At 69.9% G+C, this 56,196-nt stretch carries 53 protein-coding genes (2 of these 53 only partly in view); 35 read left to right on the forward strand and 18 right to left on the reverse strand.

Annotated elements, in window-relative coordinates; genetic code table 11:
* Positions 1-613, reverse strand: partial view of a bifunctional 2-C-methyl-D-erythritol 4-phosphate cytidylyltransferase/2-C-methyl-D-erythritol 2,4-cyclodiphosphate synthase gene (locus RC1_RS00555; protein ID WP_012565366.1) — the 5' portion only. Its footprint begins 566 nt before the window's first position; only the first 613 of its 1,179 coding nucleotides appear in the window; it begins with the start codon at positions 611-613; the stop codon falls past the left edge of the window.
* Positions 614-846: 233 nt separating this feature from the next.
* On the opposite strand from RC1_RS00555, the gene dusB reads away from it, so the two are divergent.
* The 10 genes from dusB (at position 847) to hflX (ending at position 13,175) form a co-directional block, all read left to right on the forward strand.
* Positions 847-1,863 (forward strand): tRNA dihydrouridine synthase DusB, encoded by a 1,017-nt coding sequence (dusB, locus tag RC1_RS00560; RefSeq protein ID WP_012565367.1) that lies wholly within the window; start codon positions 847-849, stop codon positions 1,861-1,863.
* Positions 1,863-2,990, forward strand: coding sequence for a two-component system sensor histidine kinase NtrB (locus RC1_RS00565; RefSeq protein WP_012565368.1), 1,128 nt, complete (start codon positions 1,863-1,865; stop codon positions 2,988-2,990). The genes dusB and RC1_RS00565 overlap by 1 nt, the downstream gene beginning before the upstream one ends.
* A 1-nt stretch (position 2,991) precedes the next feature.
* A complete protein-coding gene (gene ntrC / locus RC1_RS00570) occupies positions 2,992-4,440 on the forward strand; it encodes a nitrogen regulation protein NR(I) (protein WP_012565369.1) in 1,449 nt (482 codons plus the stop codon).
* Between the two features lie 230 nt (positions 4,441-4,670).
* Positions 4,671-6,965, forward strand: a complete 2,295-nt coding sequence (locus RC1_RS00575; RefSeq protein WP_012565370.1) for a sensor histidine kinase NtrY-like — start codon at positions 4,671-4,673, stop codon at positions 6,963-6,965.
* Between the two features lie 4 nt (positions 6,966-6,969).
* Positions 6,970-8,376 (forward strand): nitrogen assimilation response regulator NtrX, encoded by a 1,407-nt coding sequence (ntrX, locus tag RC1_RS00580; RefSeq protein WP_012565371.1) that lies wholly within the window; start codon positions 6,970-6,972, stop codon positions 8,374-8,376.
* A 69-nt stretch (positions 8,377-8,445) separates the two neighbouring features.
* Positions 8,446-9,822 (forward strand): Trk system potassium transporter TrkA, encoded by a 1,377-nt coding sequence (gene trkA, locus RC1_RS00585; RefSeq protein ID WP_012565372.1) that lies wholly within the window; start codon positions 8,446-8,448, stop codon positions 9,820-9,822.
* Between the two features lie 51 nt (positions 9,823-9,873).
* Positions 9,874-10,743 carry a D-amino-acid transaminase gene (locus tag RC1_RS00590; protein ID WP_012565373.1) on the forward strand — a complete coding sequence of 290 codons (870 nt, stop codon included), beginning with the start codon at positions 9,874-9,876 and terminating at the stop codon, positions 10,741-10,743.
* A gap of 4 nt (positions 10,744-10,747) precedes the next feature.
* Positions 10,748-11,482, forward strand: coding sequence for an HAD family hydrolase (locus RC1_RS00595; protein WP_012565374.1), 735 nt, complete (start codon positions 10,748-10,750; stop codon positions 11,480-11,482).
* Positions 11,483-11,560: 78 nt separating this feature from the next.
* Positions 11,561-11,809, forward strand: coding sequence for an RNA chaperone Hfq (gene hfq, locus RC1_RS00600; RefSeq protein ID WP_012565375.1), 249 nt, complete (start codon positions 11,561-11,563; stop codon positions 11,807-11,809).
* A 73-nt stretch (positions 11,810-11,882) separates the two neighbouring features.
* The gene (gene hflX, locus RC1_RS00605; RefSeq protein WP_012565376.1) at positions 11,883-13,175 is read left to right on the forward strand and encodes a GTPase HflX; all 1,293 of its coding nucleotides are present in this window, start codon (positions 11,883-11,885) and stop codon (positions 13,173-13,175) included.
* Between the two features lie 23 nt (positions 13,176-13,198).
* On the opposite strand, the gene purU is transcribed toward hflX, so the two are convergent.
* Complete coding sequence (purU, locus tag RC1_RS00610; protein ID WP_012565377.1) at positions 13,199-14,044, reverse strand: formyltetrahydrofolate deformylase; 846 nt, start codon at positions 14,042-14,044, stop codon at positions 13,199-13,201.
* A gap of 233 nt (positions 14,045-14,277) precedes the next feature.
* On the opposite strand from purU, the gene RC1_RS00615 reads away from it, so the two are divergent.
* Entirely contained in the window at positions 14,278-15,078 is an 801-nt protein-coding gene (locus RC1_RS00615; RefSeq protein WP_012565378.1) for an inositol monophosphatase family protein, read from the forward strand.
* A 27-nt stretch (positions 15,079-15,105) separates the two neighbouring features.
* Here the strand turns inward: RC1_RS00615 and RC1_RS00620 are convergent, their stop codons facing one another.
* The 3 genes from RC1_RS00620 to RC1_RS00630 form a co-directional block, all read right to left on the reverse strand.
* On the reverse strand, positions 15,106-15,879 hold the full coding sequence (locus RC1_RS00620; protein WP_012565379.1) for an SDR family NAD(P)-dependent oxidoreductase: 774 nt from the start codon (positions 15,877-15,879) through the stop codon (positions 15,106-15,108).
* 70 nt (positions 15,880-15,949) lie between these two features.
* Entirely contained in the window at positions 15,950-16,759 is an 810-nt protein-coding gene (gene mazG, locus RC1_RS00625; RefSeq protein ID WP_012565380.1) for a nucleoside triphosphate pyrophosphohydrolase, read from the reverse strand.
* A gap of 179 nt (positions 16,760-16,938) precedes the next feature.
* Positions 16,939-17,373, reverse strand: coding sequence for a MerR family transcriptional regulator (locus tag RC1_RS00630; RefSeq protein WP_012565381.1), 435 nt, complete (start codon positions 17,371-17,373; stop codon positions 16,939-16,941).
* An 85-nt stretch (positions 17,374-17,458) separates the two neighbouring features.
* On the opposite strand from RC1_RS00630, the gene RC1_RS00635 reads away from it, so the two are divergent.
* The 6 genes from RC1_RS00635 to RC1_RS00660 all read left to right on the forward strand — a co-directional run bounded on the left by RC1_RS00635 (position 17,459) and on the right by RC1_RS00660 (position 22,695).
* On the forward strand, positions 17,459-18,109 hold the full coding sequence (locus RC1_RS00635) for a cation efflux transmembrane domain-containing protein (protein ID WP_012565382.1): 651 nt from the start codon (positions 17,459-17,461) through the stop codon (positions 18,107-18,109).
* A gap of 132 nt (positions 18,110-18,241) precedes the next feature.
* The gene (locus RC1_RS00640) at positions 18,242-19,456 is read left to right on the forward strand and encodes an acyl-CoA dehydrogenase (RefSeq protein ID WP_012565383.1); all 1,215 of its coding nucleotides are present in this window, start codon (positions 18,242-18,244) and stop codon (positions 19,454-19,456) included.
* Between the two features lie 206 nt (positions 19,457-19,662).
* Positions 19,663-20,877, forward strand: a complete 1,215-nt coding sequence (locus tag RC1_RS00645) for a Coenzyme F420 hydrogenase/dehydrogenase, beta subunit C-terminal domain (protein ID WP_234703813.1) — start codon at positions 19,663-19,665, stop codon at positions 20,875-20,877.
* A gap of 226 nt (positions 20,878-21,103) precedes the next feature.
* Positions 21,104-21,571, forward strand: a complete 468-nt coding sequence (locus RC1_RS00650; RefSeq protein WP_041785039.1) for a MarR family winged helix-turn-helix transcriptional regulator — start codon at positions 21,104-21,106, stop codon at positions 21,569-21,571.
* A gap of 62 nt (positions 21,572-21,633) precedes the next feature.
* Positions 21,634-21,957, forward strand: a complete 324-nt coding sequence (locus tag RC1_RS00655; RefSeq protein WP_012565386.1) for a YbjQ family protein — start codon at positions 21,634-21,636, stop codon at positions 21,955-21,957.
* Between the two features lie 24 nt (positions 21,958-21,981).
* Positions 21,982-22,695 carry a fumarylacetoacetate hydrolase family protein gene (locus tag RC1_RS00660; protein ID WP_012565387.1) on the forward strand — a complete coding sequence of 238 codons (714 nt, stop codon included), beginning with the start codon at positions 21,982-21,984 and terminating at the stop codon, positions 22,693-22,695.
* A gap of 217 nt (positions 22,696-22,912) precedes the next feature.
* Here the strand turns inward: RC1_RS00660 and RC1_RS20590 are convergent, their stop codons facing one another.
* The 3 genes from RC1_RS20590 to RC1_RS00670 all read right to left on the reverse strand — a co-directional run bounded on the left by RC1_RS20590 (position 22,913) and on the right by RC1_RS00670 (position 25,807).
* Complete coding sequence (locus RC1_RS20590; protein ID WP_012565388.1) at positions 22,913-23,080, reverse strand: YdcH family protein; 168 nt, start codon at positions 23,078-23,080, stop codon at positions 22,913-22,915.
* 116 nt (positions 23,081-23,196) lie between these two features.
* Positions 23,197-24,480, reverse strand: coding sequence for a class I adenylate-forming enzyme family protein (locus RC1_RS00665; protein WP_012565389.1), 1,284 nt, complete (start codon positions 24,478-24,480; stop codon positions 23,197-23,199).
* A 385-nt stretch (positions 24,481-24,865) separates the two neighbouring features.
* On the reverse strand, positions 24,866-25,807 hold the full coding sequence (locus tag RC1_RS00670) for a ChbG/HpnK family deacetylase (protein ID WP_083759206.1): 942 nt from the start codon (positions 25,805-25,807) through the stop codon (positions 24,866-24,868).
* Between RC1_RS00670 and RC1_RS00675 the strand changes: the two genes are divergently transcribed.
* On the forward strand, positions 25,806-26,903 hold the full coding sequence (locus tag RC1_RS00675; RefSeq protein WP_148213344.1) for a glycosyltransferase family 2 protein: 1,098 nt from the start codon (positions 25,806-25,808) through the stop codon (positions 26,901-26,903). The genes RC1_RS00670 and RC1_RS00675 overlap by 2 nt on opposite strands.
* Here the strand turns inward: RC1_RS00675 and RC1_RS00680 are convergent.
* Complete coding sequence (locus tag RC1_RS00680; RefSeq protein ID WP_148213345.1) at positions 26,859-28,277, reverse strand: hypothetical protein; 1,419 nt, start codon at positions 28,275-28,277, stop codon at positions 26,859-26,861. The genes RC1_RS00675 and RC1_RS00680 overlap by 45 nt on opposite strands.
* A gap of 372 nt (positions 28,278-28,649) precedes the next feature.
* Here RC1_RS00680 and RC1_RS00685 point away from each other — a divergent pair, with 372 nt between their 5' ends.
* The 8 genes from RC1_RS00685 to RC1_RS00720 all read left to right on the forward strand — a co-directional run bounded on the left by RC1_RS00685 (position 28,650) and on the right by RC1_RS00720 (position 39,303).
* Complete coding sequence (locus tag RC1_RS00685) at positions 28,650-29,774, forward strand: Ppx/GppA phosphatase family protein (RefSeq protein WP_012565393.1); 1,125 nt, start codon at positions 28,650-28,652, stop codon at positions 29,772-29,774.
* 93 nt (positions 29,775-29,867) lie between these two features.
* Positions 29,868-30,620 carry an RlmE family RNA methyltransferase gene (locus tag RC1_RS00690; protein ID WP_041785040.1) on the forward strand — a complete coding sequence of 251 codons (753 nt, stop codon included), beginning with the start codon at positions 29,868-29,870 and terminating at the stop codon, positions 30,618-30,620.
* A 215-nt stretch (positions 30,621-30,835) separates the two neighbouring features.
* Positions 30,836-32,326: an IMP dehydrogenase gene (gene guaB / locus RC1_RS00695; protein ID WP_012565395.1), complete on the forward strand. Its 1,491-nt coding sequence runs from the start codon at positions 30,836-30,838 to the stop codon at positions 32,324-32,326.
* Between the two features lie 148 nt (positions 32,327-32,474).
* The gene (locus tag RC1_RS00700; RefSeq protein ID WP_012565396.1) at positions 32,475-33,845 is read left to right on the forward strand and encodes an RsmB/NOP family class I SAM-dependent RNA methyltransferase; all 1,371 of its coding nucleotides are present in this window, start codon (positions 32,475-32,477) and stop codon (positions 33,843-33,845) included.
* A 139-nt stretch (positions 33,846-33,984) separates the two neighbouring features.
* Positions 33,985-34,728 (forward strand): fimbrial biogenesis chaperone, encoded by a 744-nt coding sequence (locus RC1_RS00705; RefSeq protein WP_012565397.1) that lies wholly within the window; start codon positions 33,985-33,987, stop codon positions 34,726-34,728.
* On the forward strand, positions 34,728-37,253 hold the full coding sequence (locus RC1_RS00710; RefSeq protein WP_012565398.1) for a fimbria/pilus outer membrane usher protein: 2,526 nt from the start codon (positions 34,728-34,730) through the stop codon (positions 37,251-37,253). The genes RC1_RS00705 and RC1_RS00710 overlap by 1 nt, the downstream gene beginning before the upstream one ends.
* Before the next feature lie 93 nt (positions 37,254-37,346).
* Complete coding sequence (locus tag RC1_RS00715; RefSeq protein WP_012565399.1) at positions 37,347-38,435, forward strand: hypothetical protein; 1,089 nt, start codon at positions 37,347-37,349, stop codon at positions 38,433-38,435.
* Between the two features lie 10 nt (positions 38,436-38,445).
* A complete protein-coding gene (locus RC1_RS00720; protein WP_012565400.1) occupies positions 38,446-39,303 on the forward strand; it encodes a hypothetical protein in 858 nt (285 codons plus the stop codon).
* 385 nt (positions 39,304-39,688) lie between these two features.
* On the opposite strand, the gene RC1_RS00725 is transcribed toward RC1_RS00720, so the two are convergent.
* Positions 39,689-41,041, reverse strand: a complete 1,353-nt coding sequence (locus RC1_RS00725) for an amidase (protein ID WP_049766612.1) — start codon at positions 41,039-41,041, stop codon at positions 39,689-39,691.
* A 149-nt stretch (positions 41,042-41,190) separates the two neighbouring features.
* On the opposite strand from RC1_RS00725, the gene RC1_RS00730 reads away from it, so the two are divergent.
* Positions 41,191-42,120 (forward strand): spore coat protein U domain-containing protein, encoded by a 930-nt coding sequence (locus RC1_RS00730; protein ID WP_012565402.1) that lies wholly within the window; start codon positions 41,191-41,193, stop codon positions 42,118-42,120.
* A 217-nt stretch (positions 42,121-42,337) separates the two neighbouring features.
* Complete coding sequence (locus RC1_RS00735) at positions 42,338-42,739, forward strand: hypothetical protein (protein WP_012565403.1); 402 nt, start codon at positions 42,338-42,340, stop codon at positions 42,737-42,739.
* A 228-nt stretch (positions 42,740-42,967) separates the two neighbouring features.
* On the opposite strand, the gene RC1_RS00740 is transcribed toward RC1_RS00735, so the two are convergent.
* Positions 42,968-43,435, reverse strand: a complete 468-nt coding sequence (locus RC1_RS00740) for a hypothetical protein (protein ID WP_041785705.1) — start codon at positions 43,433-43,435, stop codon at positions 42,968-42,970.
* Positions 43,436-43,690: 255 nt separating this feature from the next.
* Here RC1_RS00740 and RC1_RS00745 point away from each other — a divergent pair, with 255 nt between their 5' ends.
* Both RC1_RS00745 and RC1_RS00750 read left to right on the forward strand, forming a co-directional pair.
* Entirely contained in the window at positions 43,691-45,331 is a 1,641-nt protein-coding gene (locus tag RC1_RS00745) for a sigma-54-dependent transcriptional regulator (RefSeq protein ID WP_012565405.1), read from the forward strand.
* Between the two features lie 20 nt (positions 45,332-45,351).
* Positions 45,352-45,672, forward strand: coding sequence for a hypothetical protein (locus RC1_RS00750; RefSeq protein ID WP_012565406.1), 321 nt, complete (start codon positions 45,352-45,354; stop codon positions 45,670-45,672).
* A gap of 1 nt (position 45,673) precedes the next feature.
* On the opposite strand, the gene RC1_RS00755 is transcribed toward RC1_RS00750, so the two are convergent.
* Positions 45,674-45,988: a ribbon-helix-helix domain-containing protein gene (locus tag RC1_RS00755; protein WP_012565407.1), complete on the reverse strand. Its 315-nt coding sequence runs from the start codon at positions 45,986-45,988 to the stop codon at positions 45,674-45,676.
* Between the two features lie 129 nt (positions 45,989-46,117).
* The gene (locus tag RC1_RS00760) at positions 46,118-46,747 is read right to left on the reverse strand and encodes an AAA family ATPase (protein WP_012565408.1); all 630 of its coding nucleotides are present in this window, start codon (positions 46,745-46,747) and stop codon (positions 46,118-46,120) included.
* A 249-nt stretch (positions 46,748-46,996) separates the two neighbouring features.
* On the opposite strand from RC1_RS00760, the gene RC1_RS00765 reads away from it, so the two are divergent.
* Positions 46,997-48,064 carry a glycosyltransferase family protein gene (locus RC1_RS00765; RefSeq protein ID WP_012565409.1) on the forward strand — a complete coding sequence of 356 codons (1,068 nt, stop codon included), beginning with the start codon at positions 46,997-46,999 and terminating at the stop codon, positions 48,062-48,064.
* Positions 48,065-48,067: 3 nt separating this feature from the next.
* Here the strand turns inward: RC1_RS00765 and RC1_RS00770 are convergent, their stop codons facing one another.
* The 3 genes from RC1_RS00770 to RC1_RS00780 form a co-directional block, all read right to left on the reverse strand.
* Positions 48,068-48,475, reverse strand: coding sequence for a hypothetical protein (locus tag RC1_RS00770; RefSeq protein ID WP_012565410.1), 408 nt, complete (start codon positions 48,473-48,475; stop codon positions 48,068-48,070).
* Between the two features lie 87 nt (positions 48,476-48,562).
* A complete protein-coding gene (locus tag RC1_RS00775) occupies positions 48,563-49,807 on the reverse strand; it encodes a glycosyltransferase family 4 protein (RefSeq protein WP_012565411.1) in 1,245 nt (414 codons plus the stop codon).
* A gap of 63 nt (positions 49,808-49,870) precedes the next feature.
* Positions 49,871-51,352, reverse strand: a complete 1,482-nt coding sequence (locus RC1_RS00780) for a mannose-1-phosphate guanylyltransferase/mannose-6-phosphate isomerase (RefSeq protein ID WP_012565412.1) — start codon at positions 51,350-51,352, stop codon at positions 49,871-49,873.
* A 602-nt stretch (positions 51,353-51,954) separates the two neighbouring features.
* Between RC1_RS00780 and RC1_RS00785 the strand changes: the two genes are divergently transcribed.
* The 4 genes from RC1_RS00785 to RC1_RS00800 all read left to right on the forward strand — a co-directional run bounded on the left by RC1_RS00785 (position 51,955) and on the right by RC1_RS00800 (position 54,921).
* The gene (locus RC1_RS00785) at positions 51,955-52,479 is read left to right on the forward strand and encodes a MarR family transcriptional regulator (protein ID WP_012565413.1); all 525 of its coding nucleotides are present in this window, start codon (positions 51,955-51,957) and stop codon (positions 52,477-52,479) included.
* 36 nt (positions 52,480-52,515) lie between these two features.
* Positions 52,516-53,667, forward strand: a complete 1,152-nt coding sequence (locus RC1_RS00790) for a DUF2336 domain-containing protein (RefSeq protein WP_083759209.1) — start codon at positions 52,516-52,518, stop codon at positions 53,665-53,667.
* 111 nt (positions 53,668-53,778) lie between these two features.
* Positions 53,779-54,213, forward strand: a complete 435-nt coding sequence (locus RC1_RS00795) for a hypothetical protein (RefSeq protein ID WP_012565415.1) — start codon at positions 53,779-53,781, stop codon at positions 54,211-54,213.
* A 105-nt stretch (positions 54,214-54,318) separates the two neighbouring features.
* Complete coding sequence (locus tag RC1_RS00800) at positions 54,319-54,921, forward strand: J domain-containing protein (protein WP_012565416.1); 603 nt, start codon at positions 54,319-54,321, stop codon at positions 54,919-54,921.
* Positions 54,922-54,958: 37 nt separating this feature from the next.
* On the opposite strand, the gene RC1_RS00805 is transcribed toward RC1_RS00800, so the two are convergent.
* Together RC1_RS00805 and RC1_RS21060 are read right to left on the reverse strand one after the other, a co-directional pair.
* Entirely contained in the window at positions 54,959-55,201 is a 243-nt protein-coding gene (locus RC1_RS00805; RefSeq protein ID WP_012565417.1) for a hypothetical protein, read from the reverse strand.
* A gap of 130 nt (positions 55,202-55,331) precedes the next feature.
* Positions 55,332-56,196: the 3' portion of a hypothetical protein gene (locus RC1_RS21060; protein ID WP_012565418.1), read on the reverse strand. It continues 656 nt past the right edge of the window; 865 of the gene's 1,521 nt are visible here — the last part of the coding sequence; its start codon lies off the right edge, out of view; it ends in the stop codon at positions 55,332-55,334.

Raw genomic sequence — 56,196 nt, forward strand, 5'->3', positions numbered from 1 at the left:
GATTGTCCGGATTGCTGGGGACGAGGGCAACGGCGAGGCCGGCCCGTTCGGCGACGGCCGCGTCGTCGGTGAGGTCGAGGCCGACCGCCTCGCGGTGGGCGCCGAGGATGTCGTGGTAGCGGAAGCCCTGTGGAGTCCGCGCCCGCCACAGGCCGGTGCGGTCCACCGTCGTGCAGACGCGCCCGTCGCGCTCCCGCTTCAGCGTATCGGCCAGCCGCGTCGCGGCGACGGCGGCCGGCTGCTCCGCCAGCGCGGCGATCACCCGGTCGATCGTACCGGCATCCACCAGCGGGCGGGCGCCGTCATGGACCAGGACCAGGTCCGGCTTCTCCTCCGCCAGCGCCTCCAGCCCGTTCAGCACGCTCTGCTGCCGGCTGGCGCCGCCGCGGATCGGTTCCGGCAGGCCGAGTCCGGCCACGGCCGCGTCATAGAGGTCGCGGTGCTCGGGATTGATGACGACCCGCACGCCGGTCACGCCGGGATGGCGCAGGAACGCCTCCACCGAATGGCGCAGAACGGTCTTGCCGGCCAGCGGCAGGTACTGTTTCGGAATATCGGAGCCGAACCGCTCACCGCGGCCGGCGGCGACGATCAGGGCGATGCAGGCGGGCATTGACGGAAACGCTCCCCAGGCTGTGGTGCGCGGAGCCTAGCGGGAACAGGGCCGCACGCCAATCCCGCCCGCGTCGATCCGCTGCCCCGGTCCGGTCATGTCGCACCCCGGGAGGGTTGCTTTTCCGCAGGTCATTCATTCGCCGGCCGAACCCTTGCCATGCTTGCAAATTCTCTCCGGCGTGCTAGCGTCCGACGCCTAATTTTCATGCAATCGCCATGGATGCCTAACAGATGGGCAAGCGCCTTGCGCCGCTCCGGATCGGCCCGGTCACGATCGACGACCCGGTGATCCTCGCCCCCATGTCCGGCGTGTCCGACATGCCCTTCCGCCGTCTGGTGAAACGGACCGGCGCCGGCCTCGTCGTGTCGGAGATGATCGCCAGCCAGGCGATGATCCGGGCGTCCCGCGAGAGCATGCTGAAGACGGAATGGTCGCCGGAGGAGGCGCCGATCTCCATGCAGCTCGCCGGCTGCGATCCCGAGGCGATGGCGGAGGCGGCGAGGCTGAACGAGGACCGCGGCGCCCACATCATCGACATCAATTTCGGCTGTCCGGTGAAGAAGGTGGTCAACGGCTACGCCGGCTCCGCCCTGATGAAGGACGAGCCGCTCGCCGGCCGCATCATGGAGCAGACGGTCAAGGCCGTGTCCGTGCCCGTCACCATGAAGATGCGCAAGGGCTGGGACGCCGGGAACCTGAACGCGCCGCGGCTCGCCCGCATCGCGGAGGAGTGCGGCATCCGGATGGTGACCGTGCATGGCCGCACCCGCTGCCAGATGTACAACGGCACGGCTGACTGGAAATTCATCCGCACGGTGAAGGAGGCGGTCTCCATCCCCGTCATCGCCAACGGCGACATCAACACGCTGGCGGATGTCGTCCGCTGCCTGGAGGAGAGCGGGGCGGACGGGGTGATGATCGGCCGCGGCACCTATGGCCGGCCCTGGTTCCTGGCGCAGGTCATGCACTATCTGCGAACGGGCGAGGCGCGGCCCGACCCGTCGCTGGCCGAACAGCTCACCATCGTGCTGGAGCACTACGAGGCGATCCTGGAGCACTACGGTGCCGAGGCCGGGCTCAGGATCGCCCGCAAGCATGTCGCCTGGTACTCCAAGGGACTGCCGGGGTCGGCCGATTACCGCAACGCCATCATGACCATGGACCAGCCGGCGCGGGTCAAGCAGGCCATCGTGGACTTCTACCGCGCCCTGATGGACCGCGGCATCACCGAGCGGGTCGCCGCCTGATGCCGAAGCCCGCCACCCTGGCGCGCCGGCGCCCGCAGGAAGAGATCGACCCCGCCGTCGTCCTCAACGCCCTGCCGGACCCGGTGCTGGTGGTGGACAGGGCGGGGGCGGTCCAGTTCGTGAATCTGGAGGCGGAAGAGTTCTTCGATGTCTCCTCCGCCCGGGTCGTGGGCACGCCCCTGACCGACCTGATCCCGGCCGACAGCCCGATCCTGGGCCTGATCGAACAGGCGCGGGAGACGCACGGCAGCGTTTCGGAATATGGTGTCACGCTGGAGACGCCGCGGATCGGCGCCCACTTCATGACAGTGCAGGCGGCTCCCGCCAGCGATCCGCCCGATCTGGTGGTGCTGACGCTGCACCAGCGCTCCATCGCCCGGAAGATCGACAACCAGTTGAGCCATCGGGGTGCCGCCCGGTCCGTCATCGCCATGGCGGCGATGCTGGCGCACGAGGTGAAGAACCCGCTCTCCGGCATCCGCGGGGCTGCGCAGTTGCTGGAAGAGAGCGTCGTGGAGGAGGACCGGCTGCTGACCCGGCTGATCTGCGACGAGACCGACCGCATCGTCGCCCTGGTGGACCGGATGGAGGTCTTCGCTGACCGCCGCCCCGTGCAGAAGGCCGCCATCAACATCCATTCGGTGCTGGAGCATGTCCGGCGCATCGCCCAGAACGGCTTCGCCCGGCACATCCGCTTCGTCGAGCGCTACGACCCCTCGCTGCCGCCGGTCCTGGGCAACCGCGACCAGCTCATCCAGGTGCTGCTGAACCTGGTGAAGAACGCGGCAGAGGCCTGCCCCGAGCAGGGCGGTGAGATCGTGCTGAGCACGGCCTATCAGCATGGCGTCCGGCTGGCCGTCGCCGGGTCGGACAGCCGGGTCCACCTGCCGCTGCTGGTCAGCGTGCAGGACAACGGCGACGGCATCCCCGAGGACATCCAGGCGAACCTGTTCGATCCCTTCGTCACGACCAAGCTCAACGGAACCGGCCTGGGTCTTGCATTAGTAGCGAAAATCGTCGGGGACCACGGCGGGGTCATCGAGTTCGAGAGCGTGCCGCGGCGCACGGTCTTCAAGGTGTCCCTGCCGATGGCGGCGGATTCTGGAGCCTTGGTGGAGGGTGCCTAAAATGGGTGCAACGATCCTCGTTGCAGATGATGATCGCGCCATTCGGACCGTTCTGACCCAGGCCCTGGCGCGGCTCGGCCATGAGGTGCGCTCCGCCGGCAACGCCGCGACGCTGTGGCGGTGGGTGTCCGAAGGGCAGGGCGATCTGGTCATCACCGACGTGGTGATGCCGGATGAGAACGGCCTGGACCTGATCCCCCGCATCAAGCGGACGCGGCCCGATCTGCGCATCATCGTCATGAGCGCGCAGAACACCCTGCTGACCGCCGTGAAGGCGGCCGAGCGGGGCGCCTTCGACTACCTGCCCAAGCCCTTCGACCTGAAGGAGCTGGTGGCGATGGTGCAGAAGGCGCTGTCCTCGCCGCGCCCGCCGGTCGAGCCGGTGCCCCTGCCGCCGGTCGAGGCGGAGGAGGAGACGCTGCCGCTGATCGGCCGCTCCCCCGCCATGCAGGAAATCTACCGCGTGCTGGCGCGGCTGATGGGCACCGACCTCACGGTGATGGTCACCGGCGAGTCCGGCACCGGCAAGGAGCTGGTGGCCCGCGCCCTGCACGACTACGGCAAGCGCCGCGAGGGTCCCTTCGTCGCCATCAACATGGCGGCGATTCCGCGCGAACTGATCGAGTCCGAACTGTTCGGGCACGAGAAGGGGGCCTTCACCGGCGCCACCATGCGCTCCACCGGCCGTTTCGAGCAGGCGCAGGGCGGCACCCTGTTCCTGGACGAGATCGGGGACATGCCGCTGGAGGCGCAGACGCGCCTGCTGCGCGTGCTCCAGGAGGGCGAGTACACGACCGTCGGCGGACGCACGCCGATCAAGACCGATGTCCGCATCGTGGCCGCCACGCACCGCGATCTGCGCACCCTGATCCGGCAGGGTCTGTTCCGCGAGGACCTGTTCTATCGCCTGAACGTGGTCCCCATCCGCATTCCGCCCCTGCGCGAACGGACGGAGGATATTCAGGCCCTGGTCCGCCACTTCTTCCATCTCGCCACGCACCAGGGGCTGCCGCTGAAGAGCATGGACAACGCCGCGATGGAGCGCATGAAGCGCCACCGCTGGCCGGGTAACGTGCGCGAACTGGAGAACATGGTGCGCCGGCTGGCGGCGCTCTATGCCCAGGAGGTCATCGGCCTCGATGTCATCGAGCAGGAGCTGGCCGAGGCGGCCCCCGCCAGCCAGCCGGCAGAGGAGCCGGTGAACGAGGGGCTGGGGGCAGCCGTCGAGCGCCACCTCAAGGAGTATTTCGCCGCCCACAAGGACGGCGTCCCTGCTGCCGGTCTCTACGACCGCGTTCTGCGCGAGGTCGAACGACCGCTTCTCTCCCTCTCGTTGCTGGCAACGAAGGGCAACCAGATCAAGGCCGCCCATCTGCTCGGGCTGAACCGCAACACCCTGCGCAAGAAGATCCGGGAACTGGACATCCAGGTCGTCCGTGGCCTGAAATAGCGTGGCTTTCCGGCTGCCGCCCGGCCGAGTGGGACGCTGGCGCGGAGTGTAGCTTTCTGGTAACACGGTGCCCGGAACATGCCGTCCCGGCCGGGATCTCCGGCTCCCTTACGCCTCAGCCAGGGTTACAGCTTGCTCCTCGACTGCTCCGTTGGTCGCTGCCCGCCCGGTGCGTGGCGGCTGGATACCGTGCCCGAAGGCATCAGGCCGGAAAGCGCAGGGTCAAGGCCATGACCGCGGTTGCCGATGCGGCCGCGCGGCCGCCCTGGTGGCGCCGTCTCGTCCGTTGGGCATCGGGGCGGGGGCTGGGCAACAAGCTCGCCATCGCACTCGCCATCGCCGCGGTGCTCGCCGGCTCGGCCACCTATGCCGCGCTGACCGAGACGCCGCCCTTCGGCAAGGACCCGAACACGGTCAGCCTGCTGCTGACCCTCGATCTGGCGCTGCTGCTGCTGCTGTCATCGATCATGGCCCGGCGCATCGTGACGCTGTGGCTGGAGCGTCGGCGGGGTCTGGCAGGCGCGCGCCTGCATGCGCGGCTGGTGGCGGTGTTCTCGCTCCTGGCCGTGCTGCCGGCCATCATCATGGCCGCCTTCTCCGCCCTGTTCTTCTATGTCGGCGTCCAGTCCTGGTTCAGCGACCGGGTACGCACGGCGGTGAATGAATCCCTGGCCGTGGCAGAGGCCTATCTGGCCGAACACCAGCAGGCGATCCGCGCCGATGCGCTGACCACCTCCTACGAGCTTCAGCGCGCCGGCGGAGCCTTCTTCCTCTGGCAGCCGGCCATGATGCAGCAGATCCTGCGCAATCAGGCCTATGCCCGCTCGATCACCCAGGCGGTGATCTTCGACTCCCAGGGCCGGATCTACGCCCGCGCCGGTCTGGCCTTCGATTTCGACGTTTCCGACGTGCCCCGTTCAGCCATGGACGAGGCCCGGCGCGGCGATGTCGTCGTCGTCGGCGGGCGTGTGGACAGGGTCAGCGCGCTGGTTCACATCGACCCCGATTTCGATGTCTTCCTGTTCGTCGGCCGCCCGGTGGAAGCCCGGGTTCTGGCCCATGTCGAAGCGACCCAGAGCGCGGTCCAGGAATATACCCGCCTGGAGGTCGAACGATTCGGCCTGCAGACGCGGCTTGCCCTGATCTTCGTCGTCGTCGCCATGCTGCTGCTGCTGGCGGCGATCTGGGCCGGTCTGAACTTCGCCACCTATCTGGTGCAGCCCATGAGCGCCCTGATCGCGGCGGCCGAACGGGTGCGCGCCGGCGATCTGACAGCCCGGGTCCCCGAAATGGAGACCGAGGCGGAGGACGAGCTTACCTCGCTCTCCCGCGCCTTCAACCGGATGACCAGCCAGATCGAGGGCCAGCGCGGTGCTCTGGTGGAAGCGAACAGGCTGCTCGACCTGCGCCGGCGCTTCACGGAAGCTGTGCTGGCCGGTGTGTCGGCGGGGGTGCTGGGGCTGGATCAGGAGGAGCGGATCAACCTCCCGAACCTCTCCGCCGCCGAGCTTCTGGGCGTGGAGGACCCGCAGTCCCTGGTCGGGGAGCGGCTGGACGACGTGGTGCCGGAGATGGCCGAACTGCTGGCCACGATCCGGCGGCGACCCGGCAAGCTGGTCGAAGGGCAGGTGCAGATCCGGCGCGGCACCCAGATCCGGACTCTGCTGGTCCGCATCGGTGCCGAGGTGGTGGCAGGCACCATCCGCGGCTACGTCGTTACCTTCGACGACGTTTCGGAACTGCTGTCGGCGCAGCGCAAGGCGGCCTGGGCCGATGTCGCCCGCCGGATCGCCCACGAGATCAAGAACCCGCTGACGCCGATCCAGCTTTCGGCCGAACGGCTGCGGCGCAAGTATCTCAAGGAGATCCAGAGCGATCCCGAGACCTTCCGGACCATGACGGACACCATTGTCCGTCATGTGGACGACATCGGGCGCATGGTGGACGAGTTCTCCGCCTTCGCCCGCATGCCGTCTCCGGTGATGAAGCCGACCAATCTGCAGGAGCTGTGCCGTCAGGCGATGCTGCTGCACGCCACGGCGCATCCCGCCATCCACTTCGAGGCGGACCTGCCGTCCGAGCCGCTGGTTGTCATCTGCGACGGCCGGCAGATCGGGCAGGCCCTGACCAACCTGCTGAAGAACGCGGGCGAGGCGGTGGAAGGGCGCGAGGAGACGGCGGGCGGAAAGACGCTGCCCGCCGGGCGCGTCATGGTGCAGCTCCGGGCCGACGAGGAGCGTGTCACGCTTCTGGTCGAGGATAACGGGAAGGGCCTGCCGACCGACCAGCGCGACAGGCTGACCGAACCCTATGTCACCACGCGGGCCAAGGGCACCGGCCTGGGGCTCGCCATCGTCAAGAAGATCATGGAGGACCACGGCGGCGCGCTGACGCTTGAGGACCGGCCGGGCGGTGGCGCCCGGGTCGGTCTCGTGCTTCCGCGCGTCCAGCCGGCCGCCGTCGCCGATCCCGGCGCCGCCGACCGGGCGGAGGGAACCGCGGTGGCAGCCGGGGCGAAGGGCTGAAACGATGGCGCACGACATTCTGATCGTCGATGACGAATCCGACATCCGGATGCTGATTGCCGGCATCCTGAACGACGAGGGGATGAAGACGCGGGAAGCGGCGGACGCCGACCAGGCGCTGGCCGCCGTGGCCGCCCGCCGTCCCAGTCTGGTGATCCTGGACATCTGGCTGCAGGGCAGCCGTCTGGACGGTCTCCAGATCCTGGACGAACTGAAGCGCGACCACCCGGACGTGCCCATCGTCATGATCAGCGGGCACGGCACCATCGAGACGGCCGTGGCCGCCATCAAGAAGGGCGCCTACGACTTCATCGAGAAGCCGTTCAAGGCCGATCGCCTGCTTCTCCTGGTCGAACGCGCCATCGAGGCCGCCCGGCTCCGCCGCGAGAACCGGGAGCTGAAGCTGCGGGCAGGGGCTGAAACCGACCTGGTCGGCAAGAGCCTGCCCGTCAACCAGCTCCGCCACGGGGTCGAGAAGGTGGCGCCGACGGGGTCGCGCGTGCTGATCTCCGGTCCGCCGGGCAGCGGCAAGGAGGTGGTCGCGCGCATGATCCATGCCCGCTCCCGCCGCGCCGACGGCCCCTTCGTGGCGCTGAACTGCGCCACCATGCGGCCCGACCGGCTGGAGATCGAGCTGTTCGGGACCGAGCATGCGCTGGACGGCGGCGGCCGCAAGGTCGGCACCTTCGAACAGGCGCACGGTGGCACCCTGTTCCTGGACGAGGTGGCGGACATGCCGCTGGAGACCCAGGGCAAGATCGTGCGTGTCCTCCAGGAGCAGACCTTCGAGCGGGTCGGCGGCTCGGCCCGGGTGGAGGTGGATGTCCGCGTCATCGCCAGCACCAACCGCGACCTGACGCTGGAGATCGAACTGGGCCGCTTCCGGCAGGATCTCTATTACCGGCTGGCCGTGGTGCCGCTGAAGGTGCCGCCCCTGCGTGAGCGGCGGGAGGATATTCCGCTGCTGGCCCGACACTTCATGCAGCGGACCGCCGAATCCGCCGGCCTGCCGCAGCGGAGCTTCGGCGAGGATGCCATGGCGGCGCTCCAGGCCTATGACTGGCCGGGCAATGTCCGCCAGCTCCGCAACGTGGTGGAATGGCTGCTGATCATGGTGGCGGGCGATCCGCACGAGCCGGTCCGGGCCGACATGCTGCCCCCGGAGATCGGTGCCATCACCCCGACCGTGCTGAAGTGGGAGAAGGGGGGGGAGATCATGGGCCTGCCCCTGCGCGAGGCGCGCGAGGTGTTCGAGCGCGAATATCTGCTGGCCCAGGTCACCCGCTTCGGCGGGAACATCTCCCGGACGGCGGCCTTCGTCGGCATGGAGCGGTCGGCCCTGCACCGGAAGCTGAAGTCCCTGGGTGTACATGGAACGGAAAAGAACGGGACGCGCCTGACCGTCGAATGACGGTACGCCCCCAGGACGCCACGGAGGCCGGCCCGCGCCGGTCAGCATCACCAGGACAGCGGTAGCGCCATGAAAGTCATCGTCTGCGGGGCCGGACAGGTCGGGTCCAACATCGCCCGCTATCTCGCCTCCGAAGGCAACAACGTGACGGTGATCGACCAGTCGTCGGAGCTGATCCAGAAGATCAGCGACACGCTGGAGGTCCAGGCGATGGTCGGCTTCGCCTCGCATCCCCATGTGCTGGAGGCCGCGGGCGCCGCCGATGCCGACATGATCGTCGCCGTCACCCTGGCGGACGAGGTCAACATGGTGGCCTGCCAGGTGGCGCACTCGCTCTTCAACGTGCCCACCAAGATCGCCCGCGTCCGCCACCAGAGCTATCTGGCGCCCATCTGGGCCGACCTGTTCTCCCGCGACCACCTGCCGATCGACGTCATCATCTCGCCGGAGATCGAAGTGGCGCGGGCCGTCGCCCGCCGGCTCCAGGTGCCGGGTGCGTTCGACATGATCCCGATGGCCGACGGCAAGGTGAAGGTCATCGGCGTGATCTGCGGCGACAACTGCCCGATCATCCATACGCCGCTGCGCCAGCTCACCGGCCTGTTCCCGGACCTGAACATCGAGATCGTCGCCATCGTCCGCAACGACAGGCCGATCATCCCGTCGGGCGACGACCAGATGCTGCCCGGCGACGAGGTCTACTTCGTCGCCGATACCAAACATGTCAGCCGGGCCATGGCCGCCTTCGGCCACGAGGAGCCGGAGGCCCGCCGGGTCATCATCATCGGTGGCGGCAACATCGGCCTGTGCCTGGCCGAGGAGATCGAGGCGAAGCACCAGGGCGTCTCCGCCCGCATCGTCGAGATCGACCGCAAGCGCGCCCAGATGGTGGCCCAGCGCCTGTCGCGCACCATGGTGCTGCATGGCGACGGGCTGGACCCCGACATCCTGGAGGAGGCGAATGTCCGCGCCAGCGAGACGGTGGTCGCCGTCACCAACAACGACGAGGGCAACATCCTCGCCTCGCTGCTGGCCAAGCGCTACGGCTGCGAACGCGCCATCACGCTGATCAACAAATCGACCTACCAGCCTCTGGTGCAGCCGCTGGGCATCGACGCGGTGGTCAGCCCGCGCTCGATCACCGTATCCTCGATCCTCCAGCATGTCCGCCGCGGCCGCATCAAGGCCGTCCACAGCCTGCGCGAGGGCTTCGCCGAGGTGATCGAGGCGGAGGCACTGGAAACCTCATCGCTGATCAACACGCCCCTGCGGGAGATCAGGCTGCCGGACGGGGTGATCGTCGGTGCCATCGTCCGCGGCGGCGACGTCATCATCCCGCGCCCCTCCACCGTCATCAAGCCGAACGACCGGGTCATCATCCTGGCCGAGGTCGGACAGGTGAAGAAGGTCGAGAAGATGTTCGCCGTGAGGCTTGAGTTCTTCTGACGATTCGTCCCGCTTCAGAAACCGGTTCAAGAACGATCGGACATCCGGATCATGCCCCGCTTCGCCTATGTCAACGGACGCTACCTCCCGCATGACGACGCCGCCGTCCATATCGAGGACCGCGGCTTCCAGTTTGCGGACGGCGTCTATGAGGTCGTCACGATCGTCGGCGGGCGGTTCGCCGACCTGGAGGGCCACCTCGCTCGCCTGGACCGTTCGCTGCGCGAACTGCGGATGCCCTGGCCGGTGAAGCCGACCTCGCTGCGCCTGATCATGCGGGAACTGGCGGCGCGCAACGGTGTCCGCGACGGGATGGTCTATGTGCAGGTGACCCGGGGTGTCGCACCGCGCGACTTCCGCTTCCCGGCGGACACCGCCCCGACCCTGGTTCTGACCTGCCGCCGGTCGCGTTTCCAGACGGCGCGGCAGCTCGCGGAAGGGGTGTCGGTCATCACGATCCCGGACATCCGCTGGCTGCGCCGCGACATCAAGACGGTCGGCCTGCTGGCGCAGTCGCTGGGCAAGCAGAAGGCGGCGGAGGCGGGCGCCTACGAGGCCTGGCAGGTCGATCCCGACGGCACGGTGACGGAGGGCTGCTCCTCCAACGCCTGGATCGTCACGGCCGAGGGCACCCTGGTGACCCGTCCGGCCTCGAACCTCATCCTCAACGGCATCACCCGGCTGTCGCTGCTCCGGATCGCGCGGGATCTGGGCATTCCGGTGGAGGAACGCCCCTTTACCGTGGCGGAGGCTCATGCCGCCCGCGAGGCGCTGATGTCCAGCGCTGGCAGCTTTGCCCTGCCGGTCACCCGGATCGACGGCAAGCCGGTCGGGGAGGGCAGGCCGGGGCCGCTGACCCTGCGGCTGCGCGCGGCCTATCTGGCCGATGTCGGCGCTCCCGATCCCGTCGGCCGGGTCTGACGCCATGAATGACGCCATCGCCGACGCCACCGTGTCCGCGCCCCTGCCGCCGCAGCGGCTGCCGCGCGCCGTGCTGTTCGACTGGGACAACACGCTGGTCACCAACTGGCGCTGCGTCCATGCCGCGATCAATGCGGCGCTGGAGCGTTTCGGCCACCGGCCCTGGACCCTGGAGGAGAGCTACGGCCGTGTCCGCCACAGTCTGCGCGACAGTTTCCCCGCGATCTTCGGGGATGACTGGATGGCGGCGCGCGACGTGTTCTATGCCCATTTCCAGGAGCACCACCTGGACTATCTGGAACCGCTGCCCGGCGCGGCGGAGTTGCTGGAGCAGCTCTCCGGGACGGGCATCTATCTGGGGGTGGTGAGCAACAAGACCGGCAGCTTCCTGCGCGCCGAGGCCGACAGCCTGGGCTGGACGCGCCATTTCGGCAAACTGGTGGGCGCCACCGACGCCGCCGCGGACAAGCCGTCCGTGGCGCCGGTGGAGATGGCGCTGGAACCGGGCGGAATCGTCGCGGGTCCCGATGTCTGGTTCGTCGGCGATGCCGATATCGATATGGAGTGCGCGCACAGGTCCGGTTGCCTGCCGATCCTCGTCGGATGTACCCCGGACGTTGCGGCCGGCCTGGGGCGCTTCCCCCCGGCTGTGAGGCTTGATGGCTGCTCAGCGATTTCCGCCTTGGTGCAACAGATGCGTGATACCATATCGCTAGACGGTGCCCCACGGATGTCCTGATCCGGCCGGCTGCCGCAGAACCAGAAACCCGGGCGCTCTACAAGAGGCCCCAAGAACGAGCAAAGCGAGGCTGCTCCAATGTCGGAAAAATCGCAGAACGTGCAGGACGTTTTCCTGAATCACGTCCGCAAGAACAAGACTCCGGTGACGGTATTTCTCGTCAATGGCGTCAAACTTCAGGGCATCATTACCTGGTTCGACAATTTCTCCGTCCTGCTGCGCCGTGATGCGCACTCGCAGCTTGTCTACAAGCATGCGATTTCGACGGTGATGCCGGCACACCCGATCCAGCTGTTCGAGCCCGCCAAGGAGACGGAACACGACTGAGATCCAGCCTGCCGAAGGGCGCGGGCCTGCCACCCGCGCCTTCGTCATCCATCCGGTCCTGCCCGAGGACCGGATGGCAAGCCGTAGCCCGGAGGCGCAGCTGGAGGAGGCCGTCGGCCTTGCCCGCGCCATCGAGCTTGAGGTGGTCGGGGCCCGCTCCATCCGTGTGATGAGGCCGCGGCCCGCCGCCCTTCTCGGCCAGGGGGCCGTGGAGGAACTGGCCGCCGCCATCGAGGCGGAGACCGCCACGCTCGTCGTCGTCGATCACGCCCTCACGCCCGTACAGCAGCGCAACCTGGAGAAAGCCTGGAAGGCAAAGGTCATCGACCGCACCGGCCTGATCCTGGAGATCTTCGGCGCGCGCGCCCGCACCCGCGAGGGCCAGTTGCAGGTCGAACTGGCGGCGCTGACCTACCAGCGCTCCCGCCTCGTGCGGTCCTGGACGCACCTGGAGCGCCAGCGCGGCGGCTTCGGCTTCCTGGGCGGCCCCGGCGAGAGCCAGCTTGAGATCGACCGCCGCCTGATCGGGGAGCGCATCGCCCGGCTGAAGGCGGAACTGGAGGAGGTCCGGCGCACCCGCGGCCTGCACCGCCGCGCGCGGGAGAAGGTGCCCTATCCGGTCGTCGCCCTGGTCGGTTACACGAACGCGGGCAAGTCCACCCTGTTCAACCGCATGGCCGGCGCGGATGTGTTCGCCAAGGACCTGCTGTTCGCCACGCTGGACCCGACCATGCGGGCGATCACGCTGCCGTCCAACCGGAAGATCATCCTGTCCGATACGGTGGGGTTCATCTCCGACCTGCCGCACGGGCTGGTCGAGGCCTTCCGCGCCACGCTGGAGGAGGTGCAGGCCGCCGACATCGTCCTGCATGTCCGCGATGTCTCGCACCCCGACACCGAGGCGCAGAAGGCCGACGTGGAGACGGTGCTCCGCGAACTGGGTATCGAGGTCGACTCGGACGCCCGTGTCGTCGAGGTCCTGAACAAGATCGATCTGGTTCCTGAGGGGGAGCGTGATGCGCTGCTCCGGCAGGCACGCCGGACCGGCGACACGGTGGCCATCTCCGCCCTGACGGGCGAGGGGCTGGGCGGGCTGTTCGACCTGATCGACCGGCGGATGGTGGCGGACCGCGATGTCGTCTCCGTGGCCGTCGATCTGGCGGACGGTGCGGCTCTCGCCTGGCTCTATCAGCGCGGGGAGGTGCTGGAGCGCCAGGACGACGACGCCCGGGCCCTGGTCCGCGTGGGCCTGGAGACGGCCGATGTCGGCCGTTTCCGCGAGCGGTTCGGCTATCTGCCGGTTCCGGCGGCTCCCGTCGGAACGGCTGCCCCGGACGCGGGTCCCTGGGAAGCCCGCCGCGCCTGACCGGCCGGCGGGCGGCCTCCCGGTCAGCGGAACACGACCGTCTTCGAGCCGTTCAGCAGGACCCGGCGTTCCAGGTGGTATTTCACCGCCCGGGCCAGGACCATGCACTCGATGTCCCGGCCGACGGCCACCAGATCGTCGGGTCCCAGCGTGTGGTCCACCCGCTCCACCGCCTGTTCGATGATCGGACCTTCGTCCAGGTCCGTCGTCACATAGTGCGCCGTGGCGCCGATCAGCTTCACCCCGCGGGCGAAGGCCTGATGGTAGGGCTTGGCGCCCTTGAAGCTGGGCAGGAAGGAATGGTGGATGTTGATGCAGCGCCCGGGCAGGCGCTCGCACAGCGTCGGGGACAGAACCTGCATGTAGCGGGCCAGCACCACGAGGTCGATGCGCTCGCCCTCGATGATCTCCAGCAACCGTTCCTCCTGCCGTTCCTTGTTCCCGCCGTTCACCGGCAGATGGTGGAAGGGCACGTCGTGCCAGGCGGCGAGCTGGTAGAAGTCGCGGTGGTTGGAGACGATGGCCGGAATGTCCATGGCCAGCGCGCCGATCCGGTAGCGGTACAGCAGATCGTTGAGGCAGTGGCCGAAGCGGGAAACCAGGATCATCACCCGCGGCCGCCGGCCGGCGTCGTGGAGGTGCAGGTCCATCCGGAACCGCTCCGCCACCTCGGCCAGGGCGCGGCGCAGCGTGTCCACCCTGCCGTCCTCCACCTCGAAGGAGATTCGCAGGAAGAAGCGGCCGCTGATCCGGTCGCCGAACTGGGCGCTGTCCAGGATGTTGGCGTCGTGCCCGGCGAGCAGTCCCGACAATGTGGCGACGATACCGACGGCATCGGGACAGGACAGGGTCAGAACATAGCTCTGCATGCGGCTCTCCGGTTACCGGAAAGGACCTATCACGCAGATCCTCCCCTTTGGAATGAAAATTCCCAACGTCCGATCGTCCGGGCGAGCAGGGCAGTCTGGCCGCTGTCTTGCGATGGCGTCTCCCTGCAAGCCCTGCACAGGTCGCAGGGCTGCGCGCAAGTTCCCTTTGTGCCGGGGGGAGCGGACCAGTATGAAGGGCCGTCGGCCCGCGGGGCCGCTCCGGAGGGGTGCCCATGGTCCCGGATATCGCCCGAGTTGCCGACATCGTGCGCGAGGTTGCCGCGAGCGAGATCATGCCGCGCTTCCGCCACCTGGAAGACCGCGACGTGCGGGAGAAGGGGCCAGGTGATCTGGTCACCATCGCCGACGTGGCGGCGGAGCGGCAGCTCTCGGTACGGCTGACAGAGCTGCTGCCCGGGTCCGTGGCGATCGGCGAGGAAGCGGCCACGGCGGACGAGCGGGTGCTGGAGCGCATCCAGGGCGACGATCCCGTCTGGATCATCGACCCGGTGGACGGAACCGCGAACTTCGTCGCTGGCCGGCCGGTCTTCGCCGTCATGGTCGCCCTGGCCCGCCGGGGCGAGACCCTGGCCGGCTGGATTCACGATCCCTGCGGCGGCAGCATGGCCGTGGCCACCCGGGGCGGCGGCGCCTGGCTGGACGGGGTGCGTCTGTGCGTGGCGCCACCCGTTCCGCTGGAGACCATGACCGGCGCCGTCGGCACCCGCTACTTCGAGCGCCGCGTCCGCGAGCATCTGGAAAGCCGGATGCCGCGGCTGGCCGGGACCTTCACCCTGCAATGCGCCGGGCATGAGTATCTCCGGCTGCTGCGCGGGGAGTCCCACTTCTCGCTCTACCGCCGCATCATGCCCTGGGACCATGCCGCCGGCGCCCTGATGCATGCGGAGGCCGGCGGCTATGCCGCGAAGCTGGACGGCATCGGCTACACGCCCATGGAACTGGCCGGGGGCCTGCTCCTGGCCCCTGACCGCCCGAGCTGGAACGCCCTGCGCACCCTGCTGTTCGGCGATTGAGCCGGGCCGCGGGGCACGCCCCGCCCGTCAGCCCTTGGGCGAACGGTGGACGCCGAGGGCGCCCGGTCCCTGGGTCGTCGGCATCAGCTCGATCCGGTTGATGTTGAAGTGCGGCGGCAGGGTCCCGGCCCAGACCACCGCCTCGGCCACGTCGTCCGCCGTCAGCGGCGTGGTGTCGGCATAGACCCGGGCCGCCTTCTCGGCATCGCCCTTGAAGCGGACGAGGCTGAAATCCGTCTCCACCATGCCGGGCTCGATGGAGGTCACGCGGACCCCGGTCCCGATCAGGTCCGCCCTCAGGGCCAGACTGAACTGCGTGACGAAAGCCTTTGACGCGCAATAGACATGGCCACCGGGGTAGGGGTAGCTGCCGGCTGTGGAGCTGATGTTGATGATGTGGCCGCGGCCGCGCGCCACCATGCCCGGCAGGACCAGCCCGGTCATCACGGCCAGCGCCTTGTCGTTGGTGTCGATCATCACCTCCCAGTCGTCCAGGTTGGACCGGAAGGCGGGGTCGGCGCCGAGCGCGAGGCCGGCATTGTTGATCAGCAGGTCGATCGCGGCGAAGTCGGTGGGCAGGGCCGCCAGGGCAGCCTCCACCGCCGGACGGTCGCGGACATCGACCTGGACCGTATGGACCGGCACCGTCAGACCGGACGCCAGAGCCCGGAGTTTCGCCGCATCCCGCCCGACCAGGACCAGCCGGCAGCCGAGCCCGGCGAAGCGGTGGGCGAAGGCGGTTCCGAAACCGCCTGTGGCCCCGGTGATCAGGACGGTTTCGGGGCGGTAGCTCTGGCTCATGGTGCTGTCCTTGCTGTCACGTCAACAGGTTGCGGCGTCGAATTGGTATGGCGGGTGAGGGGGCGAGGGGTCAGTCGCGGGGCTCCAGGCGCTTCGCCTGCTGCCACAGCGCCTCCATCTCCTCCAGGGTCGCGTCCCCGGGCGTGCGGCCCTGCGCGGCCAGCCGGTCTTCGATGTGGCGGAAGCGGCGCTCGAACTTCGCGTTGGTTCCGCGCAGGGCGGATTCGGGATCGACCTCCAGCCGGCGGGCCAGATTCACCAGCGCGAACAGCAGGTCGCCCGTCTCGTCACGGATACGGTCGGGGTGCGGCGTGGCGGCGCGCAGCTCATGACGCAGCTCGCCGATCTCTTCCTCGATCTTGTCGAGAATCTCCTCCGCCCGGGTCCAGTCGAAGCCGACCCGTGCCGCCCGCTTCTGGAGCTTCACGGCACGGGTGAGGGCGGGCAGTCCGCCGATCACTCCGTCCAGGGCCGAGGGACGCCGGCCCTCGGCGGCGGCTTTCTCCGCCCGTTCACGCGCCTTCAGGTCCTCCCAGCGCTGCGTCTGGTCGGCGGCCGTGTCCACCACGGTTTCCCCGAAGACATGCGGATGCCGGCGGACCATCTTGGCGGTGATGTGCGCCGCCACGGCGTCGAAGTCCCAGTCGCCGCGCTCCTCGGCCATCCGGGCGTAGAAGACGACCTGGAACAGCAGGTCTCCAAGCTCGTCCTTGAGGGCCGCCATGTCGCCTTTCTCGATGGCGTCGGCGACCTCGTAGGCTTCTTCGATCGTGTGCGGCGCGATGCTGCGGAAATCCTGCTCCAGGTCCCAGGGGCAGCCACCCTCCGGGTCGCGCAGTTTCGCCATCAGATCGACAAGTCGCTTCATGCTGTCGGACATCGCGGCACCCCGTTGGCGGACGTGCCGCGACCTTAACCGACGCGGTGACGCGGGAAAACCCGACGGCAGGGGAAGGCCGCCCTGACATGGCCGCGGGGCGCGCGGGGGCTGCCTGTCCTGGCCACGATATAAGTCCGATAATAATGATTATGGAAAATCAAACCAGAGCCAACCCTGCATCACGGCCGGCCCTGGGCGGGCATTTCTGGCAGGGGTTCCGGTAGGACCGGCGGCGACAGGGCTTCGATGATGCGGCAGTCCCTGATCCGGTCGCCGCGGCACTGGCCGGCGAGACGGACCAGCTCGTCGCGTAGCCGGGTCAGGTCGGCGATTTTCGCCTCCACCTCGGCGATCTGCCGGCGGGTCAGCGCGTCCACGCCGGCGCAGGACTGGTCCGGCCGGTCCGACACGTCCAGCAGCGCCCGGATCGTGTCCAGATGGAAGCCGAGGGCGCGTGCCCGCCGGATGAAGGACAGCCGCCGCACATGCCCGTCGTCATAGTCACGGTAGTTGCTCTGCGTCCGCGGCGGCGGCGGCAAGAGCCCGATCCGCTCGTAGTAGCGGATCGTCTCGACATTCGTCTCCGTGAGGCTGCCCAGACGGCCGATGTTCATGCGGCTCCCCGCCGATGAGAAGGGCTTGACCCTGTAGCGACTACGGCCCCCAGGCTAGCCCGGAACGCCACCGAGGAGAAGACCGATGGGCGCTTCCTGCTGCGCCGGCCCCTGCGCCTCCGAAAAGCCTCCCGCCGATTCCGCCTACCGCCGGGTGCTGTGGGTCGCCCTGCTGGTCAACGGGGCCATGTTCGGGGTGGAGATCGTGGCGGGTGCCGCGGCGGATTCCGTCTCACTGAAGGCGGATGCACTGGATTTCCTCTCCGATGCCGCCAACTACGCGATCAGCCTGTTCGTCCTGGGGGCTGCCCTCACGGTCCGGGCCCGGGCTGCCCTGGTGAAGGGGCTGTCGCTCGGCGCGGTCGGCCTGGTCGTGGCCGGCAACACCTTCTACAACGCGCTGGCCCAGGCGGTGCCCGGAGCGGAGGTGATGGGCGCCGTCGGCCTGCTGGCCCTCGCTGCCAATGTCGGCGTGGCCGCCCTGCTCTATGCCTGGCGGGACGGCGATTCCAACCGGCGCTCGGTCTGGATCTGTTCGCGTAACGACGCCATCGGCAATGTCGCGGTCGTGCTGGCGGCGGCCGGTGTCTTCGGCACCGGCACGGGCTGGCCGGACATCGTGGTCGCCGCCGTGATGGCCGGGCTGGCCGTGTCCGGCGCCGTCCAGATCACCCGGCAGGCGCTGGGGGAGCTGCGCGACACCAACCGTCCTGCCGCGGGCGCCCTGCCCCTCTGACCGGCCGGACAGAGCGCAGTCCCGCCGCCGTGTGTTCCGGTGTAGGCTCCCCTCCCCGGGCCGGCGGCGCGGGGCGGCCCGACCGCCCCTGCGCTGGAGCGCCGCCCGGAGAAAGACACGGGAGACGACGCCATGGCCGACGTGCCGGAGACAGGCTTGCCGCAGAAGACCCCCAAGGGAAGCCCCTTCCGCTGGGAGGACCCGCTGCGCCTGGACGACCAGCTTTCCGAAGAAGAGCGGATGGTCCGCGACAGCGCCCGCGCCTACTGCCAGGACAGGCTGATGGGCCGCGTGCTGGAGGCCTTCCGGCATGAGCACTTCCACCGCGAGATCATGGCGGAGATGGGCGAGCTGGGCCTGCTGGGCGTCACCATCGACGGCTATGGCTGCGCCGGGCTGAACCATGTCTGCTACGGTCTGGTGGCGCGCGAGGTGGAGCGCGTCGATTCGGGCTACCGCTCGGCCATGAGCGTGCAGTCCAGCCTCGTGATGCACCCGATCCATGCCTATGGCAGCGAGGAGCAGCGGCAGCGCTGGCTGCCGGGCCTTGCCAGCGGCACGCTCGTCGGCTGCTTCGGGCTGACGGAACCGGATGCCGGCTCCGACCCCGGTTCCATGAAGACCCGGGCGCGCAAGGTGGCCGGCGGCTGGACCCTGTCCGGGTCGAAGACCTGGATCACCAACTCCCCCATCGCCGACATCTTCGTCGTCTGGGCCAAGGACGAGGCGGGCGATATCCGCGGCTGGGTCCTGGAAAAGGGCATGGCCGGCCTGTCTGCCCCGAAGATCGAGGGGAAGTTCAGCCTGCGCGCCTCCGTCACCGGCATGATCATGATGGACGAGGTGTTCGTGCCGGAGGAGAACCTGCTGCCGGGGGCCAAGGGCCTGTCGGGCCCGTTCGGCTGCCTGAACAAGGCGCGGTACGGCATCGCCTGGGGGGCCATGGGCGCAGCCGAGTTCTGCTGGCACGCGGCACGGCAGTACACGCTGGACCGCCAGATGTTCGGCCGGCCGCTGGCCGCGACGCAACTGATCCAGAAGAAGCTGGCCGACATGCAGACGGAAATCGCTCTCGGTCTCCAGGGTGCGCTGGCGCTGGGCCGCATGCTGGACGCCGGCACCTGGGCGCCCGAGGCGATCAGCCTGATGAAGCGCAACAACTGCGGCAAGGCGCTGGACATCGCCCGCGTCGCCCGCGACATGCACGGCGGCAACGGCATCGCTGACGAATACCATGTCATCCGCCACGTCCTGAACCTGGAGGCCGTCAATACCTATGAGGGCACGCACGATGTCCACGCCCTGATCCTGGGCCGGGCGCAGACGGGTCTCCAGGCCTTCGGCTGAGGCGGCGGCCGCGACGATCTTCCCGCGCCGGCCGCCGGCCATTTGGAGTACTCGCGGCGGCCGGGATGCGCTAGGGTCCGGCCGCGACCGGCCGGACCCGCCGCGGGGGGCCGGCGGTCGGGGACGGTCGTCCGCGGAGGATAAGCGCCTTGGGCATCAGCATGGACGGAAACGGACCGATCTGGGCACCGGCGGTCGGAGACGCCGTGCCGCGCACCCTGTGTACCGACTGCGGCATCTCCCGGACCACCACGCCCGGACGATGCGGCCATGCCTGCCAGTTCATCCGGCCCGACTATGCCGGGATGGAAACCCAGGTGCATGGCCGCAGCCGCGATCCGTCGCGCCCGGGCGAGCTGCATTTCGGCCCGTTCCGGCGCATGGTCCGCGCCGCCATGGCCACGCCCCGGCCGGGCGCGCAGTGGACCGGGATCACCACGCGCATCGCCGAGCGCCTGCTGGAGACGGGGGCGGTGGATGCCGTGCTGACCATGGCGCCGGACCCCGACGACAAATGGCGGCCGGTGCCGGTGCTGGTGACGAAGCCGGAGGGCATGGCCCGCTGCCGCGGCATGCGGATGGGCTATGCCCCCCTGCTGGCGCTGCTGGAGCCGGCGCGCGAGCGCGGTTACCGCCGGCTGGCGGTGGTCGGCATCCCCTGTCAGGTGCATGCGCTGCGCCGGCTGGAGGCGGAACTGGGGTTCGAGCGCCTCTATGTCATCGGCATCCCCTGCTCCGACAACACGACCACCGAGCGTTTTCACCAGTTTCTGAACCTGCTGTCCGACCGGCCGGAGACGATCACCTATCTGGAGTTCCGTGCCGATTTCTATGTCGAGCTGCGTTTCGATGACGGCCGGGTGAAGGAGATCCCCTTCCTGCTGCTGCCGATCTCCAAGCTGCCGACGGACTTCTTCCCCCTCACCTGCCGGACCTGCGTTGATTACACGAACGTGCTGGCCGACATCACGGTCGGCTACATGGGCGGCCAGGGCGAACAGTGGCTGCTGGTGCGCAACGAGCGCGGCGAAGAGCTGCTGTCGCTGCTGGGCGACGAGGTGCGCCTGTCCGAGCCCGGCAGCGCCGGCAAGCGACAGGGGCCGGTCAAGGGCTTCATCGAGAACACGAAGCGGGCCGCCGGCGGTCTGCCGCTGCGGCAGATGCCCGACTGGCTGCGCCCCCTGGTCGGCTGGCTGATGCCCAAGGTCGGACCGAAGGGGCTGGAGTTCGCCCGGGCGCGGGTCGAGATGAAGGCGTCGGAAACGGTGCTTCACCTGCGCCGGGAGCAGCCGCGGCGGATGAAGCACATGGTGCCTCCACATGTATGGGAACTGGTGCGTCCCTATGGGCTGGAGGCGGAACCCGGCGAGCGGCATGATACGGCTGAACCGGAAACTGCGGATCCGGAAACACGCGCATGACGGGAAGCCGACCCGCGTCTACCGGGTAGGGATTCAGGCACGCCCAATACCGGATGGGGTTTCCGGACGGTAGCGGGCGGACTATGATTACTGGCCCCGCAGCGGTCTCAAGACTCCCATAATGAAGTGTGCCCCGACGACGCTCTATGCCGCCACAGCCAGCGGCACCTCTCCCCCTGTGCTCCGGCGGAGTGGTGGCCCCGACCCCCGCATCAGAAGCCCCCTGGTGGTTCCTGAATTCCTGCCGTTCCGGTTCGGGTCCATCTTCTCCAAGATGGTCTTCGATTCCACCCGTGCCCCGGAAATCTATGAAGGCCTGAGCCTCCGGGCATGGCGGGTCTTGGCGCTCCTGGCGAGCTATCCCGACATCACCAATGCCGAGATGAGTGCCCTGTTCGGCATGGACACGGCGACGGTCACCCGGGCGGTGGCGGAGCTGAAGTCCAAGGGCCTGATCACCACCAACCGCGATCCGTCCGACCGGCGCCGTGTCCAGAACCGTCTGACCGATGCGGGCGCCGCCCTGCATGACCGCATCGCCCCGGCCCGCATCGCCCGCGGCAGGCGCTACGAGGCCTGTTTCACGCCCGAGGAACTCACGCAGTTGCACCGGCTGCTGGACAAGCTCTCCCGCCATGTGGATGCCATTTTCATCGAGGAATGGCGGGAGGAGCGCCGGCGCGCTGCGGTCTGATCCGGACCGATCGGCCGGCGGCGGTGTTCCTCCGGAACCGTGCGACATCCAGGGAGACCAGCATGATCGTTTCCACGACCGGCAGCGTGCCCGGCCAGGACGGCTACCAGATCCTCGGCGTCGTCGGCGGGGAGGCGGTGCTGGGCACCAACTTCCTGCGCGACATGTTCGCCGGCATCCGCGACATCTTCGGCGGACGGTCGGGCGGCTACCAGAAGGCCATGCGCGAGGCGAAGGAGCATGCCATCGACGACATGGTGGATCAGGCCAAGCGGATGGGGGCCGACGCCATCATCGGGGTGACCCTGATCCCCTATGCCATCGCCTCGGACAAGGACAAGATGCTGGCCATCAGCGCCAGCGGCACGGCCGTCCGGTTCCGCTGACCCCGCCTCTCGGGAGCCCCCGCCATGCAGTCCCTGGCTATCCAGCCCCTGTTCGATCCGGGCCCGCGGCCGACCCTGGCAATCGTCGGCCGTCCGGAACGCTTCCCGGTCCGCCGCATCTACTGCGTCGGCCGCAACTATGCCGCCCATGCCCGCGAGATGGGGGGCGACCCGGACCGGGAACCTCCCTTCTTCTTCCAGAAGCCGGCGGATGCGGTGGTGGCGGACGGGGCGGACGTGCCCTATCCGCCCCGCACCGATGACCTTCAGCATGAGGTCGAACTGGTCGTGGCACTCGGCCGCGGCGGCCGCAACATCCCCGTGGCAGAGGCCGGCGCTCTGGTCTTCGCCCAGGCTGTCGGCATCGACCTGACCCGCCGCGACCTTCAGGCCGCCGCCCGGAAGGCCGGCAAGCCCTGGGACACGGCCAAGGCGTTCGACCATTCGGCTCCTGTGGGAATCCTGCATCCGGTCGGACCGGCCGGCCCGCTGACGCGGGGCCGTATCTGGCTCGCGGTCAATGGCGACCGGCGGCAGCAGGCGGACCTTGCCGACATGACCTGGTCGGTCGCGGAGGTGATCGCCGAACTCTCCACCCTGTTCGACCTGGCCCCAGGCGACCTGATCTTCACCGGCACGCCGTCCGGCGTCGGTTCGCTGCTTCCCGGCGACCGGATCGACGCGGGGATCGACGGCCTGGAGCCCCTGGTTACACGGATAGTTCCGCCGGTCGCGTGACGGGCGGCGCGGCAGAGGACGACTTCCCGGGATGGAGTCGACAGCGCCTCCGTTCCGGGCGGGCACCCTGCCCCATCCCCGGAACCACACACCGCGGGCCGGCTGTATCCTCCGCCATGCCGGGGAGTTGGCGCAGAGGAAACAGCCCCCTGTCCCAGCCGCGTAAAACGGCCGGACCCGGTATGGCCGGATGCTGGAGCTTATGGGAAGTGAAGGATCAGTGCCTTCGTAGCCTGTCCAGTTCCTCTTTGAGGCGAAGCTTCTCAAGCTTCATCTGTCGGACGGCGACACTGTCGTAATAGGCGTGCCCGGTTTCCGCCATGATCTGGGCTTCCAACGCTGCATGCTGCCTTTGCAGGCTCTCGATACTCGGGTCGGGTTCCATGTCGGTCCTCCCGTTTCGGTCAGCGATGAAGACAAGCGTACACCGTTTCGACGGAGGTCGCTTCAAGAAACGTGCTTACCTCTCGGATAGGGTGTCGGCCTCCCTGTCGCGGCCTGTCAGGCCTTCACGGTGTGGCGAGGCCGGTCCACCGGCCATCCGTCCTGCCGGCCCGCGGAGGGACTGACATCCATCGTTCCCAGGGTCAGATGGCCGCGGTCGTCCAGCGTGCCGACCTCTCCGGTGCGCAGCCACCCTTCATGGAAGGCCGCTTCCGTCTCGACCGGCGCGTCCAGGTAGCCGGCCATCACGAGATCGCCGGTAACGAGCACTTCCCCCGCCGCCCCCGGCTCCTGCCGGAGCACGCCGTCAGGCCCCAGAAGGGCGATGCGGCTGTCCTCACAGGCAGGGCCGACGGTCGCCCGCAGCCCTGCCTCTTCCATCTCCGCCGCGCCCAGTGTGCTGATCGTGAGCGGAGCCTCCGGCAGACCGAACAGGACAGCAAGTCTCGGCCCGAAACGCTCCAGGGCAAGGGCCGTCAGATCGGGGAGCAGTCCTTCCGTTCCGCAGGCCAGATGGCGCAGCGCCGGAAAGTCCGACGGGGCGAAATCCCGTTCTCCCAGCAGGAGCGGCAGATAGGCCGGCGGCAGATAGGCCAGCGTCACCTCTTGCCGCAGCGCATCCAGAATTCCCGCCGGGCCGGCATGGCGCAGCAGACGGTGGGTGCCGCCCGCCCCGAGCACGGGCAGGATGAAATGGGCGGCATCTTCCGACAGAGGCGCCGCCAGGAGGGAAATGTCTGCCGCTACGGGGGCGAAGAGACGCTCCAGGGTGCGCTGCACGGAAAGGAAGCTGCGGGCGGGCAACAGCACGCCACGGGAGCGTCCCCCCTGAGTGCCGACAAAGCGGATGCAGACGATGTCCTCCGCTCCCTCCGGTACCGTACCGGGCCGGTCGCCCAGGGTCCGGTTCAGGTGGCGGTCAAGCTCCCCGCCTTCGTCGATCAGGAGGGCGGAGACACTGCCGGTCCCGACGCACTCGGCACAGTCCGCCTCGACCAACAGCAGATCCAGATCGGCCTGACGTACCAGGGTGCGGTTCACCTCCCGGCCGTCATGCGGGTTGATCGGCACCCAGACGGCACCGGCCCGGAGGATGGCCAGGAAGGCCGTGACATGACGGATGCTGTTCAGGGCACAGACACCGACCCTCGGGCCGATCCGTCCCGTCGGGGCTCTGTCCCCGGGGCCGAGCCATCGCTGCAAGAGGCTGGCCAGAGCATCGACGTGGACGAGGAGGTCCATATGGCTCAGGACCCGCCCGTCCTCGACCAGCGCCGGTGCCGCCGGGTTGATGGACGCCCCGGCCTCAAGCAGATCCGTCAGTCGCCCGGATGCCGGCATTTCAGGCAGCCCGGACCCGCGGCTCCGCCGCTTTGAAAGTGGGAACCATCGACCCTGTCCGCGCACATCTGGTTTCCGGTCCGTTGTCCGCGGGTCTGGCTGCGCGCGGTTGCTGCCGGTAGAGCGCCCGCAGTCCGGGCTGCCCCTTTACCAGGACAATCCTGCCCGGCCGGCCCGACCGTAGTCGGGCAGCCTGTAAGACGGTCCGTGCGGCTCCCGCCCGCCCGGTTCCGGTTGCTCCGGAACCCCTGTGACCCGAGGCTCTGTCCGGCCGCGTTGGTGCGGAAGCTAAAGACGGCCGTTCAGATTTGCAAGCCCCACGCGCATCAGGGCGGTTGTACACGCGGATGTTGTTGTAACGTCTGAAGACAATCAGGCGCCTCCTTCAGTCGGAGGACTCCCGCATCAGATCGGCGAAGCGGGCCAGACGCAACCCACGGGCGGCAAGGAGTCTCGGGAAAGCACCTCCGGAAAGGAACCTGTATTCCGCTTCCCGCGGGGCATGAACGGGATCGACCGCCCGCAACAGATCATCCACCAGTCCGGGGTGGCAGTTGACCAGGACACGTCCCCGGACCCCGGACAGCAGACGGTCGAAACGGGAGGCGGGGTCGTCCGCGGGATCGAAGGCGTGGACACCCCGGAATCCGTCGTTGCACGGTACTCCGGTCCGGGCCGCATCGGTCGGGAAGCCAGCCGCGAGGGCGGACAGCACCAGGGTCCGCGCCGGTGCCACGCCACGGCGGAGGATGGCGCCGGGCGGTTCGTAGCAGTTGCGGACGTAGTGGCGGGCGGGATCGAGGCGGCGGCGGAACAGGTCCAGGACCAGCCCGCGGATGCCGGGAAGCTGGTGGACGTGCTGGTGGCCGTCCAGGAAGTCCGGCAGCCGTCCGGTCGCCGCGACGAAGGCGTCGAACTGCCGTTCCAGTTCCGCCGCGATCTCCCCCAGCGGCAGCCGGCGCAGCAGCGCCGCCCGGATCAGGGCTCCCAGCCCCGGCAGGCGGCCCTCCGGGGCGAGCACCGGCATGGTTCCCAGAGGCGGCAGGGCCGTGAGACAGAGGTGCAGACCGACATCGACCCTGCCATAGGCCGGTTCCAGGGCCGCCGCATCCTCCGGCCAGGAGGGGCCGACCGTCATGCAGCTCAGCGCCGAAATGCGACCGTCCAGGGCAAGCCGGAGGATGGCACATGACACGCCGGGGCTGAGGCCGTAATCATCGGCGCACAAAAGGATGGGGTACCCCTTTCCGCTGGCGTCCGTCACCGTACCCTCATTAATTGAAGCCAGCCGCAACAACCGGATACGTCCGAGCGGAACCAGCGCCATGCCGACCGCCCCCGATACCGTGAGCCCTTCGTCCCCCACCGGAAAGCGGCCGCTGCTGTCCGCCATCCTGCCGATGTACAACGAGGCGGGCAACCTCGCCCGTCTGTTCGAACGGCTGGAAGGCGTGCTGGGCCGCCTGCGGATGGACTATGAGATCATCTGCATCGACGACGGCAGCCGCGACGGCACCTTCGAGGCGCTGCTGTTCCACCGGCTGCGCAATCCGCGGATCAAGCCGGTCCGGCTGAGCCGCAACTTCGGCAAGGAGGCGGCGATGGCCGCCGGGCTGGAGCGGGCCGCGGGCGCCGCCGTGGTGCTCCTGGACTCCGACCTCCAGCATCCGCCGGAGCTGATCGAGGCCATGGTGGCGCACTGGCGCGACGGGGCGGAGATGGTCTATGCCCGCCGCACCAGCCGCGACACCGACGGCTGGCTGCGGCGCACCCTGACCCGCGCCTATTACCGGCTTTACCGGGCGCTGTCGGAGGTGGATCTGCCGCCCGGAGCCGGTGACTTCCGCCTGCTGGACCGCCGGGTCGTGGACGCGATCATCGCCATGCCGGAGCGCCGCCGCTTCCTGAAGGGCATGATGGCCTGGGTCGGGTTCCGCCAGGTCGCCATCCCCTACGAGCCGGAGGCGCGGCACGCCGGCAGTTCGACCTGGAACTTCTGGCGTCTGTTCACGCTGGCCTTCGACGGTCTCGCCTCCTTCACCACCCTGCCACTGCGCATCTGGTCGGTGATCGGCCTCTTCGTCGCCCTGGTTGCGATGGCATATGGCGGCGTGATCGCCGTCCGCACCCTGGTCTACGGCGTTGACGTGCCAGGATACGCCTCGCTGATGGTGGCAACCCTGTTCCTCGGCGGGGTGCAGCTCATCTGTCTGGGCGTGCTGGGAGACTATCTCGGCCGGGTCTTCGAGGAGGTGAAGCGCCGCCCCGTCTATCTGGTCGCGGAGGCGGCAGGCTTCGGCGAAGCCGAGCAGACTGCCGCCAAGGCTTCTCCGCCCGTCCTGGCCGATCCCGCTGTCCCGGAACCGGCCCGGGAGCGGTCATCCGATACGGCGTCGCTCACCCTCGCCTCGCAACGCTCCTGATACGGCCGGAGCGACCGCCCCGCGACCATCTCCGGCCGTCAGCAGCAGTCCGACCAGGGCGACGGGCATCCAGGCCAGCCGTCCCTGGTAGCGCTGGTTCGGGTTCGACAGAGCGCCGCAGATGAAGGCGTTTCCGGCAAGAGCGGCGAGCACGCCCAGGGCAAGGATGGACTGACGCCGGCAGCCGGCCCGCCAGCGCCCGGCCACCAGCAGCACGAGCCCGCCGAGGCCCCCCCACCAGAGCACCGACAGCAGCGGATTCCAGAACGGGAATGTGATTTCCCCCTGCTGCTGCCGGGCCGCCTCGAACGCCGCCAGTTCGGCGGGGTAGTGCTCGGCCACCGGCCCGCGCATCAGGAACTGCATGGGCACCAGCCCGTCTCCCAGCCTCATCATGGCGAACTGCCGGCCCGTGAAGCGGGCCGACTGCCAGAGCAGCGCGCCGGGATAGCGCGAGCGCACTCCGTCCACGATCGCTTCGGCCTCGGGCCGCAGCCCGTCCCAGCCGCCGAGCGCACGGAACGGGCTGTGGCCCCAGAGGAACTCGTTGGCCGAATGCGGTAGCGCGCCGCGGTGCGCACAGAGGGCGTGGGGCGGCGGCTCCCGCCCGGGGCAGACCGCGTCCAGATAACGGGCGGCCAGACCGTTCTCCACGAACAGGGCGAGCGTCTGAACCGTGCTGGGCTGCACGAGGAAAAGGCGCCCGGTCGCTGTCCAGTTCGCCCCCACCGCCAGCATCAGCCCGGCCGCCAGTGTCACGGCCGGCAGGCCGGTTCTGACAGGGGGCAGCCAGCCCGGCCGCAGCCGCCCCAGGGCCGCCGCGGCAAATCCCAGGAGCAGCAGCCCTCCGGCGATACCGACATGGCTGGTGTGGCTGGCGATGCCCACGGCCACGACCGCCGCCACCAGGGTGGCCCAGGACAGGGGCAGCCGGTCGCGGAACAGCAGCAGGGTCAGCAGGCCGAGGATGACCGCCCCGGTCAGCCCGTCCGCCATCACCTGTCCGGTGTACCAGGGCAGGCCACCGGCTGCGGCCGCGGCCAGCAGCACGGCATACGCCGCCCCGCTCCGTCCGACGCCGGCGACCGCGCGCGCGAAGGCCAGGAGAACGAAAGCGACCAGCAGGCACTGCACGACGATGATCGGCCACAGGCTGCCCGTCAGCCGGCCGATCCAGGCGAACAGGCCGTAGCCCGCCGTCCGGTAGACGGGCAGCTCACCCGTGAAGGGAAGCGGCACATATTCGAAGCTGTCGAAGAAGAACAGTGGATAGCCGTTCCACAGCGCCGGCCCCAGCAGGGGCAGCGCCCCCAGTCCGACGAGGAGAACCGTCCGCAGGCTGTCCTTCCAGCCATCCACCCGTCGCCCCATCATGCCCGCCGCCGCAAGGTTGCAGATCGGGGAAGTGATGGGGCGTCCGTGGCCGGTAAGGCAAGCGATCTCCTGACGTGCCGCTATCTCCGGCGCGCAGGCCGCGATGGGCGCGATACCGAGCCAGGGCCGAGCCAGTGCCGGGCCGGGGCGTGGCGACCCGGGCAGCCCGACCCGTCCTCGCCCCCCCCCTCTTTGGAGCGATTCTCAAACCGGACAGATCACGTGTCAGCGACATGCCGCAGGGCGGTACTTGCTCCGGCCCGTCCATACGGTACGATGGTTGCCGGTTACGGAATGTCGCCGACCGCGCCCGGGGGCGAAGAGGCTGGTCCTGTCCCCCGGGCGTGCGCCAGGCCCGGAGGCAGTCGATTCGTGGAGTCCGATCAGGGTCAGTCCTATCACGCTCAGGACGGTCACGTTCAGGCCGGGCAGGCTGCGGCAGCCAGGTTCGACGCCGCGGGGTGGGATGCCGTCGGCCGGGAGGGTGACGGTACGGCGGCCATCGGGCCGGAGCCGGCCGGGGCGATGGTCCCGCGGCCGGGACCCGTGTTCGCCGCCCTGGACGTGGGCACCAACAACTGCCGTCTGCTGATCGCCCGGCCCGCCCGGGGCGGCTTCCGGGTGGTGGACGCCTTCTCCCGCATCGTGCGGCTGGGCGAGGGGCTGTCCCGCACCGACCGGCTGTCCGACGAGGCCATGGGCCGGACGCTCTCCGCGCTCAAGGTCTGCCGCTCCAAGATCCGCCGCCGCGGCGTCACCGCCCTGCGCGCGGTGGGCACCGAGGCCTGCCGGCGTGCCGACAACGGCGCCGAATTCCTGGAGCGCGTCGAGTCCGAGACCGGCATCCATGTCGAGATCATCAGCGCCGGGGAGGAAGCGCGTCTGGCGCTGGCCGGCTGCGCGCCGCTGCTCGACCCTGCCCTGGCGCGCGCCGCCGTCTTCGACATCGGCGGCGGCTCCACCGAGCTGATGTGGCTGGAACTGCGCCGCGGCCGGCCGCACCTGATCGACCAGATATCCGTGCCGCTGGGCGTCGTCGGGCTGACGGAGCGGTTCGGCGGCGACCGCGTCTCCCCCGATTCCTACCGCGGCATGGTGGAGGAGATGCGGGAGGCGCTGCGCCCCTTCGCCCGGCGCAACGCCCTGGCCCGCGAGGTGGCGCGGGGCCGGGTGCAGATGCTGGGCACCTCCGGTACGGTGACGACGCTGGCCGGCATCCGCATGGGGCTGCCGCGCTACGACCGCTCACGGGTGGACGGGACCTGGCTGTCGCGGGTGGACGCGACAGCCATCGCCGGCGACCTGCGCGCGCTGGACTTCCAGGGACGCGCCAGCCATGCCTGCATCGGCCGCGACCGTGCCGATCTGGTGATCGCCGGTTGCGCCATCCTGGACGGCATCTGGGAGACGCTCCCGGTGCCGCGGCTGCGCATCGCCGATCGCGGCGTGCGCGAGGGAATCCTGGCCGAACTGGCGGCCGCGGCACGGCAGCGCTGACCCCCTGCCCGCCGGCAGGTCCTTCCCGCCGGCAGGGCGGCCCGGCGCGCGGCGCGCTTGCCTTTGCCGGCCATCGGGTCGATATGGGGCGGCATGACTGGCAAGACTCCGAAGAATCCCCGCGGCCCCGCCGGCACCCGGCCCACCGGCCGGACGGAAGCCGTGCGGGTGAAGACCGCGCACCGCCGCTCCCTCTCCTCCACCCGTTGGCTGGAGCGGCAGCTCAACGACCCCTATGTGGCCGAGGCGCGCAAGCGCGGCTACCGCAGCCGTGCCGCCTTCAAGCTGTTGCAGCTCGACGAGAAGTTCCACTTCCTCAGGCGCGGCCAGCGCATCGTGGACCTCGGCGCCGCCCCCGGCGGCTGGACCCAGGTGGCTGTCGCCGTGGTGAAGCCGGGGGAGGGCAGCACCGGCAAGGTCGTCGGGCTGGACCTGCTGGAGGTGGAGCCCGTGCCCGGCGCCACCATCATCCAGCTCGACTTCCTGGACGCCAGCGCCCCGGACCGGCTGAAGGAACTGCTGGGCGGGCAGGCGGACATCGTGCTGTCCGACATGGCCGCCAACACGACGGGTCACCCGGCGACGGACCATCTGCGCATCATCGGTCTGGCCGAGGCCGCCTATGACTTCGCGGCCGACGTGCTGGCGCCCGGCGGCGCCTTTGTCTGCAAGCTGTTCCAGGGTGGCGCCACGAAGGGGTTGCTCGACCTGCTGAAGCGCGACTTCGCCACGGTGCGCCATGCCAAGCCGCCGGCCAGCCGCGCCGACAGTTCGGAGACCTATGTCGTCGCCACCGGCTTCCGCGGCAGCAGCAGTGCGGATGATCGCGGCGGAGCGGAGGTGTAGGGCGGGGAGATTGACCTGCAGGCCGGACTTCCCCCTGTCTCGTGCATAGCCGTCCTTCAATATCCTGTGCCTTCCTTTCGGGGCGTCCGCGTGTATAGTGCGGCGAACCTCGAACCCTGGGATATCCCCTCCGCCCCTGCCGGGCGGAGCGGGTATCCCGTATTTTCATCGGACGCGAGCGGCGCCGTCCCCCAGGCGCCCGGGAGAGACGGTTCATGACGAGCATCGGCGGCAGAGTTACCAGCGGCGACCGCTTCCGCGAGGCGCTGACCTTCGACGACGTGCTGCTGGTACCGGCGGAATCGTCGGTGATGCCGGCCGAGGTCTCCACCCGGACCCGGCTCACCCGGTCCATCGAACTGGGCATCCCGCTCCTGTCCGCCGCCATGGACACCGTCACGGAATCGGCCCTGGCCATCGCCATGGCCCAGGCCGGCGGCATCGGCGTCGTCCACCGCAACCTGGACATCGCGCGCCAGGCGGAGGAGGTGCGCAAGGTCAAGCGCTTCGAATCCGGCATGGTGGTCAACCCGATCACCATCCATCCCGAGGCCACCCTGGCGGACGCGCTGGATCTCATGGCGCGTCACCGCATCTCCGGCATTCCGGTGACGGACGCGGCCGGCCGTCTCGTCGGCATCCTGACCAACCGTGACGTCCGTTTCGCCACCAACCCGCAGCAGCCGATCTCCGAGCTGATGACCAAGGACCGTCTGGTCACGGTGAAGGAAGGCGTGGACCGGGCCGAGGCCAAGCGTCTCCTGCACCAGTACCGGATCGAGAAGCTGCTGGTGGTGGACGAGGCCTACCGCTGCGTCGGCCTGATCACGGTGAAGGACATCGAGAAGGCGCAGCTCCACCCCAACGCCTGCAAGGACGAGAAGGGCCGGCTGCGCGTCGCCGCCGCGACCGGCACCGGCCCGGACGGGTTCAAGCGCGCCGAGGCCCTGTTCGATGCCGAGGTGGACGTGCTGGTGGTGGACACCGCGCACGGCCACTCGACCAAGGTCGCCGCCGCCGTGACGGCTGCCCGCAAGCTCAGCAACTACACCCAGATCGTCGCCGGCAACGTCGCCACCGCGGAAGGTGCGCGCAGCCTGATCGACGCCGGCGCCGACGCGATCAAGGTCGGCATCGGCCCGGGCAGCATCTGCACCACCCGCATCGTCGCGGGTGTCGGCGTGCCGCAGCTCACCGCCATCATGGACGTGGTGGAGGAGTGCCACCGGCAGGGCATCCCCGTCATCGCCGACGGCGGCATCAAGTATTCCGGCGACCTTGCCAAGGCCATCGCCGGCGGGGCCGACGTCGCCATGCTGGGCAGCCTGTTCGCCGGCACCGACGAGAGCCCGGGCGAGGTGATCCTGTTCCAGGGCCGCAGCTACAAGTCCTACCGCGGCATGGGCAGCGTGGGCGCCATGGCCCGCGGCAGCGCCGACCGCTACTTCCAGGCCGAGGTCAGCAACACGCTGAAGCTGGTGCCGGAGGGCGTGGAAGGCCGTGTCCCCTACAAGGGTCCGATCGGGGCGGTGATCCACCAGTTGGTCGGCGGCCTGCGCGCGGCCATGGGCTACACGGGCTGCGCCACGATCCAGGAGATGCAGACGAAGACCCGCTTTGTCCGCATCACCAATGCGGGCCTGCGCGAAAGCCACGTCCACGACATCACCATCACGAACGAAGCGCCGAACTACCGGCCGGGCTGATCCCCGTTCCGACGGGGCCGGGACCCGCACGGGCCGGCCGCAGCCTGTCTCCTCCCTGTCCGCGGACGGATCGGCGCGATGCCGGCCCGTCCGCGGTCGCCGTTTCCGGGGCCGCGTTCAGGCCCCGCCTGCTTCCGGACTTCTGCCCATGACCCCCGCCGCGCGCATCCAGGCCGCCATCGACCTGCTGTCCGAGATCGAGGCGACGCCGCGCCCGGCCGACGCCCTGGTCAGCCAGTTCTTCCGCAACCGGCGCTATATCGGGGCCAAGGACCGGCAGGGCGTGGCCGGGCTGGTCTATTCGGTGCTGCGCCACCGCGGCCGGCTGGGCTGGTGGCTGGACCGCTGCAACGTCATGCCGACGCCGCGGGCGCTGCTGCTGGCGGAAGCGGTGCTGGTGCAGGGGCGGCGGGCCGATTCCGTGTCCGGCCTGTTCAACGGCGCCAAGTTCGGGCCGGAGCCGCTGAACGACAGCGAGCGGCGTCTGCTGAAGGCGGTCGATACCCACACCATCGACCATCCGAAGCAGCCCGAGGCCCTGGCGCTGGAGGTGCCGGAGTGGGCGGAAGCGCCGCTGCGCGCCGCTTTCGGCGACCGCTTCCATGCCGAGATGGCGGCCATGCTGGGGGAGGCCCCGCTGGACCTGCGCGCCAACCCGCTGAAAGCGGCCCGTGAGCAGGTGCAGGCGGCGCTGGCCGAAGCCGGCGTCACGGCCGCACCCACGGGTCTGTCGCCCTTGGGCCTGCGGGTGCAGGGGCGGGCGCCGGTCTCGGCCCTGCCGGCCTTCCGCGAGGGGCTGTTCGAGATCCAGGACGAGGGCTCGCAGCTCGTCGCCCTGCTGGCCGATCCGCGGCCGGGCATGCAGGTCGTGGATTTCTGCGCCGGCGCCGGCGGCAAGACGCTCGCCATCGCGGCGATGATGGACAACAAGGGCCGCGTCGTCGCCAGCGACGTGCTGGAGGGCCGCCTGACCCGCGCCAAGGAGCGGTTCCGCCGGGCCGGGCTGCACAACATCGAGACGCGCGCCCTGTCCAGCGAGCGCGACCCCTGGGTCAAGCGGCACAAGGGCAAGTTCGACCGCGTCGTGGTGGATGCGCCGTGCTCGGGCACCGGCACCTGGCGGCGCAACCCGGACAGCCGCTGGCGCCCGCTGGGGCCGGGGCTGGCCGAACTGCTGCCATTGCAGGCCGCCATCCTGGACAGCGCGGCGCGGCTGGTGCGGCCGGGCGGGCGGCTGGTCTACGCGACCTGCTCCCTGCTGCCGGAGGAGAACGAGCGGCAGGTGGAGGCGTTCCTGGCCAACCATCCGGCCTTCCGCCTGCTGCCCGTCGCGGAGGCGTGGCCGGAGAACCTGGGCGCCGCCCCCGTGACCGGGGACACGCTGCGCCTGACCCCCGCCCGCCACGACACCGACGGCTTCTTCGCCGCCGTCATGGTCCGGGAGGAGGCTGCGGAGGCCACGGAGGCGGCAACGTCGGACGCCGCCGGAACGGAGCCACCGCCGGCCGCCGACGTCTGACGCCGAGGCATGGGGGCTGCGGCATCCCTGCCCCCTTCCTTCGTCGGCTGTTGCTGACAGCCGGTCTCAGACGGGGTGACCGTATTCCCCGAACGGGGTATTGTGGGCCATCGTCCCGTATTCCAGTCGGATTTCCTTCATGCCGCTGCTGACCCGGCTCCTTGCGCCGCTCGCCCTCCTCCTCGTCGTGGGCGTCATTCTCCTGCCGCGACCGGCCGGGGCCTTCCGGCTGGTGCCCATCGAGATGGAGTTCGAGCCGGCCGGACGTGGGGCGACACAGATCTTCCAGCTCCAGAACGACAATGCCGATCCCGTTGCGGTGGAGATCACGATCAAGGCCCGCGCCATGGACCGGGACGGACAGGACGTGCTCACAGATGCCGGCGACGACTGGGTGATCTTCCCGGAGCAGATCATCCTTCAGCCGGGCGAATCGCAATCTGTACGGGTTCAGTGGATCGGCCCCGCTACGCCGGACAGGGAGCTGGCCTTCCGGCTGATCGCCGAGCAGCTTCCCATTGACATCGGACGGCCGCCCGCGCGCGGCGGTCAGGTGCGGCTGCTGGTCAACTACATCGCCTCGCTCTATGTGATGCCGGCCGGTGTCAGGGCGGATGTCGGTGTCGTCTCCGCCCAGGAGATTGCGACCCCGGACGGCCGACGCCTGGAACTGGTGCTGCGCAATGGCGGCACCACCCGCAAGCCCCTGAACGAGCCGACCCTGACCCTGAAAGCCGGCGGAACGACCGTTACCCTGACACCGGACCGGCTCGGCGGCCTGAACGGAGAGAACATGCTGGCCGGGGCGACCCGGCGCTTCCTGCTGCCCTGGCCGGAGAAACTCCCGGTCGGCGCTGTCACGGCGAGCCTCAGCCTGCCGTGATGCACCGACGGCCGGGGCGCTCCACCGGACGCCTGCTCCTTGCCGCTGTCTGCATTGCCGTCGCCCTGCTGCCTCCCGCAGCCCTGGCGGCGGACGAGCCGCCGCCGCCGGTCCCCGCGGCCGCTGGCAAGGATGCCCTGTTCGACAAGGTCTTCGGCCAACGTGCCCGGGCGACGAAGCTTCGCCAGATCGACCTGCCGGTCCGTTTCGACGGTCAGGAACTGGGCGTCGTCCCGGCCCGGCTCTCCGGCGATCCCAGGACGGCACAGGTGGACATCCCCCGACTGGCCGAACTGCTGCGTGACGTGGCCCAGGACGCGGCACTGGACGAGCTGCGCCGTCTGGCCGGCCCCGACGGTTTCGCTGTTCCCGCCCCGCCCGCGCCCGGGCGGATCGAGGTCGCCATCAATGCCGCCGATCTGTCCGTTCAGGTCACGGTGCCGCCGGATATCCGCCGTCTGGTCCGGATCGACGTGCAGGGCCGCAGTGACGCGGCCCGCGGCTATCTCGTGCGGCCCCCGGCGGACCTCAGCGCCTATGTCAATGCGCGTGCCGCCATCGGTTACCTGTCGTTGCCGGGCGGTGGCGTCCAGGACGAGGGCCGCGGCCCCCTGACCGTCTCCCTGGAGGGGGCGGTGAACCTGAAGGGCTGGGTCGTCGAGACCGACTCCTACTACCGGGAGGATGGCGAGCGGCGCTGGTCGCGCGGACCGACCCGGCTGGTCCGGGACTTCCCCGACTCCGGCGTCAGGGTACAGGCCGGCGATCTGACCTATCCCGTCAGTGGCCAGCAGGTCGGCCGGCCGCTCAGCGGCCTCTCGGTCGCGCGCAACTTTTCGCTCCAGCCCTACCGTTCGGTGCAGCCGGCGGGTCAGCGCGACTTCATCCTGGAGACCCCCTCCCTCGTGGAGGTCTTCGTCAACGGCCGACCCACCCGCACCCTGCGGCTGTCCCCCGGCCCCTACAATCTGGCGAACTTCCCCGGTGCCTCCGGTACGAACGATATTCAGATCCGTATCACCGACCAGTTCGGCCGGGAGCAGACGATCGAGTTTCCGTTCTTCTTCGACAACCAGCTCCTGGCCGGCGGCATCCACGAATTCGGATACACAATCGGGTATCCCTACACCACGGACGGCGACAACCTCGCCTATGACCGTGATCGCCCGACCTTCTCCGGCTTCCACCGGATCGGCCTGTCGGACCGCCTTACCCTGGGCGCGGGGCTCCAGGCCGACCGCCAGCAGCAGGTCGCAGGCGCCGAGATGCTGCTCGCCACCCCGATCGGCACCCTGGGGGTGGAGCCCTCAGTGAGCTTCGGGGCCGCGACCGGCTATGCCGCGACCCTGGGCTACCGCGACTACCGCACCGGCGACAGCTTCTGGCAGCAGCGGACGACAACCGCGCAGATCTCCTGGCGCGACAGCGCCTATGGCAGTTTCGGCACCCTGGACCCGGACAACGACATCGCCCTGGACGCCGCCTTCCGTTTCAGCCAGCCGCTGGCGCCCGACCTCACGGCAACCCTGGGCGGCCGCTGGCGGGAGAACCGGGAGCCGGAGCGGGTGGACGGCTATGCCATGGATCTGACCCTCCGGCGGCGGCTGGGCCGGACGGCGAGCTGGGACCTGACCTTCTCGCACGACCGCGATACCGACGGCGAGCGGGAGACGGGGGCCTATGTCAGCCTGCGGGTCAGCCTGGACGAGGGCCGCCACACGGCCGGCGCCTCCTTCGATACGGTCCGGCGGGAGAAGCGGCTGGACTGGCGCTACCAGTCGCTGGAGCCGGTTGACCAGCTCAGCCTGTCACTGGACGCCACAGGGGCCAGCGGCAGCGACCGCCTTCAGGGCAGCGCCGGCTACGTCCACCAGCGCTTCAGCGCCGGGGTCCGGCACGACGTGGTGGAACGGACGACGGGCGGAACCGAGAACCGCACCCAGGCCAACTTCGCTACGGCGCTCGCCTATGCGGACGGCCATGTCGCGCTGTCCCGGCCGATCTCCAACAGCTTCGCCCTGGTCGTGCCGCACCCGCGGCTGGCCGGGCGGACGGTGGGGGTTGATCCCGTCAACGGCAGCTACCTTGCGCGGACCGACGGGCTGGGGCCGCCGGTGGTGCCCAACATCTCCGCCTATCTGGTCCGCCCCCTCCTGCTGGACGTACCGGAGGTGCCGCTGGGCTACGACATCGGCGAGGACCGCCCGGCCGTGCGGCCCGGCTACCGTACCGGAACCGTCGTGCCTGTCGGCACGGACGCCACCGTTTCGCTGGACGGCAGCCTGACGGGGCCGGACGGACAGCCGGTAGCCCTGGCCTCCGGCGTACTGCGGCCGGTGGGCGGGCCGGAACGGCAGGAGATCCAGTTCTTCTCCAACCGCCGCGGCCGCTTCCGCGTGGAGTCGGTGCGACCGGGCCGCTGGGAGCTGGTGCTGGTCGGGGTGGAGGCCCGGCCGGTGCCGGTGGAGGTGCCGGCCGACGCGGAAGGCGTGCTTCCGCTCGGCGAGGTGCGGCTCCAGCCCTGACCGGACGGAGAGGTCGCAGCGATTTCCCGTAACGCGGGAGTGCGGCCGCGCTAGACTGAGCGGCTGGTGGTAGCCCCTCGGGAGAACCCCCGCTTGCCCCTTCGGACCCTGGCGGAGTTGGCGCATCAGGTCGGTGCGGTCATCCCCTTCGCAGACACCAAGCTGAAGTTCACCCGCGTCCGGCGCGGCCAGGACGGGCTGGAGGCCCTGCTGCCGAGCCTCGTCGGCGGGCGCGAGACCTATGTCGTGCAGCTCATCGACCTGCCGCGCCTGTTCCCCTTGCCGCTCTACGACCGCATGCTGCTGGAGGAGATCGTGGCGGAAGCCGCGCTCGCTCCCTCCTCCCTGCGACGGGCCGCCCTGACGCTGGATGCCGACGGCGCGCGCGGGGCCGTCGCCCGGCAGGAGGCGCAGGCCCGGCTGGCGATGGACCGCACGCAGGAGATCAGCGCCTACTTCGCCGCTCTGGAGCGGCTGCGCGACCTGCTGGTCCCCAGCCTGCCGCCCTGGGAGGTGGAAACCTACGACCTGCGGGAGCGCGGAACGAACCTGCGGGTGAACACGCTGGTGGAGGCGGCGGCGCAGCGTTTCGGCCAGGACAAGCGGGCAGTGGTCGCCCTGCTGGAGCGGATGGCCAGGGTGCTGTCGCCGCTGATGGACTTCCAGGTGACCCAGGGTCATCTGGCCTCTGCACTCTATGCCGTCCGGTCCTTCGTCTCCGACCTCGCCCGGATGCGGCTGGGCGGGTCCGCAGACGGCCAGGAGGTGCTGAGCTTCGTCCGCATGGCCGGGCGGGAGACGGACCGGCTGGTGACGCCGCTGCTGCGCCAGGGTCAGGGGATGCTCCAGGCGGTGGACGCCTTCCTGCAACGGCCCGACGACATGGAAGCCGCCCTCTCAGAACTGGTGCAGACGGTGGAATGGAGCCTGGATGGCTGGACCTCGCTGATCGACCACTGGCAGACGGTGGACGAGCGTACCCAGCTCGCCGCCGCCACGCTCGACCAGATCGCGCCCAACGTGCCGTTCCTGCCGTTGCAGGTCTTCGCCACCGGCTCACGCGACCGCGGCACGGCGCTGGAGCGCGGCCGCGCCCGCCTGACCGGGCTGACCCGGACAGTCGCCGCCGGAGAGGTGGACACGCTTTCGCTGGACCTGCTGCGCCGACGGCGGGCCGGCTGAGGGGCGGCCGATGTCGGAACCGATCCGCTTCTTCGAGGATCTGGACCCGCCCGCCCGTCAGCGTCTTCTGCGCCGGCTGGAGAAGGCCGGCCCGGACGGTCTGGTGCCGGTGGAGAACCTGCTGATCCGGCAGCATCTGCGGCCCGGGCTGCGCCGGTTGCGCCCGGAGCGGCAGCGCCAGCCGGCCCGGGTTCTCCTGCTGCCGGCGGAGCCGTTCCTCGTGGACGCCCCGGTATCGGGGCGGCTGCCCCTGATCCCCCGCGCCGTGCTGTCCCCCCTGATCCGGCGGCTGGCCGGTGCCGGGCTCCGACTGGACGGGGGGCGGTCGGACGGGGAAAGGCCGTTGGACTGGTCGCAGCCCCTGTCCGCGGCGGACGAACCCGCGGCGCGCCGGGTGCTGGCCGCCCATGTCGCCCGCGAGCGCGATGCCCTGGCGACCGTTGCCGCCACCGGGCTGGGCGGCGACATGGCCGGGGCGCGGCGGGCGGTGGCGGCGCTGGCCACCTGCCTGTGCCATGCCGACCGCATCGCCGGCTGGTGCGCGGACGTGCCGGCCGGGCCGATCCTCTGGATCGACGACCCGCTGGCGGACCTGCTGGCGGCGCAGTTCGCGCAGGCGGAACGGGCGGAGGACGGGCTCGGCACCCTGCTGCTCCTGCTCGTGGCCCGGCGCATGCAGAACCCGGCCCTGCTGCCGGCGGCGTTCGCCGCCCAGGCCCGCGCCTCTGCCGCCCTGGCCGCGGCCAGCAGTGCCGTGGTGGGAGAGATCGCGCCGGTCCTGGCGGCGGACGCCCTGGCCTTCCTGGACCGCCCGACGGTGCCGGAGGCGCTGGCCGGGATCGACTTCTTCCGGGTGCGGCACTGCTGACCTGCGCGGAGCTGTCCTGGCAGCCGCGCTGCCGTGGCCGGCCGGCTGGAGCATCTGCTGGGCCGGACCGCGACCCGGCGCGCTCCAGGCGGAACTGGCGGCGCTGCTGGACTCCGGCACGCCGTCCGTCGCCGCCGGGGAGATCGAGCGGTCGCTTCGGGAACTGGCGGCCCTGGCACGGCTGGACGGGCTGGACAGCCTGTCCGGGGCGCTCGCCCGGATTGAGGCCGACCTGATCGCGCGGCTGGAGCGCACCGCCGCGGCCGGCGGGCGGGCGATGGTCTACCACCTGCACCTGCTGGAACTGGCCGCCGGCAGCGACCGGGCCGACGAGGTGCGCCGGCGTCTGTGGCCGCGGACGCCCCCGTCCCCTTGAGCGGCGCCTCTACTCCTCCGGGAGCCCCGGCGGGCGGCGCCGGTGCCAGTCCGTCACCTGCTGGAAGGCGTGCGCCACGGCGACGGCCGCCTCCTCACCCCAGGGCAGAGCCAGCACCTGGAGCGAGACGGGCAGCCCCTCCCCGCTCTGCCCGCAGGGCAGCGCCACGGCCGGCAGGTCCAGCCAGTTCGCCATGCGGGTGAAGCTGCTGAAGGGCAGTGTCGTCTCGTCGGCCGTGTCCAGGGGCGGCGCCGTTACCGGCACGGTCGGCGTCAGCAGGGCGTCGAAATCCTGCATCCAGGCATGGAAGCGCCCCTGGTCGGCGGCGCGGGCTGCCAGCAGGCGGGCATGGTCCGCCTCGGTCGAGGATGCCGCCGCCTGCAACCGGGCCAGGGTGCCGGGGTCCATCTCCGGCGCGAAACGCTCCACGCGGTCCGACCAGCGCCGCCAGCCCTCCGCCCCGATCAGGCGGCCGGTCGGCTCGACGCAGGCACCGGGAGCGACGGCCGGTCGCACCTCTTGCAGCCGGGCGCCCTGCCGCTCCAGGACGGACAGCGCCTCCAGATAGGCCGCACCCACCGGGTCCGCGACGCTGGCGAGGTCGGCGTCGCCCAGCACCGCCAGCCGGCAGCCCCGCACGGACCGGGCCAGCGCCGCCGCGGCCCCGAAGCCCGGTCGCTCCAGCGTTGCCGGGTCCGCCGGATCGGGACCCGCCATCGCCTCCAGCAGCGCGGCCGCCTCCGCCACGCTCCAGGCCATGGGGCCGACCGTATCGAGTGTGGGGCTGAGCGGGACGACGCCGGCGCGGCTCACCCGGCCGACCGTCGTCTTGATGCCGCTGATTCCGTTCAGCGCGCAGGGGATCCGGATGGAGCCGCCGGTGTCGCTGCCCAGCGCCATGTCCGCAAGTCCGGCCGCGACCGCCACGGCCGATCCGCTGCTGGACCCGCCCGGCACCCGCGCGACCGTCATGTCCCAGGGATTGCGGGGCGTCCCGGTGGCGCGGTTGATGCCCCAGGTGCCGAACGCCAGCTCCACCGTGGCCGCCTTGCCGAGGGGGATCATGCCGGCGCGCAGGAGATGGTCCAGTGCGGTAGCCGTGGCGGGTGCCTCATCCACCACCGGCGTCCGGGCGCCGGCGGCGGTCGGCACGCCGCGCAGATCGAACAGGTCCTTGACCGCCAGGGTGCGGCCGGCGAGCGGTCCTGTCCCCGGCCCCCGCTCCAGCCGCCATGCCGCTTCGCGCGCCAGCTCCGGCAGGACCAGGGCGAAGGCCCGCAGCTCCCTGTCCAGCCGCCCGATCCGGGAAAGCTGTTCTTCGAGCCGCAGTACCGGCGGAATCCCCTCAACCCGATCCGTCATCCGTCCCTGCCGTCCCTGGCCTTTGTCCGGCACGCACCATGTCCATGCCGGCCAGCGCTGGCAAGACCCGACCGGCATACCCCTTGCTTCGGACCAGGATCCGGCAGGATCGTGCAATCCGCCCCCGCCTCCGCTACTCTTCGGCCGCCATGTTCTGCTCCCGCCTCCTCCACGTCACCCTGCTTGCTCTGCTGATCGCCGCCGTGACACCGGCTGCCCCGGCCGGGGCGAAGACCAGCAACTGCAAGCTGAAGCTGCGCGATCTGACCCGCATCGAGCCGCAGAGCGGCAGTTACGATCCCTTCGCCGGCACGCCGCCGCCGCAGTATCACCGTTTCGAGGTGCAGCACCTGAACGGCCCCGGCTGTGCCTTCGTCATCGGGGTGGATGCCGGTTCCAACGGCAGTCGCCAGATGGAAGAGGACGGCTACCGGCTGAGCTATGGCCTCTACATCGACGGGGCCCTGTCGCAGCCCCTGGCCGATGCCTACGGCTCGCCCAGCGGTCTGCTGTCGGGCTATGTCGAGGACACCAAGGGCCGTGACGCGGTCGAACTCCAGTTTTTCAGCATCATCCCCGCCGGACAGATGGTGCCGGCAGACACCTACCGCGACGAAGTGCGCTTCACCCTCTACGAGTGGGAGGACGGCACCCCCGGGCGTATCCTGGACTCCCGCGACGTGCAGGTCCGGGCCAAGGTGCGCGAGGTGTTCCAGGCCTCGGTGCGCGTCGGCGGAATCTCCCGCCCCCTTGCCGGGGTCGCCGGGACGCTGGATCTGGGCGAACTATCCAATGGCGCGGCTACCACCTTCGATCTGGAAGTGTCGGGCAATGCCGGATACGATGTGTCGTTGGAGTCCGAGAACCGGGGCTATCTGGTGTCGCATGACGGGGGCGGTTCCATCCCCTACGGGCTGACGCTGGATGGACGGTCGGTTTCGCTGCAACGGTCGGTGACCCTGGGGTTCGGGGGCAGCGGTACCGCGCAGCACGGTCTGACGGTCACGGTGCCGGCGGCGTCAAATGCGCTGGCGGGCACTTATCGGGATAATCTCGTCCTGACGGTGTCGGCCCGCTAGGGACTGCACCGGCCGCCGGGGTGGCGGCATCGGGATGATGGCGGAGGGTAGGATGCGGGGTCGATTCGCAAAGCGCATCGGGCCGGCGCCAGGAACGGGAATGACCGTTGCCACGGCTCCGTCCAGGTGGGGGAGAGGCATCACTGCCGCCAGGACAAGGGGCACAGCGGGGGTTACAGCGGGCGTCGTCGCCGCGGCCCTTCTGGGGGCGCCTGCGATGGCCGGCGCCGCGGAGCGCGGGCAGATCACCCTGCGCGGCACGGTTCCCGCCGTCTGTACGGTCGCGCTGAGCGCATCCAGCGCCACGCTGGAGGTGGTCCGCGGGCAGTCAGCAACACCCGTCGCCACGGTCGAGGAGCGGTGCAACGCCGCCGCCGGCTATACGGTCAGCGTCACCTCACGCAACGGCGGCCAGCTCCGTCAGGAGGGCGCGGCGTCCGGCGTCAGTTACGCCGTGAGCTACGATCAGGTGAGCAGCAACAGCGGCGCCCTTGTCGCCGTGCGTACCCCGACGGGGGCGGCACGGGTCGGCACGCTGGCGGTGGAGGTTCCGGCAAGTCCGGAAGCCGCGGCCGGTGACTATGTGGACGTTCTGACCGTCAGCATTTCTGCCAGGTAGACCGGCCTTCCCCACACGGGAGGGGGGCCCGACGCCCGTTCTCCGGTCGTGGGAAAAACGGCGCGGAGGAGGGTGGTCCCCCGCGCCGATCGAGTTGGCGCGTTTGCCCCGAACCGATGAAAGGGCCCGGCCGCGCTGGGCCGGCAGTCCTGGCGGGTTTGCTCCGGATGAGCCCCGCCTGGAGCCCTGCGCCCCCGGGCTTTTCCCGGAGGCTGAACCGTGCGCCCGTCAGCGGGCGGCGATGGTGATGGTCAGCGTGTCGGCGTAGTCGCCGGCGATGTACTGGGCCGACGCCGGGATGGTCACGTTGACCGACGAAACCTTGTTGAACTGGGCCTGGCTGCGCAGGATCTCCAGCGAACCGGCATTGCCGGACTGACCGTCATAGATCGTGGTGTACATGATGGGGCTGGTGCCCGCGGCGCCGGAAACCAGCTTGCCGGCATTGGCGGAGCCCACGGTGATCTTGTAGCCGTTGCCGCGGTTGCAGGTCTCGGTGACGGTGCCGACCTGCTTGTTCGTCTCGCCCCCGCTGATGTTCAGCGCCTGGTTCAGGTCCGTGACCGAGACCGAGCAGTTCACGGCGACGGTGCCGCGGAGCTGGATGGTGCTGCCGGACTGAGCGGCGGCGGCGACCGAAGCGGTGGCGGCGGTGGCGACCAGGGTGGCGAAGGCAATGCGGGTGAGGGTCTGCATGATCGTCTCCATCGGTTCACGGCCGTTCGGCCATCGTTTGTCTTGCCCGATAACAAGCAAACCAGATGCCATTCGATCATTGTGTCGGACCGAAACTGTAACTCCTTGTCATAAAAGGATTTTTCAAAATACCGCGAAAGCGGTGTTGCGAAATGCAGCGATGGCGCCGCAAGACGTTATGAATTTTAGCATTGCATTTTTCAACTATCTGAATGGCTATTGCACTCCGCAATGCCCTCGGCCATACTCCTTTCGATGGCACGAGACCCCCACCGTATCCTGATCGTCGAACCGTCGGCGGCGTTGGCCCAGGCCTTCGTCACGGCGCTGCGCCGTGACGGCCATGCGCTCGATCAGGCCGACAGCATCGCCGCCGCCCTCGACCGGCTGGCGGCGGCACCGGCCGACCTGGTGCTGCTGAACCTCCAGGTGACCGACCGGCCCGGTCTCGACGGCCTGAAGGCCCTGTGCGACCGGGCGGCGCGCATCATCGCGCTGACCGCGCAGGGCTCCGTCCAGGCGGCGGTCGAAATCATGCGGGCCGGGGCGGTGGACGTGCTGCTGCTCCCGGTGGGGACGGAGAAGCTGCGTGGTGCCGTCACGGCCGCGCTGGAAGCCGGGCCGCCGCGCCTCCAGGGATCGGTCGGACCTCTCCAGTCCGCCCCCCCTTCCCCGCTGCCCGGCCCGGCCGCGCCGGCCGCAGCACCGGCGGGGGAACCGCTCGGCTATCTCGGCTTCATCGGCCTGTCGCCGCAGATGCAGGCCGTCTACCGGATGATCGACGCCGCGGCGCCCAGCAAGGCGACCGTCTTCATCACCGGGGAGAGCGGCACCGGCAAGGAGGTCTGCGCCGAATCCATCCACCGCCGGAGTCCCCGCACCGGCGGTCCCTTCGTGGCGATCAACTGTGCCGCCATCCCGAAGGACCTGATGGAGAGCGAGATCTTCGGCCATGTGAAGGGCGCCTTCACCGGGGCCACGGCGGACCATGCCGGCGCCGCCCTCCAGGCCCATGGCGGCACCCTGTTCCTGGACGAGATCTGCGAGATGGATCTGGCGCTGCAGGCCAAGCTGCTGCGCTTCCTCCAGACGGGCATGGTCAAGAAGGTGGGCAGCGAGAAGCTGGAGCCGGTCGATGTCCGCATCGTCTGCGCCACCAACCGCGACCCCTATGCCGAGGTGCAGGCCGGGCGCTTCCGCGAGGACCTGTTCTACCGTCTCCAGGTCATCTCCATCGAGCTGCCGCCCCTGCGCGACCGCGGCGACGACGTGCTGCTGATTGCCCGCCAGTTCCTGATCCGCTTCAACCAGGAGGAGCGCAAGCGCTTCCGCGGCTTCAGCCTGGAGGCCGAACGCATCCTGCGCGACTATGCCTGGCCGGGGAACGTGCGCCAGCTCCACAACGTCGTGCGCAACGTCGTGGTGCTGAACGAGGGGGAGGAGATCCAGCCCTTCATGCTGCCCCCGCCCTTGAACAAGCCGACCATGATCGTGCCGCCGATGCTGTCGGACCCGCGCTGGGCGGCGGTGGCCGGTCCCCTGGCCTTCCAGTTCGGTGGCGGGCCGAAGCCGCCGGGGCTGCCGACCATGCCGGGCCTGCCCGGCTTCCCCCCGGCTCCGGCCCCGGCCGATCCCGTCCCGCAGCCCGACCGGGAGACGGCCGCCGTCCCGGCACCGCCCGACCCGGTTCCGGCCCCCGCACCGCAGTCGCTGGCGGCCGCCTTTCCACCGGAAGCGCCGGAGCGGCGCATCCGGCCCCTCTGGCAGGTGGAACAGGACGCCATCGACGAGGCGATCCGCCTGTGCGGCGGCAACATCACCCGTGCCGCCGCCCTGCTGGAGATCAACCCCTGCACCATCTACCGGCGCCGGCAGCGCAAACGGGCCGCTCTCTAGGCCAGGACGAAGGATTGGCGATGATCACCGAGATCCGGCACATCATCTTCTCCAACGACGAGCTGAAGCTCGTCTTTCAGACGGTGCCGCTCGATGGCTTCGACCCGGCCCGCAGGATCACCCGCATCGAGGTGATGGAAGGTCCGCCGCCGTCGGTCCGCATCCGCAGCGAGGCGCCGGGAGGACCCCCGTCCGAACTGGACGTGGAGGCCTACCAGCTCGCCCGGCTGATCGTCAGCTACTGCCGCGACAAGCGCATCCCGCTGCCCAAGGACGCGCTGAAGACCCTGCATGCCCAGGGCGAGCAGCTCTGCTTCAGCATCATGAGCACGCTGGGCTGAGTCAGGGAGCGGCGATTTCCGGCTTGCCGCGCTGCGCCAGCAGCATGTTCACCGCCTCCACCATCAGCGCCTGGACGGAGGTGTCCTCGTCCAGCGCAAGCTGGCGCAGCAGCTTGCGTCCCTCCGGCGAGAGATGGACCGTGACCGGGGCGGTGCCGTTGCGGCTGGGGGGGGGCACGTACCGCCGCTCCTCCGGCGGATTGGCGGCGGCCGCCAGGGCGGCAGGATCAGGGCGTTTGGCTTCGGCGGCCTTCGGCACCGCCTTGGACCCCGCCGCCGCCTTCAGGGCCGCCCCGAGTGCTGGACGCTTCGCCATCCTGTCCGTCTCCCTCCTGATTTCAGTCGGACGATCCTAGCAGCCCGCATGCCGGCGTGCCAGCATGGCAGCCTGCCATCGGTCCATCCTTCCCGGTGGCCGCACACCGTCGGCCCTGTCCCGGTAGTGTCAGGCGGCGCCCAGCCGCTTCGCCACCCACTTCCGCAGCGCCTTCACCTCGGTCGCGGCCGTGCCCTCCGGCTCGAACTCCGTAACGCCCTGGCTGGCGATGGCGGCATAGCCGAAGGCGGCGCGGTTGCCGATGGTGACCGGCGCCGTCTCCAGCCCCAGTTCCTCCAGGGCGGTGCGGGCCTCCTGCACCTTGGGGCCGCGCACGGGTACGGCGTTCAGTACGGCGGTCGGCTGCTTCTTGGCGACGCCGATCATCTCCACCGTGTTCGCCATGGCGCGCAGGTCGAAGATCTCCGGCCGCAGCGGCATCAGGATGAGGTCCGCCGCCTTGGCCGCGGCCAGGGCCGCCGCCTCGGAATGCGGGGCCGTGTCGATGATGACGATGTCGGCCCGGTTGTCGCGCGCCGCCTGCAATACCGCCTGCAGTCTGCCATGCTGGCAGGACAGCACGGACAGTTCGTCCTCGTCCTCGCGCTGGTCGCTCCAGGCGGTGGCAGTCGCCTGCGGATCGAGGTCGAGGACGACCACGGTCTTGCGCGCCTCGCGGAACGCCACGGCCAGATTGAGGGCGATCGTCGTCTTGCCCGTGCCGCCTTTGGTGCTGATGAGCGAAAGCACCTTCGTCATGGTCCCCCTCCCGCCGTCGCGGCAGCGTCGCGGCATGGCACCGGGCGCCCCGGGAGGCCACCATGCCAGCATGGCTTCATGCCACCCTGCCGCCAGTGCTGCATCAGATGTACGGCCTGCCGCCGGTGGCCGCAAGCCTGAAAGCCTGAGCTATCCAGGGGCCGCCGGCCGGCCTATGCTCCCCCCGCCCGCCGGGATGGTCCCGGCCGGCCAGCCGATCCCGTCCCGCAACGCCGGCCGCTCCCGCCGATGCGCATCCTCGCCCTTCCCCGCTACGACCGGCTCGGCGCCAGCAGCCGTCTGCGGTTCCTGGACTTCCTGCCCGGTCTGGCCGCGACGGGGATCGCGCTCCGGGTCTCTCCCTTCTTCGACGATGCCTATCTCCGGCGTCAGTATGCCGGGCTTCGCCCCGACCGGCGGGCGGTGGCAGGACACTATGCCCGGCGCTTCACGGCGCTGGCGGGCCGGCGTGGACACGATCTGCTGTGGATCGAGAAGGAGGCGTTGCCCTTCCTGCCCCTGGCCGTGGAGCGCGCGGCCCTGTCCGGCGTGCCCTATGTGCTGGACTTCGACGATGCCTGGCACGAACGCTACGAGGGCCACCCGAACCCGGCCGTGCGCCGTCTGCTGGGCGGCAAGCTGGCCCGGCTGGCCGGGGCGGCGGCGGCCGTGCTGGTGGGCAACGGGCACCTGGAGGACTGGGCCTGGCGCGCCGGCGCCCGGCGTGTCGTCAGGCTGCCGACGCCGGTCGATCTCGCGCGCTATCCCGACCGTCCCCCGCCTACGGACGGCTTCCGCCTGGGCTGGATCGGCACCCCCTCCTCCGCCGTTCACCTTGCCCTGCTGGCGGAGCCGCTGCGCCGGCTGGCGGCGGAAGGGCCGCTTACCCTGGTCACCATCGGGGTGGCTCCCGTCGCCCTGCCCGGCGTGCCGGAGGAGTTCCACCCCTGGACCAGCGAGACAGAGGGGGCTCTGCTGGCCACGATCCATGCCGGCATCATGCCGCTCGCGGATACGCCCTTCACCCGCGGCAAGTCCGGCTACAAGCTGATCCAGTACATGGCCGCCGGCCGCGCCGCCATCGGCTCCCCCGTGGGGGAGAACGCGCTGATCGTCCGCCCGGAGGAAACCGGACTGCTGCCGGGAACGGAGGGGGAGTGGCTGGACGCCTTGCGCCGGCTGCGCGCCGATCCCGGATTCGCAGCCCGGTTGGGGCGCGCCGGCCGGGTGGAGGCGGCAACCCGGTTCGGTCTGGCCGTGCTCGTTCCCCGGCTGGCTGAGACCCTGCGGTGCGCCGCGGAGGGGGAGCGCGGGTGAGGGTCAGGGCGCGGGGGTTGCCTCGCGCTCCCAGGTCTCCAACGCCGTGCTGGTGCCGCCCAGGATCGTGTAGACCCCGATAACGCGGCCGTCCGGCGTCGGTCGGTAGATCGCCACCCCTGGCGGCGCATGCGGTCCGGAGGCGAAGACGGCGCTGAGCTGGCCGCCGCTGACGATGCCGGTGCCGAAATGATGCTCGGTCCCGATGCGCCAGGCAATGGTGTAGGTGTCGCCGGTGCGGACGACCTTGGCCTCGCCCCGGTAGTCACGGCCGTTTCCGGTGCTGCCGCTGACGCGGAAGGTACCTTCGAAACCGGAGGCCTTTTCCGTCTGCGCCAGGGCGGGCAGCGTGGTCGGGACGGATCCGGCGGCGAGGGCAACGACCAGGGCGGCGGCAAGGCGGTGCATCATCGGTCCGGTTCCGTCAGCAATGGGTCCCGCACCCCCAACACGGCACGGAGCGATTCCGTGCCCGCTACCCTCGTGCCGAGCAGGCCCTCACCCCGCCCAGGTCGGCAGGGGTTGGCCTGTCCCGAGCGCCTCGACCAGCGCGATATGGCGCGGCAGGCAGACGCGGTTCAGATCGAAGCGGCGGACCACCGTGTCACGCGCCGCGGCCCGCAGGGGCCGCAGCTCCTCCCGCCGGTCGAGCGCCTCGGCCACGGTGGCGGCGATCGCATCGGGATCGAAGAAGTCCACCAGCAGGCTGTTGCGGCCGTGTTCCACCACCTCCTGCACCGGCGGGGTGGCGGAACCCACGACCAGCGCCCCCGCTGCCATGGATTCCAGCAGCGACCAGGACAGCACGAAGGGGTAGGTCAGATAGACATGCGCTGAGGACAGCTGGAGCAGGCCGATGAACTGGCCGTAAGGCACCCGGCCCAGGAAGTGGATGCGGGACGGATCGATCCGCCCCGCCACCTCGCGCATGAAGCGCTCCTTGTAGGAGACGCCATCCTGGGGCTTCGCGCCGTAGCTGACCTCGTCGCCGCCGATCACCAGAATCTGCGCGTCCGGCCGCGCCTTCTGCAAGGCCGGGAGGGAGCGGGCGAAGCTGTGGAAGCCGCGCATCGGCTCCAGATTGCGGGCGACGAAGGTCACCACCGGGTCGGCCGTCGTCAGCACCGTCCCGTCCGACAGCCGGACGGTCACGCCGGGGTCCGGCCGGATGGCGTCCGTGTTCACGCCGTCATGGACGACGCGCAGTTTCGGCCGGAACTCCGGCGGCAGGGTGCTGCCCTGCCACTCCGTCGGGCTCAGGATGGCGTCGGCAAGGTGAAGCGACAGCAGCAGATGGGTGTTCTTCAGGTGCAGGCGCGCCAGCGCGTCCACCCCCGCCATCGGGAACTCCGGGTCGAAGCCGACGTCCTGGCCCTCCGCCGCGTAATAGAACTCGTGATAGGCCAGGACTCGCGCCGTGGGGAACACCTCGCGCAGGAACAGCGCCTCGCCCCATCCCGGATGGACGCAGACCACATCCGGCACGAAGCCGTTCTTCTTCATCGCCTCGCAGGCCCGCAGCACCCCCTCGCCACGGATGACCTTGGTCTCGAACTCGGAGACCCAGGGATGGATGGCGGTGCTGGAGCCGCGCCCCACCTTGTATCTGAAGGCCTGCACCCCCGGCAGCTTCACCGGATCGCGCATCCCGAGCGCGACGCACTGGTGCCCGCGTGCGGCCAGCGCCGGGGCAAGGTGCAGATACTGGGCGGGGAAGTTCTGATGGATGAAGAGGATGCGCATGCCGCCCCGTTTGCCATGCCCGGTCCGGTGCGGCAAGCGCCTCCCGTCGCTGCCGTCGGGCGGTCACACCCGCCCGTAGGTATCTTCGAAACGGACGATGTCGTCCTCGCCCAGATAGGCGCCCGACTGCACCTCGATCAGGTTGAGCGGCACCTTGCCGGGATTTTCCAGCCGGTGGACGCAGCCCAGCGGCAGGTAGACGGACTCGTTCTCGCGCACCAGCATCTCCTCGCCGTCGCGGGTGACCAGCGCTGTGCCGTTGACAACGACCCAGTGCTCCGCCCTGTGGAAATGCTTCTGCAGGGACAGCTTGCGGCCGGGCTTCACCGTCAGGCACTTGACCTGGAAACGCTCGCCGGAGGTGATGCTCTCGTAGGACCCCCAGGGCCGGTGGACCTTGCGGTGCTCCAGCGGTTCCGTCCGGCCGGACTGTTTCAGCCGCTCGACGATGCCCTTGACGTCCTGCACGCGGTCGCGCCGCGCCAGCAGGATGGCATCCCCGGTCACCACAAGCACGGCATCGTCGATGCCGAGCACGGCCGTCAACATGCCGTCGCTGCGGATGTAGTTGTCGTGGGCGTCCACCAGCATGACGTCACCCTGGACGACATTGCCGTCGGCGTCCTTCTCCCCGATCTCCCACAGGGCCGACCAGGAGCCGACATCCGTCCAGCCGAGATCGGCGGGAACGACGGCGGCACGGTCGGTCTTCTCCATCACGGCATAGTCGATGGAGAGATTCGGGGACCGGCCGAACGCCTCGGGGTCGAGGCGCAGGAAGTCCAGGTCCCGCGTGGCCGCCGCCAGCGCCGCGTCCGCCGCGGCCAGCACCGCCGGGGCGTGCCGCTCCAGCTCCTCCAGGAACGTCCCGGCGCGGAACAGGAACATGCCGCTGTTCCAGAGATGCGCGCCATCCGCGACGAAGGCTTCGGCCACCGCCAGCGAGGGCTTCTCCGTGAAACGCTCGACACGCTGCACGCCCGCGATCCCGTCGAGCGCGGCACCGGCCTTGATGTAGCCGTAGCCCGTCTCCGGGCTGGTCGGGCGGACGCCGAAGGTCACCAGGAAACCGGCCGCGGCCGCGCGGGCAGCCTGCTCCACCGCCCTGCCGAAGGCGGCACGGTCCTGCACCACATGGTCGGCCGGCAGCAGCAGCAGCAGCGCGTCCGGATCATCGCGCGCCGCCAGCCGGGCGGCGATGGCCGCAGCCGCGGCCGTGTTGCGCCCCACCGGTTCCAGCACAATGGCAGCGGGCTCGATACCCACGGACTGCAACTGCTCCCCGACGGAGAAGCGGTGCTCCTGGTTGCAGACGACAATGGGGCTACGGAAGGCCCGGGCATCGCCGACGCGAAGCGCCGTCTCCTGGATCATCGTCCGTTTTCCGGACAGGGCCAGGAGCTGCTTCGGGAACCGCTCCCGCGACATGGGCCACAGGCGCGATCCGGTTCCTCCCGAAAGCAGCACGGGCTGGATCTGCTTCCGGCCGGCATCGCTCATGCCGTCCATGACTTCGGCGACGGCTGCATCGATCGAATTGGGCATTGCCGCTGTTCCACTCCGCCATCCGCAGGGGGCTTCGGGATCTCTCCGTTCCGAGGTCCCGGATAACTTGGTCCGATGCACAGGTATGGGACGCATCCCGGCAGGACCGGACTCCCGGCACTCTATTCGCGGCACCGTCGGAGGGTAAAGCGTCTCACTGGCCTGGGTTGCTCCCCTTCCGATATCCCCTCCTCTGGGCATGGCATGTCCCGACCGGAGAGACAGCAGGCGGCAAGGAGCCTGTCCGCGACCGTGGATGAGCGGTCCGGCCGTACCCGGGGGGCGGCCTCCCCACGATCCGTCGTGTAAGGCCCTACGGTCCGGCGGGTAAGGATTGTGACAAGAAGGGTTAATACGGTTTAATTCTTGACACACTTCGGGACCGCAGTGCCCGCTACAATTCGGAGCATGAATGCAGTTATGCTCCCCAGGTGGCTGTCGCGGCTGGACAATCTTCCAATCCCGATCGCGGCGGGTGGAACCCGACGGATACCGCGGGAGCAGGAACAAGGGACTGGCGGCAGAATGATGAGGAGTGCGGTGATGCGGGAAACCGGCGGGCGGACGCCCCGACGACAGGAGCGGAACGGGGGGCGTTGGTCATGATGACGAAGCCGAACAGCCCGGTTGCGGCAGTCGTGAACCGCCAGGACCCGGTGACCAGTGTCTCCGTCTATACCGACATCGCCCGTGTCGTGGAGCGCATGCAGCGCCGCTTCCACGACGTGGTGCGGGTGGAACTGGGGCGCATCGGGGTGGACGACATCAGCCCGATGCAGGTCGTCATGCTGATGAACATCGGCAACGATGAGCTGTCGGTGCGCGACCTGATGGAGCGGGGCTACTATCTCGGCTCGAACGCCTCCTACAACCTCAAGCATCTGGTCGAACAGGGCTATGTCGATCGCGGCGCCTCCCAGCGCGACCGCCGGGCGGCGCGCCTGCGCCTGTCGGAGAAGGGCCAGTGGCTCTGCAACGAGCTGCGCCGGCTGGAAGGCCATCAGGCCGGCGTCCTGATCCGCGAGCCGCGCGACGCCGAAGACCTGGAGACGACCTACCGCACGCTGCGCCGGCTGGAGCGGCTGTGGGGCGACATCATCCGCTACGACGGGCGGAATCTGGACTGAGCGGCACCCACGGCGGGCGCCCCGGGCGGAGCAGCAATGGCAGGGCGGCGGACGCGGCTGACACGTTCGGATGTGGACCGGCTGCTGCGCGAGCCCGGGCCGCACAGCCGTATCGAGACCATGGCGAAACTGGTCGCGGATCTGGAGGCCGGGCTGCTGACGCAGGCCGAGCACAGGCTCGCGCTGGAGGTGCTGGGCGCCTTCGCCGCCGATGCCGAGGCCGAGGTCCGCAGCGCCGTGGCCTGGCAAATCCATAACAGCCCGTTGCTCACCACCGATCTGGCGGACCGGCTGGCGCGCGATGTCGCGCGGGTCGCCTTCCCCATCCTGCGTCATGTCGAGATGCTGACGGACGAGCTGCTGCTGGAGATCGTCGCCGAGCGCGATCCGCACAAACAGCTCGCCATCGCCGGCCGCCGCCGGGTCTCGGCCGAGGTGGCGAGCGCGCTGGTGGAGACAGGCAATCTGGTCACCGTCGTGCATCTGCTGCGCAACCGCGGCGCCCATGTCGCGGCGGCAACGCTGGAGCGCGCGGTGGAACGGTTCGGCCAGATCCGCACCGTGGCCGACGCCGTGGCCGCCCGGCCGGAGCTGCCGCTGGCCCTGGTCGAACGCCTGATCGCCTTCGTTTCCGAAGATATCCGCCGCCGGCTGGTGGACGAGCACGGGCTGGAACCGCAGCTCGCCACCCGTCTTGCCCAGCGCGGCCGCGAGGCGGCGACCCTGCGCCTGCTGAAGCCGCTGCTGCTGCGCGCCGAGGATGCGGAGCTGATGGCGCGGCACCTGAACTGGCAGGGGCGACTGACGCCGCATTTCCTGTTCCGCGCCCTGTGCGGCGGCGATCTGCCCCTGTTCGTCGCGGGTATGGCCGAACGCAGCGGCATCGCCATCGGCAGCGCCGAGATGCTGGTCTGGGACGATGGGGCTCTGGGCCTGCGCACCCTGTTCGACGCGGCACGGATACCAGCGGCGCTGTACGCGCCGTTCCGTACCGCCATCCGCACCGCCAAGGAGAGCGGCTTCGTCGGTGGGCTGTGCGAGCGGGAGGCGTTCCAGGCCGAGGTGCTGGCCCGCCTTTTCGAGGAATGCGGTGACATCGAGGAGCGCGAGGTGGACGAGCTGCTGTTGCAGGTCTGCGACCAGCCCGGCGCCTCCCCACCCGACATGCTGCTGCCGTTGCGGGCATGAGACCTGGCCGGACCGGCCGGGGCCATTGACCGCACCCCCGTCGCCACGGACAGCTTGCGCCCGCTGACGGGCTGCGCAAGCATGGGGTGCGGCGCAGCCCCCAGCGGACCCATGAACCACCGTTCGATTCTCGATCCGGCCCTGCGCGACCTGCCGATCCGGCAAGCCGCCTACATCGCCAAACTGGCCGACCAGTTGGACATCCGGGACGACCTGGAGGAGCGGCGACACCTGCTCTATCCGGTCGTCGCCGCGGCGGCCAAGGACATCGAGCCGGTCCTGGAGCCGGCGGAGTGCGCTGCCCTGGCCGCCGCCTTCCTGGACGTCCATGCCGAGGGCGTGGCCCGGACCCTCTATTCGCCGGCCTTCCTCACGGAAGGGACGGCTGCGATGAAGCCATGGGCGGACCGGCTTCTCGCCGCGATCGCGGGCGCCATCCTGGACCGCCTGAAGCAGGGGGACATGAGCATCGCGCCGCGGAAGGTCTGGCGCTTCCGGGCGGACGGGAGCGATCCCGACTTTCCCTACCGGGACGATGGCGACTGATCCCGCAGCGGGGCCGTGACGCCGGTCTTGACCGGCTTTAAGCGCCACTTAAGTCCTCTCTGCGATTCTGAGCCCCCGTCCCTTTCCCCCTGAGCCCCGCGCGCCGTGAGCAGGACCTCCTTTTTCGAGAAGCGCCGGCAGATCCGCGAGCCGGTCCAGGCCGGCGGCGCTCTGGTGGATGGAATCCCCTGCCGGGTCTTGAACTGGAGCCTGAACGGCCTGCTGCTGGACGGACTTGACCGGCCGATGCAGCCGGGCCGGCGCTTTTCGGCGGACCTGGATTTCGTCGCCAGCAGCGGGGAGCGGTTCAGCTTTCCGATCGAGGCCCGTGTCGTGCGCTGGCAGAGCGAGGGCCGTGTCGCGGCGACCTATGTCTGTCTCGATGCCCAGGTGGCGCGGCGCATCCTGACGCATTTCCAGCCGGTGCCCGGGCCGCGTCTGCACGGCATGGAGGCGGAATGGCGCCGCGAGGCGCCACCACGGCCCCCTCCCGCTGCCGAACCGGAATCAGCGGCCATGGACGACAGCGTGCGGCTTGCCGACACGGTGCTGGCGCTGAAGGAGATTTCGGCCATCAAGTCGGCATTCGCGCGCCGGTTCCATCCGGATACCGCACCACGCGACGCGGGCTACGACCTGCGCGTGCAGCTCTTCAAGGAATTCTGGGAAGTCCTGGACGGGGCGGAGAAGCGTCTCAAGGGGCGCTGACGCTCCGCCCGTTCAGGTCCGTCCCTGTCGGTTGTGGTCAGCAGCGGCCGGCGGCCACGGTGGTCAGCAGATGCTGCAACATGAGCTGCCGCTGGAACAGGGGATTGTGGTCGAGGCCCTGGGGAACTTCGACAGAGTAGTCCTTGATCTCGGCGCCTTCGCTCAGATAGAGCAGGATTTCGCGCAGACGGGCCAGTCCGGTCTCGTCCGCCAGTTCGGCGGCCTGGTCAAGCAGCAGATGAAGTTCGGTCGTCAGCGATATCGGCGCGGTGTGCGGCATGACGGGTCCTGTCCGGTTCGTGCCCGTTCGGGCTTGCTGCAAAACTCGATAAAATTGTGCCGGCGCCGGTTTAAAGCCGGGTTAAAAGATCGATAGAATTAAAGAATATTCAAATCTTCGGGGATTTCCGTCATAGCCGCGCATCAAGGCGTGGCAGCGTGCCGCCGGGCATCAGTTCCGGCTTCGCGGGCGGGGTGCCCCAGGCGACCCGGAGGCGGCTGACGGCCGGCAGCGCCTCGGCGAGCGCCGCCTCGAAATCCTGTCTCAGCCCCGGTTCCGGCAGGCCGCCGACGCTGATCTCCAGCCGCAGGTCCAGCCCTCCGGCACGGCCCAGGATCTGCACCGGCCCCAGCTCGCTCAGCTCTGCGCCGACCGCGAAATCGACCGGCCGCCCCACGCGCGGACGCGGCGACCCCGCCTCGTCCTCTTCCCCGTCCAGGGGCTCGGGCGGGCCCTGCCGGCTGGCGAGGAGGAGGATGGAGAGCCCGTCGCCGTCGGGGTCCAGCAGCGGGGCCAGAAGGGCCGACCAGACGCTTCCGTCCGCGGTCGGCCGCGGTGTCGGGGTCATCGCTTCCTCGATCCGCTTCAGGCTCGCCCCCACCTTTCCCGACCGCTCCAGGCCCTCCAGGCCGGTCCAGGCGCGCAGGCCGCCGCCGCGGGCGCCGAACAGATAGAGCAGCAATGCCAGCCCGCCCAGACGGTCGGGCCGCGGCAGCAACGGGCCCAGGCGGGCCGCGACGGCGGGGTTCGCGAGCGCCGCGGCGAGCAGGAGGTCCGGCCGAGGCGCCGCTTCCGGTTCCACGCCGCCGGCCAGATCGGCCAGCAGTTCGCGTCCCTCCGGCGTCAGCCCCGTTCCCAGGGCGGCGGCCTGTCCCGTGACCGCTCCGCGCGCAGCCACTGCCGCCCCCTGCCGCAGCAGATCGTCGGTTCCGCCGCCCAGCGACCGTCCGAGCGCCGGGATCGAGACGGGGGAAGCGGGCGCCGTCACGCCGCGC

Source organism: Rhodospirillum centenum SW (assembly GCF_000016185.1).
Classification (GTDB): Bacteria; Pseudomonadota; Alphaproteobacteria; order Azospirillales; family Azospirillaceae; genus Rhodocista; species Rhodocista centena.

Coding starts and splice junctions, on each gene's coding strand:
- dusB (WP_012565367.1), top strand. CDS start 847: ATGGGCAAGCGCCTTGCGCCGCTCCGGATCGGCCCGGTCACGATCGAC.
- RC1_RS00565 (WP_012565368.1), top strand. CDS start 1,863: ATGCCGAAGCCCGCCACCCTGGCGCGCCGGCGCCCGCAGGAAGAGATC.
- ntrC (WP_012565369.1), top strand. CDS start 2,992: ATGGGTGCAACGATCCTCGTTGCAGATGATGATCGCGCCATTCGGACC.
- RC1_RS00575 (WP_012565370.1), top strand. CDS start 4,671: ATGACCGCGGTTGCCGATGCGGCCGCGCGGCCGCCCTGGTGGCGCCGT.
- ntrX (WP_012565371.1), top strand. CDS start 6,970: ATGGCGCACGACATTCTGATCGTCGATGACGAATCCGACATCCGGATG.
- trkA (WP_012565372.1), top strand. CDS start 8,446: ATGAAAGTCATCGTCTGCGGGGCCGGACAGGTCGGGTCCAACATCGCC.
- RC1_RS00590 (WP_012565373.1), top strand. CDS start 9,874: ATGCCCCGCTTCGCCTATGTCAACGGACGCTACCTCCCGCATGACGAC.
- RC1_RS00595 (WP_012565374.1), top strand. CDS start 10,748: ATGAATGACGCCATCGCCGACGCCACCGTGTCCGCGCCCCTGCCGCCG.
- hfq (WP_012565375.1), top strand. CDS start 11,561: ATGTCGGAAAAATCGCAGAACGTGCAGGACGTTTTCCTGAATCACGTC.
- hflX (WP_012565376.1), top strand. CDS start 11,883: ATGGCAAGCCGTAGCCCGGAGGCGCAGCTGGAGGAGGCCGTCGGCCTT.
- purU (WP_012565377.1), bottom strand. CDS start 14,044: ATGCAGAGCTATGTTCTGACCCTGTCCTGTCCCGATGCCGTCGGTATC.
- RC1_RS00615 (WP_012565378.1), top strand. CDS start 14,278: ATGGTCCCGGATATCGCCCGAGTTGCCGACATCGTGCGCGAGGTTGCC.
- RC1_RS00620 (WP_012565379.1), bottom strand. CDS start 15,879: ATGAGCCAGAGCTACCGCCCCGAAACCGTCCTGATCACCGGGGCCACA.
- mazG (WP_012565380.1), bottom strand. CDS start 16,759: ATGTCCGACAGCATGAAGCGACTTGTCGATCTGATGGCGAAACTGCGC.
- RC1_RS00630 (WP_012565381.1), bottom strand. CDS start 17,373: ATGAACATCGGCCGTCTGGGCAGCCTCACGGAGACGAATGTCGAGACG.
- RC1_RS00635 (WP_012565382.1), top strand. CDS start 17,459: ATGGGCGCTTCCTGCTGCGCCGGCCCCTGCGCCTCCGAAAAGCCTCCC.
- RC1_RS00640 (WP_012565383.1), top strand. CDS start 18,242: ATGGCCGACGTGCCGGAGACAGGCTTGCCGCAGAAGACCCCCAAGGGA.
- RC1_RS00655 (WP_012565386.1), top strand. CDS start 21,634: ATGATCGTTTCCACGACCGGCAGCGTGCCCGGCCAGGACGGCTACCAG.
- RC1_RS00660 (WP_012565387.1), top strand. CDS start 21,982: ATGCAGTCCCTGGCTATCCAGCCCCTGTTCGATCCGGGCCCGCGGCCG.
- RC1_RS20590 (WP_012565388.1), bottom strand. CDS start 23,080: ATGGAACCCGACCCGAGTATCGAGAGCCTGCAAAGGCAGCATGCAGCG.
- RC1_RS00665 (WP_012565389.1), bottom strand. CDS start 24,480: ATGCCGGCATCCGGGCGACTGACGGATCTGCTTGAGGCCGGGGCGTCC.
- RC1_RS00675 (WP_148213344.1), top strand. CDS start 25,806: ATGCCGACCGCCCCCGATACCGTGAGCCCTTCGTCCCCCACCGGAAAG.
- RC1_RS00670 (WP_083759206.1), bottom strand. CDS start 25,807: ATGGCGCTGGTTCCGCTCGGACGTATCCGGTTGTTGCGGCTGGCTTCA.
- RC1_RS00680 (WP_148213345.1), bottom strand. CDS start 28,277: ATGATGGGGCGACGGGTGGATGGCTGGAAGGACAGCCTGCGGACGGTT.
- RC1_RS00690 (WP_041785040.1), top strand. CDS start 29,868: ATGACTGGCAAGACTCCGAAGAATCCCCGCGGCCCCGCCGGCACCCGG.
- guaB (WP_012565395.1), top strand. CDS start 30,836: ATGACGAGCATCGGCGGCAGAGTTACCAGCGGCGACCGCTTCCGCGAG.
- RC1_RS00700 (WP_012565396.1), top strand. CDS start 32,475: ATGACCCCCGCCGCGCGCATCCAGGCCGCCATCGACCTGCTGTCCGAG.
- RC1_RS00705 (WP_012565397.1), top strand. CDS start 33,985: ATGCCGCTGCTGACCCGGCTCCTTGCGCCGCTCGCCCTCCTCCTCGTC.
- RC1_RS00710 (WP_012565398.1), top strand. CDS start 34,728: ATGCACCGACGGCCGGGGCGCTCCACCGGACGCCTGCTCCTTGCCGCT.
- RC1_RS00720 (WP_012565400.1), top strand. CDS start 38,446: ATGTCGGAACCGATCCGCTTCTTCGAGGATCTGGACCCGCCCGCCCGT.
- RC1_RS00725 (WP_049766612.1), bottom strand. CDS start 41,041: ATGACGGATCGGGTTGAGGGGATTCCGCCGGTACTGCGGCTCGAAGAA.
- RC1_RS00730 (WP_012565402.1), top strand. CDS start 41,191: ATGTTCTGCTCCCGCCTCCTCCACGTCACCCTGCTTGCTCTGCTGATC.
- RC1_RS00735 (WP_012565403.1), top strand. CDS start 42,338: ATGGCCGGCGCCGCGGAGCGCGGGCAGATCACCCTGCGCGGCACGGTT.
- RC1_RS00740 (WP_041785705.1), bottom strand. CDS start 43,435: ATGCAGACCCTCACCCGCATTGCCTTCGCCACCCTGGTCGCCACCGCC.
- RC1_RS00745 (WP_012565405.1), top strand. CDS start 43,691: ATGGCACGAGACCCCCACCGTATCCTGATCGTCGAACCGTCGGCGGCG.
- RC1_RS00750 (WP_012565406.1), top strand. CDS start 45,352: ATGATCACCGAGATCCGGCACATCATCTTCTCCAACGACGAGCTGAAG.
- RC1_RS00755 (WP_012565407.1), bottom strand. CDS start 45,988: ATGGCGAAGCGTCCAGCACTCGGGGCGGCCCTGAAGGCGGCGGCGGGG.
- RC1_RS00760 (WP_012565408.1), bottom strand. CDS start 46,747: ATGACGAAGGTGCTTTCGCTCATCAGCACCAAAGGCGGCACGGGCAAG.
- RC1_RS00765 (WP_012565409.1), top strand. CDS start 46,997: ATGCGCATCCTCGCCCTTCCCCGCTACGACCGGCTCGGCGCCAGCAGC.
- RC1_RS00770 (WP_012565410.1), bottom strand. CDS start 48,475: ATGATGCACCGCCTTGCCGCCGCCCTGGTCGTTGCCCTCGCCGCCGGA.
- RC1_RS00775 (WP_012565411.1), bottom strand. CDS start 49,807: ATGCGCATCCTCTTCATCCATCAGAACTTCCCCGCCCAGTATCTGCAC.
- RC1_RS00780 (WP_012565412.1), bottom strand. CDS start 51,352: ATGCCCAATTCGATCGATGCAGCCGTCGCCGAAGTCATGGACGGCATG.
- RC1_RS00785 (WP_012565413.1), top strand. CDS start 51,955: ATGATGACGAAGCCGAACAGCCCGGTTGCGGCAGTCGTGAACCGCCAG.
- RC1_RS00790 (WP_083759209.1), top strand. CDS start 52,516: ATGGCAGGGCGGCGGACGCGGCTGACACGTTCGGATGTGGACCGGCTG.
- RC1_RS00795 (WP_012565415.1), top strand. CDS start 53,779: ATGAACCACCGTTCGATTCTCGATCCGGCCCTGCGCGACCTGCCGATC.
- RC1_RS00805 (WP_012565417.1), bottom strand. CDS start 55,201: ATGCCGCACACCGCGCCGATATCGCTGACGACCGAACTTCATCTGCTG.